Annotated in this window: 33 protein-coding genes and 1 tRNA gene (1 of these 34 cut by a window edge); 10 read left to right on the top strand and 24 right to left on the bottom strand. The window is 58.7% G+C overall.

Going from position 1 to position 44040, the window contains the following annotated elements; genetic code table 11:
• On the top strand, positions 1 to 236 hold a 236-nt coding region (locus tag CDO73_RS26875; protein WP_218821640.1), incomplete at its 5' end, for a hypothetical protein.
• A gap of 173 nt (positions 237 to 409) precedes the next feature.
• On the opposite strand, the gene CDO73_RS22635 is transcribed toward CDO73_RS26875, so the two are convergent.
• From CDO73_RS22635 to CDO73_RS22605, 7 genes are all read right to left on the bottom strand, one after another.
• Positions 410 to 757 carry a hypothetical protein gene (locus CDO73_RS22635; protein WP_088490794.1) on the bottom strand — a complete coding sequence of 116 codons (348 nt, stop codon included), beginning with the start codon at positions 755 to 757 and terminating at the stop codon, positions 410 to 412.
• Between the two features lie 388 nt (positions 758 to 1145).
• Entirely contained in the window at positions 1146 to 2918 is a 1773-nt protein-coding gene (locus tag CDO73_RS22630; RefSeq protein WP_088490793.1) for a hypothetical protein, read from the bottom strand.
• Between the two features lie 35 nt (positions 2919 to 2953).
• Positions 2954 to 3550: a hypothetical protein gene (locus CDO73_RS22625; RefSeq protein ID WP_088490792.1), complete on the bottom strand. Its 597-nt coding sequence runs from the start codon at positions 3548 to 3550 to the stop codon at positions 2954 to 2956.
• 195 nt (positions 3551 to 3745) lie between these two features.
• On the bottom strand, positions 3746 to 7282 hold the full coding sequence (locus tag CDO73_RS22620; protein ID WP_088490791.1) for a DUF4132 domain-containing protein: 3537 nt from the start codon (positions 7280 to 7282) through the stop codon (positions 3746 to 3748).
• Positions 7283 to 7314: 32 nt separating this feature from the next.
• Positions 7315 to 8445: a VWA domain-containing protein gene (locus tag CDO73_RS22615; protein WP_088490799.1), complete on the bottom strand. Its 1131-nt coding sequence runs from the start codon at positions 8443 to 8445 to the stop codon at positions 7315 to 7317.
• Between the two features lie 47 nt (positions 8446 to 8492).
• Entirely contained in the window at positions 8493 to 11027 is a 2535-nt protein-coding gene (locus CDO73_RS22610) for a DUF5682 family protein (protein ID WP_088490790.1), read from the bottom strand.
• Positions 11015 to 12121: an ATP-binding protein gene (locus tag CDO73_RS22605; protein WP_088490789.1), complete on the bottom strand. Its 1107-nt coding sequence runs from the start codon at positions 12119 to 12121 to the stop codon at positions 11015 to 11017. Before CDO73_RS22605 ends, CDO73_RS22610 begins: the two co-directional genes overlap by 13 nt.
• Positions 12122 to 12463: 342 nt before the next feature.
• Here CDO73_RS22605 and CDO73_RS22600 point away from each other — a divergent pair, with 342 nt between their 5' ends.
• Positions 12464 to 12736 carry a hypothetical protein gene (locus CDO73_RS22600; protein ID WP_088490788.1) on the top strand — a complete coding sequence of 91 codons (273 nt, stop codon included), beginning with the start codon at positions 12464 to 12466 and terminating at the stop codon, positions 12734 to 12736.
• Between the two features lie 95 nt (positions 12737 to 12831).
• Here the strand turns inward: CDO73_RS22600 and CDO73_RS22595 are convergent, their stop codons facing one another.
• The 4 genes from CDO73_RS22595 to CDO73_RS22580 all read right to left on the bottom strand — a co-directional run bounded on the left by CDO73_RS22595 (position 12832) and on the right by CDO73_RS22580 (position 16583).
• Positions 12832 to 14451 (bottom strand): sensor domain-containing diguanylate cyclase, encoded by a 1620-nt coding sequence (locus CDO73_RS22595; RefSeq protein WP_256972818.1) that lies wholly within the window; start codon positions 14449 to 14451, stop codon positions 12832 to 12834.
• Between the two features lie 400 nt (positions 14452 to 14851).
• A complete protein-coding gene (locus CDO73_RS22590) occupies positions 14852 to 15925 on the bottom strand; it encodes a hypothetical protein (protein ID WP_088490786.1) in 1074 nt (357 codons plus the stop codon).
• 145 nt (positions 15926 to 16070) lie between these two features.
• Positions 16071 to 16142, bottom strand: a tRNA-Thr gene (locus CDO73_RS22585).
• A 120-nt stretch (positions 16143 to 16262) separates the two neighbouring features.
• Positions 16263 to 16583, bottom strand: a complete 321-nt coding sequence (locus CDO73_RS22580) for an MTH1187 family thiamine-binding protein (RefSeq protein WP_088490785.1) — start codon at positions 16581 to 16583, stop codon at positions 16263 to 16265.
• Positions 16584 to 16957: 374 nt separating this feature from the next.
• On the opposite strand from CDO73_RS22580, the gene CDO73_RS22575 reads away from it, so the two are divergent.
• The 6 genes from CDO73_RS22575 to CDO73_RS22550 all read left to right on the top strand — a co-directional run bounded on the left by CDO73_RS22575 (position 16958) and on the right by CDO73_RS22550 (position 25691).
• Complete coding sequence (locus CDO73_RS22575) at positions 16958 to 18988, top strand: anaerobic ribonucleoside triphosphate reductase (RefSeq protein WP_256972815.1); 2031 nt, start codon at positions 16958 to 16960, stop codon at positions 18986 to 18988.
• 122 nt (positions 18989 to 19110) lie between these two features.
• On the top strand, positions 19111 to 19632 hold the full coding sequence (gene nrdG, locus CDO73_RS22570; RefSeq protein WP_088490784.1) for an anaerobic ribonucleoside-triphosphate reductase activating protein: 522 nt from the start codon (positions 19111 to 19113) through the stop codon (positions 19630 to 19632).
• Between the two features lie 392 nt (positions 19633 to 20024).
• A complete protein-coding gene (locus CDO73_RS22565) occupies positions 20025 to 20867 on the top strand; it encodes a TerC family protein (RefSeq protein WP_088490783.1) in 843 nt (280 codons plus the stop codon).
• 317 nt (positions 20868 to 21184) lie between these two features.
• A complete protein-coding gene (locus CDO73_RS22560) occupies positions 21185 to 21637 on the top strand; it encodes an IDEAL domain-containing protein (RefSeq protein WP_088490782.1) in 453 nt (150 codons plus the stop codon).
• 757 nt (positions 21638 to 22394) lie between these two features.
• Complete coding sequence (gene serS, locus CDO73_RS22555; RefSeq protein WP_088490781.1) at positions 22395 to 23702, top strand: serine--tRNA ligase; 1308 nt, start codon at positions 22395 to 22397, stop codon at positions 23700 to 23702.
• A gap of 402 nt (positions 23703 to 24104) precedes the next feature.
• Positions 24105 to 25691, top strand: a complete 1587-nt coding sequence (locus CDO73_RS22550; RefSeq protein WP_088490780.1) for a methyl-accepting chemotaxis protein — start codon at positions 24105 to 24107, stop codon at positions 25689 to 25691.
• A 275-nt stretch (positions 25692 to 25966) separates the two neighbouring features.
• On the opposite strand, the gene CDO73_RS22545 is transcribed toward CDO73_RS22550, so the two are convergent.
• Together CDO73_RS22545 and CDO73_RS22540 are read right to left on the bottom strand one after the other, a co-directional pair.
• The gene (locus tag CDO73_RS22545; RefSeq protein WP_088490779.1) at positions 25967 to 27652 is read right to left on the bottom strand and encodes an NAD(P)H-hydrate dehydratase; all 1686 of its coding nucleotides are present in this window, start codon (positions 27650 to 27652) and stop codon (positions 25967 to 25969) included.
• Between the two features lie 135 nt (positions 27653 to 27787).
• The gene (locus tag CDO73_RS22540) at positions 27788 to 28420 is read right to left on the bottom strand and encodes an NAD(P)-dependent oxidoreductase (RefSeq protein WP_088490797.1); all 633 of its coding nucleotides are present in this window, start codon (positions 28418 to 28420) and stop codon (positions 27788 to 27790) included.
• Positions 28421 to 28847: 427 nt separating this feature from the next.
• On the opposite strand from CDO73_RS22540, the gene CDO73_RS22530 reads away from it, so the two are divergent.
• On the top strand, positions 28848 to 30017 hold the full coding sequence (locus CDO73_RS22530) for a hypothetical protein (protein ID WP_088490777.1): 1170 nt from the start codon (positions 28848 to 28850) through the stop codon (positions 30015 to 30017).
• Here the strand turns inward: CDO73_RS22530 and CDO73_RS22525 are convergent.
• Together CDO73_RS22525 and CDO73_RS22520 are read right to left on the bottom strand one after the other, a co-directional pair.
• Positions 29969 to 30424 carry a DUF4385 domain-containing protein gene (locus CDO73_RS22525; protein WP_088490776.1) on the bottom strand — a complete coding sequence of 152 codons (456 nt, stop codon included), beginning with the start codon at positions 30422 to 30424 and terminating at the stop codon, positions 29969 to 29971. The genes CDO73_RS22530 and CDO73_RS22525 overlap by 49 nt on opposite strands.
• A gap of 32 nt (positions 30425 to 30456) precedes the next feature.
• Positions 30457 to 31533, bottom strand: coding sequence for a lactonase family protein (locus CDO73_RS22520; RefSeq protein WP_088490775.1), 1077 nt, complete (start codon positions 31531 to 31533; stop codon positions 30457 to 30459).
• A gap of 228 nt (positions 31534 to 31761) precedes the next feature.
• Here CDO73_RS22520 and CDO73_RS22515 point away from each other — a divergent pair, with 228 nt between their 5' ends.
• Positions 31762 to 32685 carry an ArsR/SmtB family transcription factor gene (locus tag CDO73_RS22515; RefSeq protein WP_088490774.1) on the top strand — a complete coding sequence of 308 codons (924 nt, stop codon included), beginning with the start codon at positions 31762 to 31764 and terminating at the stop codon, positions 32683 to 32685.
• A gap of 123 nt (positions 32686 to 32808) precedes the next feature.
• Here CDO73_RS22515 and CDO73_RS22510 read toward each other — a convergent pair whose 3' ends face one another.
• The 9 genes from CDO73_RS22510 to pgmB all read right to left on the bottom strand — a co-directional run.
• On the bottom strand, positions 32809 to 33036 hold the full coding sequence (locus CDO73_RS22510; RefSeq protein WP_143536172.1) for a hypothetical protein: 228 nt from the start codon (positions 33034 to 33036) through the stop codon (positions 32809 to 32811).
• A gap of 133 nt (positions 33037 to 33169) precedes the next feature.
• Positions 33170 to 34603 (bottom strand): DUF4179 domain-containing protein, encoded by a 1434-nt coding sequence (locus CDO73_RS22505; RefSeq protein WP_088490772.1) that lies wholly within the window; start codon positions 34601 to 34603, stop codon positions 33170 to 33172.
• Between the two features lie 17 nt (positions 34604 to 34620).
• The gene (locus CDO73_RS22500) at positions 34621 to 35142 is read right to left on the bottom strand and encodes a sigma-70 family RNA polymerase sigma factor (protein WP_088490771.1); all 522 of its coding nucleotides are present in this window, start codon (positions 35140 to 35142) and stop codon (positions 34621 to 34623) included.
• Between the two features lie 257 nt (positions 35143 to 35399).
• Positions 35400 to 36731 carry a DUF4179 domain-containing protein gene (locus CDO73_RS22495; RefSeq protein ID WP_088490770.1) on the bottom strand — a complete coding sequence of 444 codons (1332 nt, stop codon included), beginning with the start codon at positions 36729 to 36731 and terminating at the stop codon, positions 35400 to 35402.
• Positions 36732 to 36815: 84 nt separating this feature from the next.
• Positions 36816 to 38327 carry a hypothetical protein gene (locus tag CDO73_RS22490; RefSeq protein WP_088490769.1) on the bottom strand — a complete coding sequence of 504 codons (1512 nt, stop codon included), beginning with the start codon at positions 38325 to 38327 and terminating at the stop codon, positions 36816 to 36818.
• Positions 38328 to 38359: 32 nt separating this feature from the next.
• Positions 38360 to 38875 (bottom strand): sigma-70 family RNA polymerase sigma factor, encoded by a 516-nt coding sequence (locus CDO73_RS22485; protein ID WP_088490768.1) that lies wholly within the window; start codon positions 38873 to 38875, stop codon positions 38360 to 38362.
• Positions 38876 to 39067: 192 nt separating this feature from the next.
• Positions 39068 to 40504 (bottom strand): hypothetical protein, encoded by a 1437-nt coding sequence (locus CDO73_RS22480; RefSeq protein WP_088490767.1) that lies wholly within the window; start codon positions 40502 to 40504, stop codon positions 39068 to 39070.
• Positions 40505 to 40525: 21 nt separating this feature from the next.
• Positions 40526 to 41047 carry a sigma-70 family RNA polymerase sigma factor gene (locus tag CDO73_RS22475; RefSeq protein WP_179218797.1) on the bottom strand — a complete coding sequence of 174 codons (522 nt, stop codon included), beginning with the start codon at positions 41045 to 41047 and terminating at the stop codon, positions 40526 to 40528.
• A gap of 150 nt (positions 41048 to 41197) precedes the next feature.
• Positions 41198 to 44040: the 3' portion of a beta-phosphoglucomutase gene (gene pgmB / locus CDO73_RS22470; RefSeq protein WP_088490765.1), read on the bottom strand. The gene runs 151 nt beyond the window's last position; 2843 of the gene's 2994 nt are visible here — the last part of the coding sequence; its start codon lies beyond the right edge, outside the window; the stop codon is at positions 41198 to 41200.

Here is a 44040-nt window from a genome sequence, read left to right as displayed (position 1 = left end):
CCGAAGAGCAATCTCGTCCGACCGATTCGACTCAATCGGGCAAAACCGACAGCTCTCAGCCGACTTCGTCCGGCAAGCCGCCTGCCGAAGAGCAATCCCGCCCGGCCGATTCTTCCCAATCGGGCAAAACCGACAGCTCTCGGCCGACTTCGTCCGGCAAGCCGCCTGCCGAAGAGCAATCCCGCCCGGCTCAAAAAGGAGCCGACGGCGCTTACGAGCAGCCGCGCAGACCATAGATTTTTCGGAAGCCGGGCGGCAAACTTCAAAAAAGCCGAAGACAAGGCTTATACGCAGCCGCGCATCTCTCTTATCTTCGGCAGCGCGCTTCGCATCGGCCCGCGCCGGAACGGCAGACCGCTTTTGGGGATGTCGATCAGGCTCGCTTTCGTACGGCTTGGTTCCCCGCTGTCTATCCGTTTGCTTCTTCCCCTTCCAGCGCCGCTTCGGATTCTTCTTCGAAAGACGCTTCGGCGTTCTCGCGCGCAAGCTGCGCATACGCGCACAGACGGAAAAACAAACCCGGCAGTTCTTCTCCGTCTTCCGCTTCCGACTCCGCCCCCGTAAGCCGCTCCCTTTCTCCGGCACTCGCGACATTCCGCAGCAGCTGCTCCAATAATTCCATGCCGAGCCGCCGCGCGTCATCGGCCAGCCGTTCCAACAGCCGCGCATCCTCCGGCGCGAACTGCGCCGTTCCGCGCAGCAGCATCTCTTCTGTCCAATCCTCCACCCGACCGAGCAGCCGATCCGTTTCGTTCATCCGCTCTCCTCCTTCCGGCTATGTGTTCATGTCCGTTTCGCGACCCGCTCTTTCATCGCCTCAACTGCCGAATGCTGACCGAAAGTCAACATTTTGAGCGCAAAAACCAAATATACGCGCGAATGTTGACGAAAAGTCAGCATTTTGAGCATTTTTCTCATGATTATGCCTTATCTCTCATAAAATGCTGACTAAACGTCAACATTTCTTTTCAAGTCGTCTACAAAGACATGATTTGTTGACGAACCGTCAACATGTCCTGCAAGTTTGCGATCCGGTGCCGCTCTTTGGGAGCTTAAGCTGTACTTCGGCAGTTTGGCAGACACGCCCTAAGACGCTCCGCTCCGTTACGCTTCTTTTCTCGTCATCGGCCGCGACACGGCTCCGTCTACAGATCGAGCTTCAAGCTCACCTGTCCGTTGCCCTGCAAAAAGCTGATCGGATACACGCCGCTCGGCTCGACGGACGCGAATACGTAGAATTCGCCGTCGCCGGGCAGGCCGCGGCCCGATTCCAGCCGGGTGATCGCGGTGCTCCAATCGGCGTGATACGGCACGATGAATTCAAGCCGTTCGCCGGCCGCATCGACGGCAAGCAGCTTGAGCGCCTGATCGCCGGAATCGTACCGGCAGCTTTCGATCGCCGCCGCCCGGATCAGAGCCAATCGGCGCGGACGGCCGCCGAACAAGCGGATTTCACCGCCTGCGGCGTCCAATTCGGCGAAGCTGCCTACGAGCAGCGATCCGAAATCGAAAGCCTCGACCGGCGGGCGTTCCGGCACGGTTACGGCCGGCGATCCGCCGGAAGACAGCCGGCCTTCGTCGCTGACCTTCGCGGAGCGCATCGACAGCATCGAAGCGCCTGCGGTGCGCAGCGTCAGATCCGGCTTCCACGGCGTGCGCTCGCGGTAATGCCGCGCATAATCGAATTCCGCGCCTTCATAATAAGCGGGCCGCGCCTGCGTATACGTATAGACGCCGCCGTCTTCGGCGCAGCAGAAATAATAGGTGATCCCGCGATAGCCGGATCTCGTTTCCCACGGCTCCGCGCCGAGGCCGTAGAGGTCCAGCCGAGGAACCGTATAATACCGGCTGCGGAACCGGCCGGCCAACTGCGCTTTGCGCGCGGGCCCGATGTCCCGTTCCAGCGCCTCGATCATCAGGGCGGCCCGGCTCAGCCGCCCGAGCAGCGCGCGTACGGAGAAGCGCACATGCCGCGCGAAGAACGATTCCAGTTCGCCGTGGATCCCGCGCGCCTCGCGCTCCAGATTCGGCAGCCCGCCGCTGCGCGCGGCGATCGCCAGCAGTTCGAACCGCGCGGCGAAGCTGCGCGGCAGCCGGGCCAATCCGCCGCCGAGCAGCGCTTCGATGCTGCCGCGGAATTCGCGCAGCAGTTCCGGCGGCGCGGAGACCGGCGAGAGCTGCCCGGCCAACGCGTCTTCGTCGCGCAGTCCGAGACTCGCGCGATAACGCAGCAGGGCTTCCAGCTTATACATCTCGCCGTCCGCTCCCGGCACCGCGCAGAGCGCGCGGGACACGTCCGCCGCGTCCGTGAACGCCACTTCCACGCCGGAGCGGTTCATCCGCACGACCAGCAGCGAACCTTCGCTGACGGTCAATTCTTCGCGATAGCGCAGGCGGAACGCCGCTTCCTCGACTTTGGAAGCGGCGAACGGAGCGACGAGTTCGCGAATAGGCCGCTCCGACAACCAGCCGAAATCCGGCTTGGGCAGTCCGTCCGATCCGGCTCGATCCGCTTCGCCGGACGTTTCGTTTTTTGCGCCGGTTCCCGTTTCGCTGCCGCTTTCCGCGATTGACGAGTCCGCCGGTCCGGGCTTCGCTTCGTCCTCCGGATGCGACTCCGTCTCGGCACCGCCAGCCTGCCGGGCATAATACAGAATCGCGATCAGCACATGTTTGCAGATCTTGTCGGACGGACAAGTACACGCGAAACGTTCGATCGAATCGGTCAACGTGCAGACCGTACCGTCGCCGAGCGTGCAGGTCACCTCGTCCGCTTCGAACGCGTACTGCGCCGTCGCGCCTTTTTCGATCTCTTTGAGCGCTCGATTGTACAATCCTTTGTTCGCGTAACGAATCAGATAATCTTCCGTGCAGATCGCCGTCAATCGGCGAAAACGCAGCTCCATTCCCTCGTTCAAGATCGATTCACCTCTTTATTCGGGCGCGATCTCCGCTACGCCTCGTCTTCTTCCAGATATTCATCCAGATAACGTTTTACCGCTTCTTCGTCGCGCAGATCCACGTTGATGCCCCAAGTCAGATCGGCCAACATCAACGGAGCGATTCGCGCGAGGGTCAGCAGCAGTTTCGATGCCCAGTCGTATTGAGCGCGATCGCCGATATCCAGCAGCATCCATGCTTTACGGATCAAACCGTCTTCGTATTCGCACAGCAGCACCGTTTCTTCGTTGGGTCCGAATGCCCGAATCCCTTCGCATTCCACGCGGTACGAAGAGCCGTATCCCGTGATGACTTGATCGTAAGGATACGCGAACGAAGAAACGGCTTCCTCGATTTCCGCCAGCTGAATCCGCAGTCCGTCCAGTTCCCGAGGATCGCTTTGCCGCACGTAGAGATCCGTGTAGCCGCCTTCCGTGCGATGTTCGTCTCCGAAGGCCCGGATCTGCTCCATTTCCGCTTCGATCGCTTCTTTCCGCTTCGTCGGAATCAGCTCCAACATCGCATAATCGTCCTCGTGAAAAAACAACACTCGCTTTTCTTCGTTCGCGGCCCGATCCGTATGCCGCTTCTTTTCCGATTCCGGTGTCATGATCGTCGTCCTCCAATAGGCGCGTAAGCTTTGCGGGTCGGTTTTATATATAGGCGATTGGCGCGCGCGAAGCCGCTTCGCTGCTGGATCAGCAAGAAAACGCGGACGAAATCCGCGTTTTCTTGCTGCCTAGAGCCGCTTATTCGACGATACGGCCTAAGAAGTCCCGCACCCGCAGAAACCCGCGTTTTGCCGTTATTGTCCGCTGGCCCGCAGAATATCGTAGACCGTTTCGCTGAATACGCGTTCCGGCACGTTTTTCATCGGATGGCCGCTGGCCGAAACGTAATAATAATCGTCGCCTTTGTTGGCGAAGAATTCGAGCTCCTCGAGCGTCACGTCGTCCATGCCTTCGTAATAAGCGATGCTTGTCCCGCTGAACGTCAGGCGGGCGATCAGATCGCCGTACATCTTGAACAGCTCGTTATAGAAGCCGCCGTCCTGCGCCCGTCCTTTGACCCAGCCGTATTTCTCCAACGCTTTCGGGAACCCGGTCGGCGAATATTCGCCTTCCGGCAGGCGGGTATACGCCCGAAGCTCCAGATCGTCTTCCGTCGGAAGATAAGCCGGACGGTTCAATTGAACGAACGGCTGCGCGATTTCGTAGTCTTCAAGCTGCGTTTTCCAAGCTTCCAGCGTCTCTTTGTCCAGCTCGAGCGGATGGACCAGACCGATCTTCGCGTCTTCCGGCAGCTCGTATTCGTCTTCGTCCACCGTGTTGAACGTGCCGTCTTCCATATACCGGAACGTCGACGCGATCGCCGCGTCTTCGCCCGTTCCTTCGTATACGCCCCAGATCAAGCCGACGGCGAACCGGCGCATGATCACGTTGTCCACGAACAGGCTCGTCCACTCGTCCGCGCTCCACAGCCGACGCTTCGACAGCGATTCTTCGAGGCGCTGCGACTGGATGCCGACCATCGTTTTGAGATCTTTTTTGAGCTGCGCAAAACGCGCTTTCGACTGCGCCGCCAGCTCCGCGTCGTCTTTCTGACCCGGCGCGGGCAGGCTTTTGACCGCTTTGCCCGTCTCGTCGTTCACGGCGGACAGCTGCAAATCCCCGCTCACTTTGACCGTGAACGAACGTTCGCCGTAGCTCAATCGCAGTTCGCCGTTTTCGTCGAATCCCAGCGCGGTCACCAGACGGTCGGCCAATTGTTCTTTGGTCAAGCCTTGATTCTCGGCCGCCAATTCCAACGCTTCTTCCGCCGCTCCCCTGACTTGACGGTTCTTGATCGCGCGGCCCAATTTGTCGATGGTCATCAGCGCAGCCGTGTCGTTCATGAACGCCAGCGCGCGCACTGCGTCCGCGGCGATCGCGCCCCGGCTGTTATCCGCCCATTCCCGGATCTGACGGCCCAGCAGGTCGATCACCGGACGGCCGCCGAACCGCGCCGCGAGCGGCAGCACCCATTTTTCTTTGGCGGGGGCTTGAGCGTCGATCCATGCCTGCAGCGTTTCCTCGGCGAAGTTCGCGAGCGACTGCTCGTCCGCGTATTCCGCCACTTCGTTCAAGCGCGGATTCGGTTCCGACGCGAAGTCCACCGACTCGCTCCATACGTAAGTCTTGATGCGCTCGTCCAGCTTGTGTCCGTCGCGGCCGTACAAGTCCGGCATTCGATCCGCCGACAGCCAAGACAAGCGCGACAGCTTCTTCGCGTCGACATGTTCGGCCAAAGCCGCATGGGCGAATTCCGCCGGCTTGCCGAGCGTATCCGACAGCGCTTGAAGACGGGCTTTGAGCGCGGCGGACTTTTCTTTGGCGATCAGTTCCGCGTACGCTTCGCCTTCGCCTTCGCCTTCGATGCCGCGCAGCAAGTCGATCACCGCTTCGCGCACGCCTGCTTTTTTCTCGCCCAGATACAATTTGACGTACAAGTCTTTGTCGGGCCGGCGAAGCAGCTCGCCAAGGGCGATCTCGCGGTTGCGCTTGGACGAATCGCCCAAGCCCGTACGCAGCGCTTCGATCAGCGTATCTTCGTTCTCCGCCGCTTCGAGCGCCGTCTCGAGCACGATCTGCCGGACATCGCCCTGCAGCTCGTTATAGAAACCGAGCGACCGCTCCACGCGGTGCCGGATGATGCTCCGCAATTCTTCTTCCGGCACGCGGGCGTAATAATACCGATTCAGTCCGTTCATCAGCAGCATGCGCAGCAGCAGACGGTCGCCGTCCATGTCGGGATCGGCTTCGACCCGCTCCAGCAGCTTCTCTCCGTCGAACACCGGCGATTGATACAGATACGACAGGAACGCCGCCGTTCCGACTTCCGGATGTCCCGCCACCTTTACGAATTCGGCATAGAGATCCGAATCTTCCGGCAAAAAGGTCACGGCGATCAGCAGATTGCGCCGGCGGTTGCTGTTGCCCTGCACCTGATCCCAATCATGCGAAGGTTTATGTTTGAGATAAGCTTCCATCGACAGTTCGCCCGCCAACACCTTCGCCAAACTCTGGCCGAGAATGTTGCCGTGCAGTTTGTCCGACAGCGTCTCCAGCACCAGCGCTTCGATGCCGCCTTCGCTCTCCGGCGGCATGCCGGCATCCGACAGCACGCGGTAGACGTAAGCTTTGAGCATCGGACGGCGCAGGATGGCAAACAATCGTCGGGCCTGCCGAGCGTCTTTGAGCAGCTCGCCGCGCAGCATGTTCCACACCGGCATGTACCCGTCGATTTCGCGCGACAACGTCGTGATCAACGCGAACGGCTCGTTCGTGCGCACGATGCCTTCCAAGATCAGATCCGGGTCTTTCCCGCCGTGTTCCGTCATCAGCAGTTCTTCCCGCACTTCCAGCGGCAGGATCTCGTGCACGTCGCGCAGCAGATCGAGTATCGTTTTATCGAGATCCGCCGAAGATTCCAATAAGCCTTCTTTGCCGCCGTTCAGCAGGACCCGGTAATAGAACGCGCAGCGCAGTTGACGCAGAACGACGCCTTGCTGCTCTCTTCGAAGCGGCTTTTGGGGATCGAGCTCCGAATCCGGGAACAGACGGGCTTTCACTTCTTCGCGCCGGGCCTCCACATACTCCGGGGCCAAATCAAGCTGCGTCAGCGTATCTTTGAGCGGAAGCTGCCGAATGACCAGCGGCTCGATCGCTTTCAGCAGTTCCCGCCGCAGCGTATCCGCATCTTCGGCCGCGAGCGCTTGAAGCGCAGGAGCGATCTTGGACAGCGTTTCGCGCGCGAATTCCGGATCGATCGCCGCGTACAGCTTCAGCCGCAGCAGCGTATCCGCGTCGATCTCCGGGGTCGCCGCGTTTTTGCCGGCGCCGCGATCCAAGCCGAGCTGCGACAAAAACATTTTATGCACGATTTCCGCGCCCGCGTATTTATGCAGCAGCTCCAGACGCTTCGTCGTTTCGGATAAACGCTCTTCGATATTCCGTACCCGGCGGGAACTCAAGTTGATGCCGCTCCATTCTTCGCCCATGCAGATCCGGTACAGATTCTGATCCTGATAGTCGTAGCCCCGATTGCCTTTGGTGCGCAGAATCACGGCCGCCGCCCGGTAAAAAACGTCCCGGTCCGTTTGACGGCCCAACTTGTCGAGCGCGGATATCGTGCGGTACAAGTAGTAGTTCGAACCCGGCAGCAGATCGGGGAATTCTTCCGTCGCTCCGCTCACGTATGCGATAATCGAATCCCGGCGGTCGACCGCAAGCGAGTAGTCGTCGGAGCAGGCTTTGGCGAATTTTTCGACCAAAGGGTCTATCGTCTGATGATTCAGTGTCATAAGTACGCCTCCTTAGTTTAAGGTCACCCTAATCAATTCACGATGCGTCCGATCCATTCCGCCAGCGCGTCCGGCGTGATCGCGGCGACTTCGGCGCCCATATCCGCGAACGTGCGCGCCGCATGTTCGTCGTAGGCGGCATGGCCTTCGAAGTCGAGCGCCGTCAGCACGAGCAGCCGCGCGCCCGCGTCGAGGATGTCTTTGCCCGCGCGGTACATATGGGAAGCCGGATAGCCTTCGACGAGGTCGCTGACCAGAATGAACAGGGTTCGTCCGGGGTTCTCGATCAGGGTCTCCCCGTAACGCAGCGCTTTGGCGATATGCGTGCCGCCGCCGAGCTGCACGCTCATCAGCACGTCGACCGGATCTTCCAGCCGGCCGCTCAGGTCCACGACCTCGGTATCGAACACGAACAAGCTGGTCTTGAGCGAATTCAATCGGTAAAAAATGCTGGCCATGACCGAACTGTAGATCACCGAATCCAGCATGCTGCCGCTCTCGTCGACCGCGATCACGACATGCCAGCGGTTATACGGCTGAACGCGCCCGTCGAAATGCAGCCGATCCACGACGAAGCGCCGCTTCTCGCGGTCGTAGTTTTTGAGATTCCGGACGATCGTTTTCTTCATGTTCAGATTCCGAAGCGAACGCACCCGGCCCGCTTCGTAGCGGTTCCGTTTGCCCGACAGGCTGGCGCGCGTATCGGCTTCGAGCTTGCGGCGCAGCTCGTCGACGACCTGCCGCACGATCGCTTTGGCGCTGGATAACACTTCGCCTTTCATCCGGCCTTTGAACTGCAAAATGTTCTTGAGCAGATTCATGTTGGGCTCCAGCGATTCCAGCACCGCTTTGTCCGTCAGCAGTTCGCTGATGCCGTAGCGGTCCAGCGCCTGCTTCTCCAGAATCTCCACCGTCTCCCGCGGAAAAAGCTTGCGCACCCGGCCGAGCCAGCCCGGCACGGTCAACTGCGAGCTTCCTCGCCCTGCCTGCTTGCGCCGATAGCCTTGTTCTTCGCCGAATTCGCGGTCGTACAAATAACCGAGCAGTTCGTCGATCTCTCCGTAAACGAAGTCTTCCGGCGAATACGCCCGCGTCTCGGACAGCGGCTCGTCGGCCGAAGGGCCGAGCAGCAGCCGCCAGCGGTTCAGGGTCTCGGGGCTCATGCTCCCGGCGGCGGGAACGGCTTCGACGCGCTCGCTTCCGTCCGCGTTCAAGCGCGGGAATCGCTCTTCGGCTCCGGTTCCAGTTTCCATGACGCCAGCTCCTCTCGAATAGCTTGATCGAGCCGCTTCGCCGCGAGCAGCGTCCGCTCGTCGACGGCGGGCAGTTCCAGTCGCGCCGCCGGAATGCCGTGAAGCGCGGCGACCTTCGTCGCGATGCGCGAAGTCTCCGGCGGCGTGAAGAACGTGAACGCCAATCGCAGCTCCGGCAGCAGCCGCAGAAATTCTTCGTGCGGAAGCCGCTCCAGCAGCAGGCTCAGATCCGCGATCAGAGCGTCATCCTGCATCAGCGCGTCTCGCGCGAGCGCGAATACGCCTTGCAGATATTCGGCGCTCTTGAGCGCTTGATCCGTCGTGCCGAGCAGATAAGCGCGCGCCCGGCGCGCGATCTCGCCGCTTTCCCGTTCGCCGAGGCGGACAAGCACGGCGATCGCCGCTCCTTCGAGCCGCGGCGCCAGAGTCGGCATGGCCAACAGTTCGCCCAAACGGTCGCGGAACTGTTCGTCCGCGCCCGAGTCTCGGCGCGATCCCCGTTCCGCCGCGTGCATATGCAGCAGCTTCAAGCCTTCGACCGCTTTCGGCTGGTCGTCGGGATGAAGTCCGCCCAGACCCGGAAGCCGCGATACGGCGGCGGCGTAAGCTTCGTCGGCGAGGCGGTTCAATCGGACTTCGTCCTTGACGCCGAGCAGTCGGCGATGAGACAAGATTCGCTCCAGCGCATCGAGCGTCTCGCACAAGGACAAGAACGATCCGTCTCGTCTCAGCGCGTTCTCCAGCCGTTCGAACAATCGGGCCGCCAGACTCTCCAGTCCCATCGTCAGCGCCTGAAGCAGCCTGCGCGCGGCTTCGCCGCTGTGATGATCCGGCACCGCGTCCAACTGCTCGACGAGCTTCGCTTCGGCCGCCGCCGCTACCGTGCCGCCATAGATCGAATTTTCGATCAAGCGCGCTTCGACGCGCGACGAATACGAATACGTCCAGATCTCCCGCACGAGGTTCATGTCTTTGCGCGCGGCCCAATCCGGACCGGATTCTTTGCGGGCGAACTCCGTACCGAGGAATTCGGCGCAGTGCAGCAGACGGCTGGCTTCCCGATGCGCGGGCTTGGCGTAAGGTTCCAAGATGCGGCGATGACGACCCGTCGAACGAAGGTTCAAGCGGCATGCCGCCGCCCGCGCCTTGAAATCCTCGACGATCGGCACGGCGAATTCGTTCGGCGCCACGCTGCCGATCCGGTCGCCGGTCATCAGCGTCAGCAGCTTCTCCAGCGGCTTGTCCGAAGTCCGCGTGCGCTCGCCTTTGATAAAAGCGGCCGTCACGGCGTCCGTCAATTCGTAGGCTCCGCCTTGGCTTTTGCCGCGCAGCGCGGCAAGTCCTTGCAGCAGCGCGAACGCTTCGATGCCGTCGGAAGTCGAAGCCGCTTCGTCTTCGCTTCGCAGGTCGCGCCCGAGCCGGGCCAGCAGTTCCAGGCCGGCTCGTTCGTAAGGCGAGGCTTCGCCGCCTTGAAGCAGCGTCCAGACCCGGTCGTAATAGCCGACATGCGGCATGCCGCTGGCGTAACCGTTCAACCGGTCGGCTTCTTCGAACGTGTAGACCATCGGATAGATCGATTTGCGAACGTGACCGCCTTCGCGGCTCGGCCTGGGCGAACCGCTCGACCCGGCCGAGCGGCCGCATGCGGCTCCGGAACGTTCTTCCGAGTCCGCTTGCCCGGACTCGGCTTCGCCGACGATCAGCCCGTAGGTATGGAATCCTCCGGTCACGACCAGCACCCGGCCGAATTGCGCCCGCGCCTCCGCGATATGCGCTCGCATGCGCGCTTCGCGGTCCAGATCGCCTTCGCTTCGCAGCGTCTCCGGCGAATACGTCATTCGCGACAGTGTGCAGTACGCGAATACGCTCCGCACGAATTCCGGCGTCTCCCGGCGCAGCCCGCCGACTTCGAAAGCCCGCTCCCACAGCTCGTCGAAGCTGCGCGCGCCCGAGGAACGGCACAGCCGCCCGATAAAAGCCGAGCCGGCCAGCAGCGCCTCGTCCTGCGCGGACGCTTTGCCGCCTTCTTCGGCGGCTTCGGCCCGGCCGCGAACGTCCAGATCGATAAACCGCGCGGGAATTCCCCGCGCCGCCGCTGCCCGAATCGCCGCGTATTCCGGCGAATAATCCAGCAGCGGGTAATAGCAGGCTCCGCGTCCGTTCTCGTCCTCGAAGCCGTAATACAAGCTGACCGGCGCCTGCGTTGCCGCGTCCGCCAACACGGGAATCAGCGGAGTCCCGCTCTCCGGTCCTTCGATCAAGACGATGTCCGGCCGATAAGCTTCGAACGTCTTCAGCAGATGACGGGAGCAGGCCGGACTGTGGTGGCGAATCGGAAAATGCACGACCGGACCGTTCAGATCGAATACTTTTTCCGCGAACAATCGATCGATCTCGTCCAACTGCTCCCGCGGCGCCTGCTGCCGAAGCAGCCCTGCTTCCCCGTCTTCCTTCAGCACCTCCGCTTCGACGCTGTCCGTCAGCCGATCCATTTTTTCTCCTTGTAATACGCGTTCCATAACGCTTCCGTTTTGGCCCGTTCTTTGACCACTTTGGAGAAATACGCTTTGAGCACGCTCAGATCTTTGTCGTTCTCTTTGGCTACGGTGCCGAGCATGTTCTGCACGAGCCGCTCCAGCGACAATCCGCCTTCTTCGTAATAGTAAGAAGTCATCGCGCTCTGCACGTAGACCGATACCGCTTCGGCCGTGCTCATCACCGCCTGAGGCACTTCGATCTTATATCCTTCCCGCGTCCGTCCGGTCCGCAGTTCGATGAACGTCGTCGCCAGCAGTTCGACCACGTCCGCGTCCACCGGAGCGTCGATCCCGCCGTGAGCGAGCAGATTGGAAGCCTGCGACTCGATGATCTTCGCTTCCATCTTGACGTTGTCGATCGGGCGGATCGTCTCGAAATTGAACCGCCGCTTGAGCGCGCTGCTCATTTCGTTGACGCCTTTGTCGCGAATGTTCGCCGTGCCGATCACGTTGAATCCGGGCTTCGCGAACAATACGCCGTCGGCCAACTCCGGAATGTTCATGACCTTGTCGCTCATGATGCTGATCAGGCTGTCCTGCGCTTCGGACGGGCAGCGGGTGATTTCCTCGAACCGCGTAAGCAATCCGTGCTTCATGCCGTGATACAGCGGCGAAGGCACCAGCGCGGCTTCGGACGGCCCTTTGTCGAGCAGCATGGCGTAATTCCACGAATATTTGATCGTGTCTTCCGTCGTGCCCGCCGTGCCTTGAATGGTATTGGTGCTGGTACCCGAGATCGCGGCCGACAGCAGCTCGCTGAGCATCGTTTTGGCCGTGCCCGGTTCTCCGACCAGCATCAGCCCCCGATTGCCCGCCAGCGTCACGATCGCGCGTTCGATCAGCACGTCGTTGCCGTAAAACTTGCGCGTAATATGTATAGATTCGCCGTCCAGTTCGATCGGCTGCTCGCGCCCGATCAAAAAGTCGCGGACGGCGGCGGGCGACAGCTTCCAATTCGGCGGACGTTTGCCCGTATCCGCCGCGCCCAGCGCCGCCAATTCACGCTCGTGCAGCACTTCGGCCGGCGGTTTGATCATTTCCGTAGTCATGCGGTTCCTCCTCGGATAATCAGATCATATGTTCCCATTTTCGTATAATCCCTATTTTATCACACTCTGTAAGCGTGCGCGACAAAGCGCTCGGTAAATAGGCGGAATCTCCCGCCGCATCCGGGACCAAAGTCACGATCGGTGCCTTGTCTTCCCTTTGGCCTTACCGTTCGAAGCCGAATCGCCGAGTCCTTTCTTGCATCGAAGCTTCGATTCTTTTTTAAATTATTTTCCGCAAAAAACGAACTTTTCTCCCCACCCAAGCGTATATGAAGCAAGGCAGGGATAAACGCTTCGATTCCTTGCTTGATCATTTTTACCCATTTATAAGGAGGCGTTTACATGGAATTCATGGGGATTGTCGCGATTTTCGCGGTGTTGATCATTGTTTCCTCGTTAATCGGACTGAGAGGTTCGAACCGCGGCATGAGGCGGGGCGGCCACTCGGGGTTCCTGCATAATCCGAGCAGCGCGAACTCTTACGATGCTTACGACGTCACGCCCGGTGCTTCCCATAACCACTGCGGCGGTTCGAGTCATTCCCATTCTTCCTCTTATGACGGCGGAAGCTGCGATTCGGGCGGCGGGGACGGCGGAGGCGGAGGCGGAGAATGAACGGGACATCTTTTTCGGACGACAAAAAGAACGCGTAACTTCCTCTAGAGGAAAGGACGCGTTCTTTCGTTTTTCGAAAAAGAAAAGGTTCGGACTTAGACGACCACCCGGTTGCGGCCGCCTTCTTTGGCCCGATACAAGGCACGGTCGGCAAGCTCGAACAGATCGTCTACCCGCATGGATTGCATCGGGCAAACGGAAGCGCCGATCGACAGCGTTACGGGAATATGCAGCGAATTCTCGTGCGCGGCGACCGCGAGCCGGATCCGTTCCGCCATCTCGTACGTTTCCGGCAGATTGCGCCCCGGCAGCAGAACCAGAAACTCTTCGCCGCCGTACCGTCCGCACAGATCCTGATTGCCCAACGTTTCTTCCAAAGTACGGGCTACGCTTCGGAGCACTTCGTCTCCGGCGGCATGTCCGTAAAGATCGTTCACCGCTTTGAAACGGTCGATATCCATCAGCAGCAGCGAGAACGGCCGGTTGTCGCCTTCCAGCTTCTCCAGAATCTCGTCCAGCGCGCGCCGGTTCAACAGCCCCGTCAACGAATCTTTGAGAGCGAAGTCGTTCAGGTCCCGGTTCTGACGCTTCATCTCGCGCACGGATCGCATCACGGCCCGGTTGAGCAGATCGGCTTCCCGGTTCCAGTGGCGGCGCACGGAAGGCAGCGCTTCGTCTTCCGGACGATCGACGGCGCGAAGCACGAAATCGGCCAAAGAGACGAACGGCGCCGCCAAGCGGCGGGCCAAAAACAACGCCGCGCAGGCCAGCATCAGAAACGGCCCCATAACGACCACCAGCGTGCCGCGCATTTGTTCGAACTGCTCGGTCCGCAGCGCTTTGGCCGACGTCTGGGATACGACTCCCCAACCGGTACGCGGAGCGTAAGCATACCCGACCAGATATTCGCCGTTCGCGTCGTCCGTCACTTTGACGCTGCCGCTCATGCCGATCAATATCCGATCCAAAGCCAGATTCCCTCCGGCCTCTTCTTCGTTTCGATCCTCGTTGGGATCGTAAATCAGACGGCCCGCGTCATCGACGACGTAAGAATACGAGCCGACCGTATCGAAATCCGAAGCCGAACGACCCGAACCCAGCAGGCTGCCCAGCACGTTGGCATGCTCCATGCAGAGCACCCCGCCGATGACGCCCAAATACTTGTCGTTCGCGTCGTAGATCGGCTCCGATACCACGACCGCCTGATCCCCTTCGGTCTCCGTGTAGAATAGAGAACGGTATTCTTTACGCGTGTTCAGAGCTTGCTTCAACAGCGAGACGTCGATTGCCGCCGGATCTTCCGCGCCGCTTTTCGTATAGCTGTCTATGATCTTGCCGTTCGCGGCCGCGACGAATACCGAGTCGAAACGTCCGCTGCTCTCGTAGAGCAAGCGCAGTTGTTTCGCCGTTTCGTCAGCTTCGCCGAGGGACATCGGAGTCGCGAGTTCGCCCCCGAAAGAGCTCAGGCTCTTCTCGACCGACAGATACATCATATCGATCGCATGCGCGACGCGCTGCGACTCTCTCTGATTCGCTTCGAGCGTACGTTCTTGAAGCAGCTTCTCCTCGGAATGGTAAGAAGCGAATAACGTGATCGCCAAGGTCATCAAGAAAGTCAGAACGACAAGACCGGAGAACAACGCGCGCAAGCTGACCTTGCCTTTGGTTTTATAAGGATTTTCGTCCGGACTTCTTTTTCGCCCGCCTGACGCCATAATCACGGTCTTCATCACCTTTAACGCTCGAATGTCGTTCCTGATCCCTATGATTCAATGCTTGCTTTCTTACTATATATTACGGCACAATTTGTCGATTTTTTAGACGATTCAGCGAGACAAAGGAATCAAATTTCATTATAAGGCAGGATTCTAAAAATATTCGGGTTGCGGAATTGGGTAGCTTTCTTGGAAGAATAAAAATGCGCCTGAACGAAAAAACCGAGAAAGTCCAGCGCTGGGTCTCCCCGGTCTCGACTCCCTCGGCTCCCCAAACAATTGCCTGAGGCAGATGTGGTGGCGCCACGAGAAATTATTACCCGATCGATAAATGAATAATCAATTTCATTTATCGATTTAGGAATAGAGATTTACGAGCGCTTTTTAGCCGCCTGATCCGTCATTTTTCGAACGCCGAAGCCAACTTGGCGCTCTGTTTGCCGAAAGGTACCAAAACAACAGCCCGGCCTTCGGTATAACCCAACAGCCGATCCTGCAAACTCTTCAGATCCGCCGTTCTTTCGCTTATGATTTGATCGTCCGGCGTCAGCAGCGATTGCTTGCCTTTTTCCGTATCGGTAAGCAGCAGCCGGCCGCCGAGATAGCTGGTCGCCCAATTCGATTCGCGATCGGTAAAGGTACGTTTGATGCTGGCGGTCGATTTGGCGGTTTTGAGGTCATAACGAGCATATACGATCGGTTCGAACGTCGATAGGCCCAACGGCGATCCGATCATGCTGGACGTATTTACAACCAAACTCGTTCCTTCCGTGACAAAGTTGGTGTCGACGTTCGACGGGAACAAGATCAAATTCATTCTGCCGGTCGATACGTTCACGATCTTGTAATAATCCCGCGACTGCATGATTCCGTAACCTTTCATTTTTGCGACGAAATACGGATATTGGAACTGCGAAGATTCGGCACCTGGGTTTTCGTGCTTGCGGTCTTCTTCCGAAGCTGCGGATCGAACATGCACCGGCTTTTTCCACGGATATTGATAAACGGCCACGCGATCTCCGTTCATCACCGCGATACTCTCTTTGACGCCCGAACCGGCAGCCGACCATTGGACCTGCAAGTCGGAACCGCCCGAGATATTCGTAAAATCTTGTTTGCCGATCGGTTTGCCTTTTAAGGAAAGCACTTGTTTCTGGAGCTTCTTGCCGGATTCGGTCAGCACGACGATCTTGCCGGAACCTGCGAGTACTTCGCAATCATGCAGTACCGCGAACTTCTTCGTCCAGACGATCTTGTCCGCCGACACGTCCAGCAGCTGCAGCTGCCCCGAGAATTTATCGACGAACAAGACTTCCGTCTTGCTCACGGGTACCGACTGTACCTGCCGACTCAACAGCTGGTTGGAATACGAAGATTCGGCCTGCGCGGAAGGCGCGACGAAGGACAGCGGAAGCACCAACGACGCGGCCAGCAGAGCAGAACCGAGGAAGCGCAATTTCTTTCGTTTTTTCACGCCAAAACCTCCTTGAACGGAAAGGGATCGTCATCATAATTATTAAACGTTCGAAAAAGGAGGTTTGTTGCCGGATTCGATATTCGAAGCAAAAAAAGCGCGAACCCCGGTTTCCCGAGATTCGCGCTTTTGCAGTGCTGCTTGATGCTGATGAAGGGAATTGAACCCCCGACCTACGCATTACGAGTGCGTTGCTCTACCCCTGAGCTACATCAGCATATTCGGCGTATACCTTGCTGTCTGAAACAGCAACGAAACTTATTATACACCTTTCGCCGAGAAGCGCAAGCCTTTTGCCGCAAAAAGTCGGGGGACGTTTGCGGCGCTTAGGTTCGGCCTATTCCGCGCCGCCGCGTTCGGCCAGCTTCGCATGCACCGAAGCCAATTTCTGCACGGACGAACCGGCTTTGTCCCGGCGGTCGTCGATCTTGATCGACGTCGAGACGCGCTGCGCCCCGGACTCGAAAGTATGCTCGTGCAGCGCCTTCACCGCTTCCAGAATCCGGTCCAGCGGCCCTTCGATGATCGTGCTCATGGAGGTCAATTGGTATTCCACGCCTTCGAGCGTCTCCAGCTTGCGCTGCATCTCGGCGACGTAACTGCTCAGACTGGTCGTTGCCGTCCCGATCGGGATGATCGTCACTTCCGCGATAGCCATGGTGGAAGTCCTCCTCTTCACTGATTTTGGGTTCTGTCAACGTCTTTTTTCGCTGCTTTTATTGTAACCTTTTCATCCGCAAAAATCGAATTCGCGCTTCTTCCGCGCCGCTATGCGGCTCGCTTCAAAAAGGCGTTTTCAACCTTGACGAATTCGGTAAATTTTCGCCGTCCGAATATGTCCATTATGTGGCAAGTCGTGTATGCTCGCTTCACACACACCATATCTAGGTGTAAATTAAGTAGCCGAAGGCCAAATATGGTATTCGACAAGAAAACGGACCAAGACCGCTTCCCTGCCGTTTTCGGACGCGGCTTACATATCCTCTCCAGATTTCTTCACAAAATTTCGATTCGAAAGGACGGAAACCCAAGATGAGCATGACCCTTCCCTTTACTCCGGCACGCAAAGAAAACGACGCGCTCGAGGAGATCACGAGACTCGGACGGGACATCGCCGACAGCCTCGATACGGAGACGCTGCGCGAGAACGCGAACCTGAACGGGGACAGCTTTTCCGGCAAAATGAGCAAATTCGGGAGCGAGTACGCCAAGTGGTACGCGCGCCGCCACGTGCTGCCCAAAGAAGTGGAGGCGGCGATCCGGGGCAATACCGTCTACGTGCACGACCTCGACCATTACGCGGTCGGCACGACCAACTGCATCTTCATCCCGTTCGACAAACTGCTGGCCGAAGGCTTCAGCACCGGCAACGGCGACCTGCGGACGCCGCGGACGATCATGACGGCGATGGCGCTGGTCGCGATCATCTTCCAATGCCAACAGAACGCGCAGTACGGCGGCGTCTCTTCCAATAAGATCGACCACGATCTGGCGCCTTACGTGGGCCGTTCGTTCCTCAAGCATTTCCGCAAAGGATTGTCGTACTTCGAGAGCTTCGCGGACGAGCCGACCGGCACGGCGAACGCGGCATCAGAACCGAGCGACGAAGAAATACATATGGATAATGCCGAACTGAAAGAACGTTATCCGCACGCGTACCGCTACGCTTATCAAGAAACGCGCCAAGAAACGTTCCAAGCGGCCGAAAGCCTCATCCATAACCTGAACACGATGTCGAGCAGAGGCGGCGGCCAGATTCCGTTTACCAGCATCAATTACGGCACCTGCACGTCCAGCGAAGGCCGCCTCGTGATGGAGAGCCTGATGGACGCGACCATGCGCGGACTCGGTCAAGGGCAGACTCCGATCTTCCCGATCCAGATCTTCAAATGCAAGAAAGGCATCAACCAACGGCCGGGCGATCCGAACTACGATCTGTTCCTCAAAGCGATCGAATGTTCGACCAAACGCCTGTATCCGAACTTCGCCAACCTCGACGCGCCGATCAATCTGGAATATTACGTGCCGGGCGATCCGGATACGGAATTCGCCACGATGGGCTGCCGTACCCGCGTAATCGCCGACCGTTTCGGACGCAACCACCTGTCGGGCAAAGGCAATCTGTCTTTCAACACGATCAATCTGGTCAAAATGGGATTGGAGAACGGAATCGCGCTCGGGCAGCGCAAATGGGCGGACGAGGAAGGCTACTATAAGATGCTCGACGAAGCGCTGGATACCGCTCTCTCCGGCCTGCTGCACCGCTACGGCATTCAAGCCAAGCAGCCTGCCAAAGCGTCGGACTTCATGATGCGCGAAGGCGTGTGGGAAGGCGGCGACGCGCTCGGTCCGGACGACAAAGTCGAAGACCTGCTGAAGCACGGCAGCTTGTCGATCGGCTTTATCGGCATCGCCGAATCCATGAAAGCCATGTACGGAAAACATCATGCGGAAGACGCGGACGTCTACGAGAAAGCTTTGGCCGTCATTCGTCATATGCGCGCTTATTGCGACGAAATGAGCGAGAAGCACGACTTGAACATCACGCTGTTCGCGACGCCGGCCGAAGGACTGTCGGGCAAATTCACGAAGAACGACGCCCGCGAATACGGCTCGATTCCGGGCGTCACGGATCGCGAATATTATACGAACTCGTTCCATGTGCCGGTCTATTATCAGACGACGGCGGCGCGGAAGATTTCGCTCGAAGCGCCTTTCCACGAATTGTGCAACGCCGGCGCCATCTCGTATATCGAGCTGGACGGCAACGTGCGCAGCAACCCGGAAGCGTTCCGCAAGATCGTGGCTTACGCGCTGGAGCGGAACGTCAGCTATTTCAGCATCAATCATCCGATCGACCGCTGCACGTCCTGCGGATACGAAGGCATCATCGGCGAATCGTGCCCGTCCTGCGGGAAAAAGGAAACCGAAGTCCATATCTCCCGGCTGCGCCGCGTTACCGGCTACTTGACCGGCGATTATCAGACCCGCTTCAACGGAGCCAAGCAGGCGGAAGTCCGCGACCGCGTGAAGCACGCCGGACATTCGCAGCAGCCGCAATAAGAACCGCACGGCGGTCGCCCGGAACGGCAAAGCTTGCTCCGCCGTTCCGGGCAGCCGCCCTTTTTTTGCCGTCGCCGTATCGTACTTAAGGAAGCGAGCTGGACTCAAGGAGGCTTCAAGCGATGAACATCTGCGGATATTATCCCGAATCGATCAACGAAGGCGAAGGGCTGCGCGCCTCGGTCTTCATCAGCGGCTGCAAGCATTACTGCCAAGGCTGCTTCAGCGCGCGGACTTGGAACTTCGATTACGGCGAGCCGTTCGACCTTCGCCGCCAACAGGAGATCATCGCCGAGATGGCGGACAATCCGCTGCTGGACGGGCTGACGCTGGCGGGAGGCGATCCGTTCTTCTCGGCCGGCGAAGCGGCGGCGTTCTTGGATCTGGCGAGAGCAAGCCTGCCCGACCTTAACGTATGGATGTACACCGGGTATACGTTCGAACAGCTCGCTTCGCGACCAGGGTCCGACGAATACGAACTGCTGCGCCGCGGCCAAGTGTTGGTCGACGGGCGATTCGAGCAGGATCTGCGCGACGTGTCGCTTCTCTATCGGGGCAGTTCCAATCAACGGCTGATCCGGATTCCCGAGAGTCTGGAACGCGGAGAGATCGTATTATGGGAAAGAGCGGTTCCGATCGCCTGATCCGACTTGTTTCGACAATGTCATTTTGGACTGTGTCAACTTTTACCTATATAAATCCAGTTTAGGTTTTAATTGTTGACAACCGTGTTTCGATCAAGTAAGATGGGTTTAAATTTACGGCAGGACCCCAATCGCATACTTGATCTTTCCTTAACCGGGTAAGAGGGAGTAGCTTTTACAGCAAAGTCGTCAGTACGGGATCGCATCCCCGGCTTTGTTGGCAACTTATTTATGTTGTTAGCGAGACTTTTACCGCTTTAGGTTACGTTTGTTTATTCGTGCATCGTCACGTCATTCATTCGTACCCTGAGGCGGTAAAAGTCTCTTTTGTTTTATTGGGGTCTTTTCGTAAGAGAAAGGGAATTTATCCCGCATTAAAAGGAGAGAAGCTCATGGATTTGTCGTTGATGCTGGAGTACGGATGGGTACTGCTCGTTCTGATCGCGCTCGAAGGCCTGCTGGCCGCGGATAACGCGCTCGTGCTGGCGATCATGGTTAAACCTCTTCCGGAAGAACAGCGCAAAAAAGCTTTGTTCTACGGTCTCGTCGGAGCGTTCGTGCTGCGGTTCGGCTCCCTGTTCATCATCTCGTTCCTCGTGGACGTCTGGTGGATTCAGGCGATCGGCGCGGCGTACCTGCTGTTCATCTCGCTGAATCATATCATTAAAGCGATTCGCAGCAAAAAGTCCGAAACCGACGAAGCGGAAGAGTCGGCGGAAGGCAAAGGCGTCGGCAAAAAGAAAGTCAGCTTCTGGGGCGTCGTGTTCAAAGTCGAATTGGCCGACCTCGCGTTCGCGGTCGACTCGATCTTGGCAGCCGTGGCGCTGGCCGTGGCCCTGCCTCCGACCAATTGGGGCACCATCGGCGGTCTGGACGCCGGACAGTTCGCGGTCATCTTCGCGGGCGGCTTTATCGGTCTCGTCATCATGCGTTTCGCGGCGAACCTGTTCGTCGGTCTGCTGCATTCCCGTCCGGGTCTTGAAACGGCCGCTTTCGTAATCGTAGGCTGGGTCGGCGTCAAGCTGGCCATGCACACGCTCGGCCATGACGCGATCGGTCTCGTGCCGCACGACTTCGTCGAAGGCACGATCTGGAAATCCACGTTCTATATCGTTCTTGTCGCGATCGCGCTGATCGGTTGGTTCACGTCCAAGAAAGTCGAAACCAAAACGCACGAAGAACCGATTCGCGAAGTCGAAGAACAAGCCAAGAAGCTTCCGAAGCTCGACAAATAAAGACAGCGACGAATCTTTCACGATCCTGCGCCGGAGCGATAGATCGAAGATCGAACCGACGGCCAGCAAGCAATAAGGTCCCAGCACCGGAAAGTCCAATAGGACTCTCCGGTGCTTTTTGCTTTGCGCGAACCTAGGAACGTATCGGAAGAAGTTCCTATTAATCTTTTACGAATAGATTTTACGAAATCTTTTTTAAAAAGCTATAAACTTTCGTTTTCCTTCACCGATAAATAATTCAACAAGGCAAAACAACAACAAAAAACGACAAAATAATCAACGAAACGACAAATAACCCAAAGAGAGGTGCAGCAGTCATGATCACGCTGAATACACAAGGAATTATGGAAGTTCTTCACAAACAAATTACGAAATTCTTCGAAGCTGAGCCTGTGCTGCTCGAGCTGACGCAGGACATCAACAACGGAAACGATGCCGAAGCCGGACAGACGCTGCACTACTCGAATCCGCACTACTGGGTCAAAGTCATGGACTGCTCTTTCGAAAGTTACGTCAGACCGGTTATCCTCTGCGAAGTGATCTACTTCCTGAAGAAAGAATACATGGACGCCGAAGTCGAAGTGAACGTCGATATCGACCTCTCTGCGGACGCCGAACAACGCATCACGATCTCGGCCAGCATCAGCTTCAACGACAATGTCGAGCTGGAACGCGGCGAACTGAACAACCTGATCGATCTGGCCCTGCAGCTGAAGGACAGAGAATGGTTCGAAGAACTGACGAACCGCTACAACGCGATCAGCGCCTGAAACGAAGCTTGAATCCAGCCGGACGATTCGCCGACGATTCCGCATCATTCGCCGTAAAAACGCCGCACAGACCGAAACTCGGCGCATCGTCCAAGCAAGCAAGTTACCTTTTCGACAAAATCGGACTTTCGCAGTTTCTCTCCTCTTCGTCCGGTTCGAATGAACGATTCTGAACGCTTGGCGGTTTCGCGACGCGAAGCCGCCGCGATCTTCTCCCATCCGGGTGTTATGCGGCCTCTCGGCCGATGTACGAACTTCACGACCTGCTTCCGCTGCCGGGACCCGCTTCATCATATCTTTTCTCCTTCCCTTCCGTCGTATCGCGCCCCCTACCGTATCCCGCGATACGCGTTAAGGCTCCGGATTCTTCCGAATCCGGGCCTCTTTTTTTTGGCTTTATCCGGGGGCGCTTCGTTCTGCCCGTCGGGTATTTCGCGCAAGGCGCGGGTTGACGAGCGGGACGAGCGGCGCTATACTGAGACTCATAATTTCACATGCCACCATGCCGATGACGAGCATCCAACTCCGAGGCGTTTTCGTCAAGGGCTTGCTCATCGCCGCGTTTCCGCGCCGAGACGGCAGCTTCCCTAAGTCAACCGGCTTTCGCCCGTTACCGCGAAACTCCAGAGCGGATCGTTCCTGTCGGAACGGTCAAATTGGGTGGCACCGCGAGCGTAGATCACACGCCCCTCGTCCCAAACGAGAGGGCGTTTTTTGCGTTTTTTTACATCCGATTATCGAAGGAGCGTGCAGGAACATGATGGACATCAGGCATATCAAAGAACGGGCAGAGGAATTTCAACGGGTAGCGGACGGCAAGAAAATCGCGGTATCGATCGCGGAACTGCTGGACGCGGACGAACGCAGACGGGAACTGACGCTGCGGGCCGAGACGCTGCGGGCTTCGCGCAATCGGCGCAGCGAAGAGATCGGCAGCCTGATGGCCGCCGGCAAACGCGAAGAAGCGACTACGATCAGAGCGCGGATCGGCACCGAAAAAGAAGAACTGTCGAACGTCGAAGCGGAACTCGATATCGTGATGCAGCGTTACCGTTATCTGATGGAACGCGTACCGAATCTGGTGTCGGCCGATACGCCGGAAGGACGTTCGGATGCCGACAATGCGGTGATCGCGGTCACCGGAACGCCTCCGAAATTCGACTTCGAAGCGCGTGACCATGTCGAATTGGGCGAGAAACTCGGTTTATTCGACACGGAACGCGGGGTCAAAGTCGCCGGAGCGCGCAGCTATTTTCTGAAAGGCGACGGGTTGAAATTGCAGCGGGCCGTTCAGCAATTGGCGCTCGATCTGCTCGACGAACGCGGATTCGTCGGGATGGACGTGCCGCTGATGGTCCGTACCCGGGCGATGCACGGAACCGGATTTTTCCCGAGCGGACAAGATCAGGCTTACCGGATCGAAGGCGAAGACGCTTGGTTGGTCGGAACGTCGGAAGTTCCGCTGATCGCGTATTTCGAAGGCGAGACGCTCGACCTGAACGAACCGATCCGGGTCGCCGGCGTCTCGACTTGCTTCCGCAGCGAAGTCGGTTCGGCCGGACGCGACGTGCGCGGATTGTATCGGGTGCATCAATTCGCCAAAGTCGAACAGGTCGTGATCTGCCGCGGCAATTGGGATGAATCGGAACGTCTGCTGCAAGAGATCACGCGCAACGCCGAAGATCTGCTGGATATGCTCGAGCTGCCTTATCGCAAAGTGGCGGTCTGTATCGGAGACATGTCGCAGAAAAATCATAAGCAGTACGATATCGAGACTTGGATGCCGAGCCGCGGCGCTTACGGCGAAACGCATTCGGCTTCGAACGTCGGAGACTTTCAAGCGCGCCGCGCCGGACTTCGGTACAAAGGCGAAGACGGCAAGCTGCACTACGCGCATACGCTGAACAATACGGCGGCCGCCGTTCCCCGCCTGCTGATTCCGCTGCTCGAAAATCATCAGCGCGAAGACGGCTCGATCTACCTGCCTCCCGCGCTTCGACCGTACATGGGAGGTCGGGAATTCATCGCGGCCCCTGCTTCGACGGAAAAACAGGCGGCCGAATAAACATTCGCGAAGCGATCGGAATTTATTAGATCGCGGCATTTCTGCTTGATTGACGAAGCAAGCATAACCCTTTCCAGTCCGCTTTTTCTTCGGAAAAAGCGGGCTTTTTTGCGTTACCCTAGTTATTGGTTTTCAATTCATACAACATATATTTTTTTACATTTTTGATTCCAAGCTCTCAAAAACGTCCGGGGCTCTGACGACAAATACATATATCAAGGCATCAAAACAACCACAAAACACCCTGCAAGCAAACGGCAGCAGCTCTTGCGCGGCCGCTCCCCCTTCACACAACCGCCGATCAGACGCCGAATATCCGGATCAGGGGACATTTGCAAGAAGCCGAAGCGGTTTGCATGCAGGATGAGTCTTGAAAAATAAAATTAAACGGAGTGATTAAGGATGCGGTGGTTCCGAAATCGAAAAATCTTTACGAAGCTTATGGTTGTCGTTGCCATGTTATCGTTGCTGACAGCGGGCGTGGGTCTGTACGGCTTCTACAATATCAACATGATGAAGAAAAACCTGAACGAAATGTACAGCTCCAATATGATGCCGATGAATAAGTTGTCCAACATGGAAACCGCGCTGCTCAAGATGCGGGTCGCGTCCCGCGACATGGTCATCGCCACGACCAAAGCTCGCATGGACGAAATCGCCGAAACGATCGAACCTCTGAAAGAAACCGTAAACTCCAGCGTTAGCAGTTACCGCCTCAGCCCGCTGACCGCCGAAGAAACGAAGCTGCTCGCCGAGTTCGACAAGTATTGGGCGGAGTATCAAACGCTGTACGCCAATGCGCTCCAACTCGCGGAAGCCTCGGATGCGGCCGCTTTCCAAAAATACGTAACCGACGAAGTCGGACCGACCAGCAAACTGCTCTACGAAACGGTCGAGAAACTGGGCGTCATCAACGAACAACAAGCCAAAGCTACCGATGCGGCTTCGCAAAAAGACGTGCAGCGCGCGACGCTGTGGACGATCGTCGCGATCGCTTTCTCTCTGGTCTTCGGAATCCTGCTCGTATTCTTGATCACGTCCATGATCAGCAACCCGGTTAAACGAATCGGAGAGCTGTTGAAGCAAATCGCCGAAGGCGATCTGCGCGAAAAATCGAATTATCAAGCCAAAGACGAGATCGGCCAACTGTCCGCGTCCGTCAACCGCATGCTCGACAAACTCTCTGCCCTGATCGGCGGCATTCAGGATTCCGCGCAGAACGTGGCGGCTTCTTCGCAGCAGATCTCGGCCAGCACGCAGCAGATTGCCGGCGGCACTTCGATCCAACTGCAATCGGCACGTTCCATCAACGAACTGTTCAAAGACATGGCGACCGCGATCGAAGACGTTGCCAAAGGCGCCGAAGGCGCGGCCGAACTGTCCAACGAAACGGTGGATATGGCGCAATCCGGCGGCGAAACGATTCATCTTGCGCTGAAAAGCATGGAAGACGTCACCCTGCAAGTCGGCAAACTCGAAGAACATTCCGCGAAAATCGGCGATATTATCGGCGTGATCGACGATATTTCCGCGCAGACCAATCTGCTCGCCCTGAATGCCGCGATCGAAGCGGCACGCGCCGGCGAGTCGGGCCTCGGCTTCGCCGTGGTCGCGGACGAAGTCCGCAAACTCGCGGAGCGCAGCGGAGCGGCGACCAAAGAAATCACGTCCATTATCCGGTCCATGCAGATGAATATCGAGAAAAGCGTCATGGCCGTCAACAACAACCTGGAGCATTCCAACGATTCCGGCCGCGCGTTCAACGCCATTATCGACCGCGTAGGCAACACTTCGCTCAAAGTCAACGGTATCGCCGCGGCCAGCGAAGAACAAGCCGCGCAGACTTCGGAAGTGCTGCACACGCTGAGCAGCATCACGACAGCGTGCGAAGAATCCGCCGCGGCCAGCGAACAGACCGCTTCGTCTTCGCAAGCGCTCGCCCAATTGGCCGACCAATTGAACGTCTCGGCGTCGACTTTCCGACTGTAAGAACGTCGGCAGCCCGCAATAGGTCCGCATAGGGTGGACATGCACGGATAGACTTCTCTATATCCTGCAAGTCGCCGCAATCAGAAAACGACCGCCTTTCCTGCTTCTGCGCAGGAAAGGCGGTCGTTTGTGCATAGCCGAATCTCGTGCGGCCTGTTCGAAAAAGCGCAGCGTTCGGCGTCTCGCGCTCGCCGGCCGTCAGCGTCAAAAGCCGGTCGATCCGCGGGGCGTCCGCCTGTTCGCGGCGGGCGGTCTTGCAGGAAGCGGAGCGCGGATCAGAGCGCTTCGATCACGTCTCCGGCGAGCAGCGATGCCGGATGCTCGCGCAGTTCGGCGGCGCGTTCTCCGGCGCGGCCGTGCAGGTAGACGCCGAAAGCGGCGGCTTGCAGCGGCGACAAGCCCTGCGCGATCAGACCGGAGATCGCGCCCGTCAGCACGTCGCCGGTGCCTCCGGTAGACATGCCGGGATGTCCCGTCGTATTGACGAACAAGGCGCCGTCTTGCGAAGCGACGACGGTGCGCGCTCCTTTGAGCACGAGCGTCACCCCGTGCTCGGCGGCGTAAGTTCGCGCCGCCGCGATCCGGTCCGCCTGAAGTTCGGCGGTCGGGATGCCGAGCAGACGGCCCATCTCGCCGGGATGCGGCGTCAAGACGACGTTCTCGCGGCGGCCCCATTCCCGCGCGGAGAATCCGCCGTCGGCCAACATGTTCAAGCCGTCCGCGTCGATGACCAGCGGCATGTCGGTCTTGGTCCACAGCTCGCGGAGCCAGTCGGCATCGCCGTCGAAACGGCCGAGGCCCGGTCCGATCGCGAGCACGTCCATCTTCTCCGCCAGCTTAAGCAGCGTCTCCGCGGAATCGCGACGCCAGAAGTCGCCTGCGGACCCTTCGGCGACCATCAGCTCCGGCACATGGCCGACGATGTCCGGCAGCAGCCCTTCGGGCAGCGCCCAAGTGACCAGTCCGCTGCCGATACGCAGCGCGGCCCGCGAAGCCATGAAGCCCGCGCCGCTCATCAAACGGCTGCCGCCGACGATCAGCACATGGCCGTAAGTGCCTTTGTGGCTGTCTTCCGCGCGGCTGCGCGACGTGTCGATCTCGAGCGTCTCGCGCAGCGAACGTTCGGTGATCAGATGCGCGCTTGGCGGATCTTCGATCCGATCGGCCGCAAGGAGCGGGATGCCGACCGCGCGCACGCGGACTTCGCCGGCGGCCGCCGCGCCGGGATACTGCGCCAGCCCCGCCTTCAAGAAGGCGATGCAGACCGTGCGCACGGCGCGGATGCACGCGTCCGCCGTCTGTCCCGTATCGGCGTTCAGGCCGCTGGGAATATCGGCGGCGACGATCGGCAGGCCGCAAGCGTTCGCGGCCCGGATCAATCCGGCGTACGGCTCGCGAGGCTCGCCGGAAGCGCCTACGCCGAGCAGCGCGTCGATCAGGCCGGTATAGCGGCCGAAATCGAGAGCGTCCGGTCCTCCTTCGGCGTCGCCCGGCATTTCCGATACGGGAATGCCGGAGCGCCGCGCGGCTTCGAACTGCGCGGCCGCTTCTTCCGAGAAGCGGTCCGCGCCCTCGGCGAGCAGGATCTCGACGCGCATGCCGGCGTCTTGAAGATAGCGGGCGGCGACCAAGCCGTCTCCGCCGTTATTGCCTTTGCCGACCAGAACCAACCAATGTTCCCGCTCCATGCCGTCGAACGGCGCGATCAAAGCGTCTTCCAAGATCGGACTCGTCGAACGAACGCCCCGCTTGGGCGAACCGTCCGGACGGCTGCCCGCGCCGACGGACGTCGACGGGCCAGCGTCCGCCGATGCCGTTCCCCGTCGGCTGCGGCACCAATCCAGCACTTCCTCGGCGATCGCGCGGCCGGCCGATTCCATCAACGACAGCGAAGGAATGCCCAGCCGGTCGATCGTGTAGCGATCGATCTGTTTCATCTGCTGCGACGTTACGATTAACATGAGTGTTCCGGCTCCTTTCGGGATCAAGGTCGGGAAGGACGCGCGCGCAAGCTGCGAATGTCGCGAATTCGATCGAACTTTCGATCTGCGCAAAGCCCGATATCGAAAAGATTCCGCGAAGCGCGAAGACTTGCCCTAATAAGCGACGGTAAACCGCGAACGAATAAAGTTCGGATCGTCCAATTCGTCGATAATCGCGGCCGCGAAGTCTTCGACGCTGATTCGGCTGTGCCCGTCGTCGTCGGTGACGAGCAGCGTCATGCCGATCCGGAAATTCCCCGTTCGGCGGCCCGGTTCGATCCAAGGGGCCGGACTGACATAGGTCCATTCCAATTCGCTCGCCGCGAAAATCTCGTACGCGTCGGCGTGCGCCTGCGCGATCGGAAGCAGTTCTTCCGGGTAATCCGGCGCGTCCATGACGCGCACTCCGGGCGCCGTGAGCAGCGTGCCCGAACCGCCGGCCACGATCAACCGGGAGACGCCCGCATCGCGAACGCCTTCGACGATCAGGCGCGCCGCTTCCGGCAGCAGCGGACCTTCGCCGGGTTCCGATCCGAACGCGCTCAGCACCGCGTCGCAGCCTCGCGCCGCTTCGGCGATCGCGCCGGGAGCCAACAGATCGCCTTCGCGGAATTCAAGCGCCGCGTGTTCTTCTTGCAGCAGCGAGGCGTCGCGCAGCAGCGCGATGACTTCGCATTTTCGATACAACGCTTCTTTCACCAATTGGCGTCCGATCGCGCCTTCCGCTCCGAGTACCAATACTTTCATCAATGCAGATTCCATGCCAACTCCATCCTTTCGCTTTTCGCCCGCCCTTCCGGCGGGTCGAGCGGCCGGCGTTTTCCCGCGCGGCCGTCTTTCTTTATTCCTATACCCGTTTTCGGCGCCGGACATCCGTCCGTTTCTTCCCCGAATCCCCGCGTCCCGAATTGTACGCGCGCCCGATACTTTTGTCCATGAATTCCGGGTTTCGCTCCCGACCGGGCGAAGTCGAAATCCGCCGTCGAAAATGCGGCGCTTCGCGAATCGCGCGCAAAGCACGGCCGGATTCCGCCTCGGCATCGAAGCGGACGGCCGCCGATCTCGCCGCCGCTTTCCCGATTTGCCGCAAAACAAAGCCCGAAGAAGCTTGAAGCGGTCCCGGGCTTGTGTAATAGTGGATAGGACAGGTCTACGCGAGAGGAAGGGAATCGGAATGGAAACGTATGTCTGGCTGGCGACGGCCGCATTTGCGATATGGATCTACGAACAAGCCCGACGGTCGCTCAGACGGCGCGCCGAGGGTCGCGAACGAAGGCTGCGTACGGCATTGGACGCGCTCGGTTCGGCAGCCGCGCTGCTCGACGAAGCGAGGTCCGCTTCGTCCGTCATGCCGCTTGCCGCTTCGGACGGCCGCCTGCGCGAGCGGCTGCTCCGCTGCCAGGGCATGCAGGGCTTCGCGTCCGAACTGGACGGCCAACTGGCCCTCTATCTGCAAAGCGGCGGCCGGGAGCGCCTGCCGCTGCTGCACGAAGCGCTCCACCGCGAACTGGAGCGTACCCGCCACGAGCTGGCCGTGCTGCTCGAACGCGAAGAGCGTCCTTCTTGGGGCGGCGGCTTCCTCCGCCTGCTGAAACCGGCGCTGGTGCCCGCGCTGCTCGCGGCCGCCGGCGCCGCCGCGTGGCAGTTCGCCCGGGAGCCGGAGCTCGGCGGCTCCGCGTGGCTGCCGCTCTGCCGCCTGCTGTCGTGGCTGCTGGCGGCGCTACTTCTCGCCCGGCTGCTGGAGCCGGGCTACCGAGCCGAGCGGCCCGTGCTGCGGCGCGTCGTGCCGCTCTTGGCGGCGGCTCCGGCGCTGCTGAACCTGCCGCTCGGCGCGGAAGCGGCGCCGTGGCTGTTTGCCGCGCAGGTCGCGCTCGCGGGCGGCGCTGCGCCCCGCCGCTTCCAAGCGGCGCGAGCGCCCGTACGCCGGGCGCTCCCCGCAGCTGCGCCCGATCGCTCCGGCGCGGCCTTCCGTTTCCGCGACGCTCAGCCTCGCGGAAAGCCCGTCCGCCGCGGAACTCGGCCCCCGCGGCAGCCACCCGGCCGCTTCGGCTTCGGCCGAAACCGGCTCCAAGCCCGAGCCGGCGTTATCTCCGCGCTGATCTCGCGCGGACTCTGCGGCTTTTTTCGGAAAGATCGACGTAAGACGGTTCGTTCTCTGCCGGACAGCCCCTTCCCATACGAAAGCGACCATGAAATCCGCCCGGGAGTCCCGGATTTCATGGTCGCTTTTTTGAATATTCGCACGTCCGAACGGCACTTCGTTCCGATCCTGCCGGGACCTGAGAAAGCACGCCTCTACTCCCGCTCGTACTTCTCCTTGTGTTCGTTCGTCATCCGTTTATAATCTTCGTCCGTTTTCGCTTTCTCCCACGCTTCTTTGAAAATCCGCGCGGACTCCGCTTTGGCCGGATCGCCTTTGCGGATCGACAGCGTTCCGTTCTCGGCATATTTCCGGCCGCCTTTGTAATTCGTGTATCGACGCGCCCGCGTATATCCCATCTGCAAGAACTTGCGCGCCATATCCATGCCGACGAAGTCGCCGGCTTCTTTGTATTCCAGAAACATGGCATAGATTTTCTCGGACGACTCTCGGGCGATCTCCGGCGTCTTGAAGCGCCAATGCGGCAGAATCTCGTTCTTGTAAGGCTGCACCATCAGCACGCCCTGCTCGCCGCGCCCTACCGTATACCATTCGGGATGTTCGCGCAGATCAAGCTTTTCGTAATCCAGATCGTAGTCGAATTTGCGCATCGTTTCGCCTCCTTCCTCCGCCCGGCGTCTTGTCAATGACGCTCTTCCGGCTCGGGCAGCGGGCAGACGCAGACCGGCCGATTGAATTCGAGCGCGAAGCCCGTAGGCGTCAGACGCCCGTCTTCCGAACCGATCGCGAAAGAAACCACGTTCCCGCTTTCTTGATTCGCGACGAGCAGGAACCCGTCCGTAATAGCGAAATGCCGGGGAATCCGGCCCGCCGAAGATACGCGCTCGACGAAGGTCAGCTGTCCGTTCTCGGGATCGACGGCAAAATGCGAGACACTGTCGTCTCCGCGATTGGACACGTAGACGTAACGGCCGCACGGCGAAACCGCGACGTGCGCGGCCGTATTGGCCGGGTCTTCCGCTTGTTCTCGCGGCAGCAGATCGAGCTGCTGCGCTTCTCTCAGACGTCCGCTCGGCATATCGTAATCGAACGTCGTCACCGTGTTGTTCAGTTCTCCGGTGACGTAAGCCCACTTGGCTTCGGGATGGAAGGCCAACGTGCGCGGCCCCGTTCCCGGCGGCAGCACGGTATCTTCTTGTTTGAACAGCCGATCGTCTTCGAGCGTATACATGACGATCCGATCCGTGCCCAGATCCGGCGCGAACAGATATCGGCCGCACGGCGAAGAAACGAACGCGTGCGGGTGCGCTTCCCGCTGACGATCGGGATGAGGACCCGAACCGGTATGCACGACATTGCTCGCCTGTTCCAATTCCCCGCGATCGCGAATGCAGAGCGCGACGACGCAGCCTCCGTAATTGGCCGCCAACAGCGTCCGTCCGTTCGGCGTCACTTCCACGTAACAAGGCGAAGCGCCTTCGGACAGCTTGCGGTCGTGCAGATTCAATTCGCGTTCGGGACCGATCGTGTACGAATAAATCTCGCCGGCCTGCTTTTCGCTGGCCGCGTACAGATTGTTCCGATCGGGACTGATCGTCAAATAAGACGGATTTTCGATCCCGCCTGTGCCGGATACGCGATGCAGTTCGCCGTTTGCCGTATTTAGCAGGCAGTGAAACAAACCGTTCTCTTCCTCCGGCGCGTACGTTCCTACATAAAAATGACGTTTCTGATCCCAATCCAGATCGACTGCCGTCATGTGTTCATTCTCCTTTTCTGTCTTCTATCGTCAGGGCTTCTTTCTTTTCACTATTATTAACAAGAACTTCGCGTATATGAAACCGACTTGTCGAAATTTGCCCGAATTCGACAACCGAAAAGCTTATCGGATGCTTTATCCGTGCTTTTGTTCGCGGCTCATTATATACTGAAAGGAAGACGATGCGCTTATCGGATAGTTGAAAATCGTTACCACTTGGAGGAAGCTATGGAACTCGATATTACCGAACAATCGCTGCCTGTCTACGAGGCGCTCGCCAGCAAAGTACGCCTCAACCTGCTGTCGCTGCTCGCCGATCGGCCGATGAACGTGCGGGAGCTGGCCGAAGCCTCCGGACTCAGCAGCGCTATTATGACGATGCACGTGCGCAAGTTGGAAACGGCCGGCCTGATTCGTACGGAACGGGTGGCCGGCCGCGGCGGCGCGCGCAAAGTTTGCTCGCTGGCCGAAGACCGGATCGAGATCATTTTGCCGAAAGCGGGCAGCGATCGGCGTTCCGTGCATCCGGTCAATGTTCCGATCGGCCATTTTACCGATTGGGAAGTGCATCCGACCTGCGGGCTTGCGACCACGGAGAAGATGATCGGCCAATTCGACGACCCGAGATTTTTCCTGTCGCCCGAACGGGTGAACGCTTCGATCCTGTGGTTCGGCCAAGGGTTCGTCGAATATCGCGCGCCGAACTTCCTGCTGTCCAGCCAGACGCCCGAAGAATTGGAGATCTCGATGGAGATCTCGTCGGAAGCGCCCGGCGTGAACGAAGATTGGCCGTCCGATATCACCTTCCATCTGAACGGCGTGGAACTCGGAACGTGGACCAGCCCCGGCGATTACGGCGAACGCCGCGGCAATCTGACTCCGGCGTGGTGGCCGAACGATATCAATCAATACGGACTGCTCAAAAGAGTCAAGATCAACAAGAACGGCACGTTCATGGACGGCACGCCGCTGTCTTCGGTCACGCTCGATCAGATCTCGCCTTCGAGCAAAGAATGGAAATTCCGGATCGGCGTGCGCAGCGAAGCCCAGCACGTCGGCGGAGTCACGCTGTTCGGCAGCGGCTTCGGCAACTATAATCAGGACATTTTGTTCCGTCTTTATTATCGGGACGCTTCGAGGATCGAACTTTAAGGTCGAATCCGCCTCGGCCGAGAATCGGCGTCCGTCCGCGTTCGGCGTTTTCGCGCAGCCGAGCAGGGACGGACGCCGATTTTTCGCGTCTTCTTTTTGCCTGCAAAAAAAGAACCCGCGGCGTCAATCTTCGTACGCCGCGAGTTCGTCTTCGAGTCGATTCAGTTCGTTCCGCGCCTGTTCGAGTTCCGCCCGCAGATCAGACAGCCGTTCTTCGTCTCCGCCCGGCGCTCCTTCGATCTCTTCGGCCAGACTCCGTACGCGGTCGTTCAGTTCGCCGATCCGATACTCCAGATGCGCGATGTCCGACGAAGCGCCGGCTTCCGAGCTGCCTCGCTGCGAATAAGTCATGATCATTCCTCCCGATTTCGTTTACGTTTCACTATAGCCAAGCCTTACCCGCGGCGCAAGCGGGCAAAGCAAGGACAAGGAAGACAAACCGCCTCGGTCCGCGCGCGGCGGGCCAAGACGGTTCGGAATCCGTTTACGGGAAAGGCGGCGTTAACAATTCGACTTCGGCTTTTTCTTGGATCGGAGCCCAATAATTTTTCAGCGTGAAGGTGATCGGCTGCACGATCGTCGGATCGCTCAGTCGGTAGACCGTGCTTTCGATCTGTTTGCCTCCGGAACCTTCCGAATACCCTTCGCTCACGATCGGCGTATCATGAACCGTGCCTTTCGCGTCGGTAAACGTATCCTCGAATTCGGTTGGGTGGGAGAATCCGCTGTTTTCGCCTTCCGACTCCAGCTCTCTTCGGAACGTTACGGTCCCTTTTTCTTTGTCCGGCAGCACGCTCAGCGTGCTGTCCCCGCCCTGAATGATTTCTCCGGTTTCCGTGTTGACGACGAGTTTGAGATCCTCCGGCTCGATGGCCGAGATCCCTTCGACCGCCAGTTTGGCGCTTTCGGCGTTTTGAATTTTGGATGCCGCGAACACCATCGTTTTCAGCCCATTTTCCGATTCGTATTCTCTCCACATAAGCGGCGTGTCGCTGCCTGATTCGTCACTGAGTTTCACCTGCGGATTGATCAGATCGAAGATCTTTTTGCTGTTCGTTTCTTCGTAACGGTAATCGACATAAGTGGCGAGCGGCGATTGTTCGATCCGTTCGATGCGGATCTTTTGCCCATCGACTTCCAATTCTTTGGCGACTTCCACCGTGCGCGTTTTCGGAATGAGATCCTGCGTAGCTGCCGTGAACGGAATATCGAACTTCGTCGATTGGCCTTCGGGCTGTCCAAATTCTCCGCTGTACACTTCTACGTTAAAACGCGCTTGGTCGGGATAGTCTTTGGTCGGGTCCAATTGATTTTCGATAAAGAAGTTCTGGCTGGTCCCTGGAGCTACGCCGCTGGAACTGCTGAGCGACAGCCAAGTGACCGGATAGTTATCGCCGAAATCGACTTTGATCTGCGATAGCCGGGCTTTTTTCTGCGTATCGTTTTTCAGAGATACGATCATGTACATGCCGCGTTTGTCCATCGCCATTCCTTTGAGCGTCACCGTATAACCGTTTTGCTCCTGACTTTCGCTGAGCGAAGATACATATCCGTTTCTAAGCGCGGACGAGAATTTCAGATCGGTGCCGTTCGATCGGTAATCGTCGATCTTTTCGTAACCGCTTTTCGCTTGCTCCGCTGCGGGTTCGTTCTTCGGCGCGCCTGCCGTCACGTTCTGCGCAGCCGGCTCTGCGCCCGGTCCCGGCATAAGCGCCGGGGACAATGCGATAATCGCCGCCGCAGCCGCCGCTGCGAAGCCTGTGCCATAGACGGCTTTGCGCCGCGCGGCCCGCTTTTTGCCCTGCCCGATGCCCGCGCGTACCGCCTCGTCCAGTCTCATCTGCCCGACCTGCTCCGCATCCCGCTGCGAAGTTTCCGCGTCGCGCAGCAGTTTGCGTTCTTCCTCTTGATTGGTCATATGGGGTTACCTCCCGCTTATAATAATCCTCTGAGCTGCTTCAAGCCTTCGCGCAGCCACGTTTTGATCGTCCCTTCCGGCTTCTTCAACACCTTCGCGATCTCCGCCGTCGTCATGCCTTGATAATATTTCAGCATCACCGGATGCCGATACTTGGGCTTCATTCGTTCGAAAGCCCTCTCCAGATCGATCCGGTCGCCGCTGCGCATCTCTTCCGCTCCGTGCGCTTCGAATTCGGAAGTCGGAAACGATCGCTTTCTGCGCCTCAATTCGTCCATGCAGCAGTTGATCACGATCCGTACCAGCCAGCTTGCGAACAAGTCCGGATCTTTGAGCTTTTTGCGCTTGATCCATGCGCGGCAGGTCGCCTCCTGCACCGCTTCCAGCGCGTCCGTCTCGCTGCGCATATAGCTGAACGCGATCGCGTACAGCTTGCGCTGCTGCTCCGCAACCTGTGCGGAAAAACGTTCTTCTTCGGCGCTTGCGGCACGGTTCGTCTCTTTGTGCCCGCTTCCCGCTTTGTCCATCCTGTTTTCCATTCTTTTTCCCCTCCTGCCTTGACCGCTGCAGCGGCCTTGCCGACAGAACCGGCAGACGGTCCGAGCGAACGTTTTCGCCCCTCCGTGCTTGACGGTATCGACCTTTTGCAAAATCCGATGCCTATAAGACGCCCTATGTCCGCAAAACGATTGATTTATTTTACCAAAGCAAGAAAAAAGGATATGAAAAAAGCCGTCTCCCTTGAGGAAACGGCCGGACGGTCTGTCAAGACAACTTTGATATTCAAGAAAGCGGCTTATTTCAACTTCAGCTCTTGAGCGTCCGCGATCACGTTCGGATACGTCGAGATGTCGAACGTCAGCGGCTGCTTATAACTGCCTTTCTTGACGTACACGATCGCGGCGCCTTCGCTGCTGCCTTCGTCGGTGTACGAATAGCCGAAGCCCGAGCCGTCGGGCGCTTCGACCGTCCGATGCTTCTGACCGGACGCGTCGACGAACGTCATGCCCAGCACGAGCAGCGAAGCGCTGTTTTGCGGATCTTTGTACAGCGCCGGATTCACTTTGTACGTAAACGTGATTTTGGATACGTCTTTCGATACGTCTTCCGTTTTCGCTTTCAGGTCCGGAATCGCCGAAGCGCTCGCGACGCCTTTTTGAACGTCGAACGTCAGCTTCGTTTGATTTTTGTTGAGCGCTTCGATTCCGTCCGCATGCAGCACGACGCTGTCCGGATCGGTCAGCAGCGTCTGATTCGGGAATTCGAAGATATAACGCGCACCGTCTCTGTAAGAGACGCCGAGCTGAGGACGCGACGTTTGTTCGACGCCGTTTTTGCCCAGTTTCAATTGGACGCCCGTCAGACGGAAGATGTCGTGCGTATTGGCTTCGTCCGCTTTCAGCGTCACGTAGGTACGCAGCGGCGTGGCGTAAGCTTCTTCGACCGCGAGCTTCTGGCCGTTCACGGTTAACGTGCCGCCTGCATCCAGTTTATTCTCGTGCCGGCTGAACTTCGTCGGATCGGTCTGCACGTTCAGCTTGAGCGTCGTCAGCAGTTTGCTGTCGGGATCATAGCCCGGATTCGCCGTGCGGCCGTAGATCGGAGCGGTCAGGCTGAACGTGCCGAGCATGCCGTCGGCTTCCGCCAGACGGAACGAAGCGTAGCCGTACACTTTGCCGCCGATCACGACCGAATTCGACAGTCCCTGCGCTTTTACCAGATCCCGGCCGCCTTCTTGCAGCGCGAACCGGGCCGCCGCCGCTTTGGACGCTTGGTCTCCGCTCAGTTCGTACAGCAGCGTCAGGCTGCGGCTGTCTCGAATCACGCCTTTAACGTTCAACGTATAGCCCGCTCCGCTTGCCGAATCGTTCAGCGCTTCGACGTAACCTTGATCCAAAGCGGCCGACAGTACCGGGTCGCTTTGGCCGATCGCTTTGCGGAAGTTCTCGAACGCTCCCCAATCTTTGTTCTCCGCCGTCGGCGCTTTGACGGCTGCCGCGGACGGAGCAGAAGCCGCCTGCGCCGGAACCGCTGCCGTTCCCGACAAGGTAAACAGAATGCCCGAAGCCAAAGCAACCGCCGTTCCCGCGCCCGTCAACCGTTTTGCTGCTTGAAGTCTTTTTCTCATTTTCATCCTCCTCTGGATAATAAAAGAATCAATCAAAGTATTGACGGAGCGGGACCCCCAAACGGATTCGGCAAAATGGATTTTTTATTTTTTGTCCGTTATTCCGGTTTCCGTGCTGTTCAGTTCGATGCTATGGGGTTCGATGATTTCTCGCGGGTAAGCCAGAATCTTGAACGTCAGCGGCTGAGCATAGTCCCGCTTCTCCATCACGTACGACGCGAACGTCGACGTGCTGCCCGGTTCCACTTCGCCCATGACCGTCATGCCGTCTTCCGAGACCGGATACGACAGCGGGTACTTTTTCCCTTTCGCGTCGGTGAAGCTCAGATCAAGATTCATCATGGAAGGCGGGTCGCCGCCGAACACGCGCTCGGAATCGATCGGATAATTCACTTTGAGCGTCTGGGTTCCGTCTGCTGCCGCTTCGAGCTCCGCCGAGATTTTCGGGTCCGGCGCTTGGACGACTTTGTTGGCAGCGGTATCGATGATCAGTTTCTGTTCTTCGCGGCTTAACGCCTCGATGCCTTCTACGCTGAACGTGACGGAATCCGGATTTTTCGGCAGCGGTACCCGATTGAACGTAAACTCGAACCGCTTCGAACCGTCTTTCTCCGTCAGTACGATCCCGACGCCGGGGCCACCTTCGGACACCGTCTTCTTGCCGTCTTTGGTCACCGTCAAACGGGCGCCGACCAACCGCGAAATGTTCTTGTCGTTGTTCGGATCGGGCACCAGCACGACGTAGCCGCGCTGCGGCGTGATCAGCGCCTGCTCGATATGCAGCACCTGTCCGTCCACGGTCAACGTCTGCCGATCGGCCAGCTCCCGTTCGAACGAACCGATTCCGCCTGCCGCGGATTCGCGATTCAATTCGACGTCCGCCGTCAAGACCGCCAGCTTCTCGCTGTCTTTGTCGTAACCGGGATTCGGCGTCCGGCTGTACACCGGCGCTTCCAGCTTGAACTCGAGCGCCGACTTCTCCTGCTCTTCCTGCGGCGGTTGTTCGAGCGCGAACGTCGCGTATCCGTACAAACGGCCGTCTTTGTAGAAGTCCCGGCGCGATTCCTGCGTACCGATGACCGTACCCGATGCGTCGATCAGCCGTCCTTGGCTGAGCGCGGTGGAACGCACGTCTTCTCCTCCGATCGCGTACAGCAGCGTCAACTTTCGGCTGTCTCCGACCGCACCGTACAATTCCAGCTCGTAGCCTCCGGCTTCGGTCTTGACTTTAAGCGGCTCTACCGCCCCTTTGCTCAGCGCGTCTTCGAGAATCGGCTCTCCCGATACGCTGGAACGGAAATTCTCGTATTCTCCCCAGCTTGCTTCGTTGCCCGACGCTTGAACCGCGGCCGGCGCTTCGACCACGGCCGTATGGCGCAAGTACCCGTTCGTCGCCATGAATACGCCGGCCGCCAACGCCAGACCCGCCGCGCCCGCTCCGACGTAGCGATACAGCCGCCGTCCCGATGAGGCGCTGCCGCGTTTGACGCCGCTGCGGATCGCCCGCATCAGCTTCGCGTCGTCGATATTCGCCGTCTCGCGAGACTCGCGCTCCGCTTCCTGCCGGAAAAGCTGTTCTTCGCGTTTGTTTTCCATGCCTGCTTCCTCCTTTTCTGTTCGTTTATGCGTTACAGCAGTTCCCGCATTCGCTTGAGCGCCTTGTGCAGCCAGGTCTTGACCGTACCTTCCGGCTTCTTCAAGACGCGCGCGACCTCGGTCAGCGTCATGTCGTGGTAGTATTTCAGAATGATGACGTGGCGGTATTTATCCGGCAGCCGCGCCAACGCCCGGTCGAGATCGATCCGCCGGGAACTGACCATCCGACTTTCTTCGAACCGTTCTTCGCCCGCGGTGTCGGACGGCACGACCCGTTTGCGCTTTCTCAGTTCGTCCATGCAGCAGTTGATCAGAATGCGGATCATCCACGGCAGAAAAGCCGCGTCTTCTTTGAGCATTTTGCGTTTGATCCATGCTTTGCACGACGCTTCTTGCAGCGCTTCGAGCGCGTCCGCTTCGTTATGCAGATAGCTGAACGCGATTCCGTACAATTTTCGCCGGTGTTCCGCGATCTTTCGAACAAACGTTTCTTCGTTAAGCTCCGCCGCGCGCGCGCTGTCTTGTTTGATTTCTAGCGGTGTTCCCACCTGCAGCCCTCCTCTATGCGTTCACACGTGTTTCGTTTCTAATCGATTATGTACAGTAGACGGAGCGGAGTAGGCGAACGGTTTTGATTTCGTCGGAAAAGCACGGCAAAAAGCCGGCGGTCTTCCGACCGTCCGGCTGCGCTCGCTTTTGCTTCGGCATGCTGCTGCTTCGTTCCCTTATGGCTGTCCGGCTTATTTCAGCTTAATCTCTTGCTCGTCTTCCGTCCATCCGGGGGCCTCTTTGACTTTAAAGGTGAGAGGCTGCGGGTAATCGGATTTCTCGAGGCGAACCAAGGTATATGCGGTGCCGTCCCCGTTGCTCATGCTCTCGCTGACCCCTCCGTTCTGATTGAGCTGAATAGGATGCTCTTTGCCGCTGCCGTCTTTAAAAGAAAAATCCAAGAATAGATATTGCCCCTCCTTCCATTCTGTAGAAGAGATCGGATAAGTGACCGTCAAGTTCCGGCTTCCGGATTCGTTCGGAGCCCAATTTATTGCATAGCCTTCGTCCGGGGCTTTCAGCACTTCCGACTTATCCGTATCGACGACCAGCACGCTGCCCGCCTCCGGAGCTTTCGCGACGCCCTGCGCGCTCAGTTTGAGCGAATCGGGATGACCCGTACCCGACACGTTGGCATAGACCAGATCGTAACGTTCGTTTTGCTGCCAGCCGGGGTAGAGCCACAATGCGCTTTTCGTCAAAGGCTGTTCTTGTCCGCCGTTCGTGACGACCAGACGCGGATTGACCAACCAGGAGAACGACTCTCCTTTTTCTTCGTCGACAGACAAATAAATTTGCAGCGGCGTGATCAATACCCGGTCGATCGCGAACTTCCGGCCGCCGACTTCGAACATTTTCGGCTGCTCGAAAACGAGCTGTTCTTCTTCCGAAGCGGTCGAAGCCAACGTCAACGGCACCTCGAACGTCTGCAAACTGCGGTCGTCCGCGTCCGAGCGGCCCGATACCGCCCGCGCTTTTAACGTAAACCGTTCGGATTCGCCGTATTTCGGCAGCAGCGGCAGCGTGATTACGCCGTACTGCGCTTGTTCGAATACGTCGAATTCTTCGCTCGGACGGGAATAGTCGTCGAACGTCGCTTGCCCGCCGTCGGCGGCGTTCAGCAGCTCGGGATCGGCCAGCGACAACCGGTCGCCGTTGGGACTTTTGAGCGTATAGAACAGAGATACGCTGCGGCTGTCCCTGACCATGCCGCGTACCGCCAACGCGAATCCGTCGCGTTCGTCGACGATATTCGCGGCCATGACCGCTTTTCTCTGCATCGCGCCGCTCAATGTCGGATCGTTGCGCGAGACCAGCTTGTAAAAAGGCTCCAACGTCTGATCGAGCTTCAACATGTCTTCCGCCCGAATTTGCTTCGTCGGTTCCTGCGGCATCGGGCTTTCTTCCGACCCTCCGCCGTATCCGAGCAGCAGCGCGCCGGCCGCCAGAATCGCCGCTCCGGCTCCCGCGAAAACAACCCCTTTTCTTCGACGCGTATCGCTCTGCGCCCGGTTCATGCCTCTGCGAATCGCTGCGCTGCGCTGAGCCGCCGAAGGCATCCGCCGCTCCCGACGCCTCTCTTCCGACGCTTCCGTCAACATCCGTTCTTCTTTGCGGTATGCATCCATTTCCTTATCCCTCCCCGCTTGTTAACGCTCCTGCTCCAATCGGATTCGCATCTGCTTCAATGCCCGATATAATCGACTTTTGACCGTGCTCTCCGGCTTGTTCAGGATTTGGGCAATCTCCGCTAGCGTCATATCGTGATAGAACCTCAAGACCAGCACGTGCCGGTATTTCTTCGGCATCTTCTCCATCGCCCGCTCCACGTCGAGCCGGGTCGAACTTTGCATTTCCGCCGCCGGAAGCTCGCTTCGGATTTGCTCGGCGCGGTCGGACGGAATCACCCGTTTGCGACGCCTCAGCTCGTCCATGCAGCAGTTGATCAGAATGCGGATCAGCCAAGAGTCGAACAGCTTCCCGTCTTTGAGCGACGCGCGCTTCGACCATGCCCGGTACGAAGCTTCCTGAAGCATCTCCAACGCGTCCGCATCGCTTCGCAAATAACTGTAAGCAATGTTGTACAGCTTGGCGCTCTGCCTGTCGATCCGTTCGAAGAAACGTTCTTCTTCCCGCTGGCTCGCCCGCTGCTCCGTTTCTTCCCATCTCAACGTCTCGGCCACCTTCTCTCCCCTCTCTCGTTCCTTGCACCGCTATGACGGATCGCTCCCCGCGAAAAGTTTCATTTTAGCAAAAACGCAAAAAAAAAGACCGCACGGTCTCCTTTTCGGGATAACCGGTGCGGCCTTTCTTCAATGTCTTCAGCCTTTCAATTCGCGTTTCGGAAACTCGTTCATCCATTCCCGCAGCAGCGCCGGATTCAGTTCGGCGAGCGACGCGACGTGATGATCGGCGTCCGGCAGCGTTTCTTCCGTGCCGATGCCCACGGCCTGCATGCCCGCGCGGTGGATCGCCACGACGCCCGCTTCCGCGTCTTCGATGCCGATGCAGCGCAGCGGATGGACGCCCAGACCTTCCGCGGCGTTCAGGAAAATCTCCGCGTCCGGCTTCTGAAGCGCCACCGCGCCCGCGTCGGCCACGTAATCGAACAGATCGGTCACGCCGAGGCGATCGAGCACGGTCGGCGCGTTGCGGCTGGCCGAAGCCAGCGCCGTACGGATGCCGTCGCGCCGCAGCGCCTTCAGCAGCTTGCGCGTGCCCGGCAGCAGCGCGTCCGGAGTCAAGGTCAGCAGCAGCTCTTTGTAGCGTTCGTTTTTCTTGTCGGCCAGCTTCTGCATCTCGTCGATCGAGAACTTGCGGTCGCCGTTTTGCAGGATCAGCTTCAGCGAAGCCATGCGGTCGACGCCTTTGAGCTTCTCGTTATACGCGCGGTCGAACGGAATGTTCAGCTCGTCGGCCAGTTCTTTCCACGCTTGATAATGCAGTTCCGCCGTATCGGTGATCACGCCGTCGAGATCGAACAGCACGCCGGCGAGCACGCGATTGGGCAGCGTCAGTTCGGATTCCAGTTCCGCTTCCACGCCGAAGTGTTCGATCTTGACCGGATCGCCTTCCAGCACGCGGTAGGTCGTCGACTCTTGGGTGATGCTGACGTAGAGACGGCGTCCTTTCCATTTGAGCGCGAAGCTGCACCGTTCCCATTGGCCGGGCAGTACCGGACGGAAACTCAGCTTATCCGCATCCTGCTTCATGCCGGCGAAACCGCTGACGATCGCCAGACGGCTGCCGGCCATCGCGGCGGCATGAATCCCGTCTTTGACGTTGCCGTGCGTGTCGTCGAGGTCGAGCCGCGCCGTTTCCATGAAGAACTCGTAAGCCTGATCCATATAGCCCAGTTCCGAAGCGACCATCGAATGCACGCAGGCGGACAGCGAAGAGTCGTGCGTGGTCAAGCCTTCGTAATACAGGTAAGCCCGAGCTTTCTCCGCGCGGGTAAACCGGTCGGGCTGCACGTGGAACGCCAGCACCAGATCGGCCTGCTTCAGCACTTGATGGCGGTAGATGTCCATCGGATGATAATGCAGCAGCAGCGGGTATTTGTCTTTCGGGGTGTCCGCGAAATTCCACGGCGCTTTGTGCAGGAACGTATCGTCTTGACCGATCATGCCCTGCTCGCGGTAGATGAACATCTCTTCGGCCATTTTGCGCCACGAACCGATCTCCGCGTCATTCACCTGCATCCGGTCGCACAACTCTTCGCACCGGCCTTCGTGCATCTCTTTCATTTCTTCCAGCAGCTGCACGGTGTATTCGAACATGTCTTTGACCATTACGTTCGTATACGCGTTGTTGTTCACGAGCGCCGTGTACTCGTCCGGTCCGGTCACGCCGTTGATGCAGAAACCGCGGCCCGGAATGAAGCTGCCGTAATCCGCGAAGAATCGGCTCGTCTCGATCAGAATCTCCAGGCCGTCTCCGTATTTGTAATCGGCGTCGTCCACCGCTTCGTTATAGATCTTGATCGCGTGCGCGATATCCGCGTTGATATGAAGCTGCGCGGTGCCCGCCGGGAAATACGCCGACGTTTCTTTGCCGCTGATCGTCCGCCACGGGAACAACGCGCCTTTGAAATTCAGCTTCTCCGCCCATTCCCTCGCTTCCGGAAGAATATAATGGCGATAATCCAGCAGCTTGCGCGCGATCTCCGGTTCCGTATAGAGGAAGAACGGCAGCACGTACATCTCCGTATCCCAGAAATAATGGCCTTCGTAGCCTTCGCCCGTCAGACCTTTGGCGGCCATGTTCGTACGGCCGTCGCGGCCGACCGACTGGAACATATGGTAGGCGCTGAACCGCAGCCCCTGCTGAAGCGCTTCGTCGCCTTCGACGATGATATCGGCCGACATCCAGAATTCGTCGAGGATGCCTTCTTGAATCGCCGCGTAGCTGTCGTACCCGCGCTGCCAAGCTTCGTCGAGCTGGCGGATGCCTTCTTTCCACAGATCGCCGGTATTCGGCTCTTCCGAAGCATGGTACGCGACGTATTTCTCCAGCGCGTACGATTCGCCGGCTTGCGCCGATACGGTAAACCGCTTCTCGACGCGCCCGCTCGACGAATCGGTCTCCAGCTCGTATTCGCCGCCCGTCAGCTTATGTTCCGCCGCGCAGGACACATGGAAGCCGGTGACCCGCGTACGCTGCATGATGCCGATATAGGTCTGGTTCTCGCGCATCTCGAGCGTCGTCAGCACGGGACCCGAGAACGAAGAACCCGAACGGGGATCGCCCGACGAAGATTGGTTGACCACGTTGCCGTCGATCTCCGACTCGAAGCGGATCTTCCCGTCGAAGTTCATCGGCTTGACCGTGCAGCGCAGCAGGAACAAGTGCGGATCGTCCAGCGAAGCCATCCGTTCGAACGTGATCTCGACTTCGCGGCCTTCGAGCGAACGCCACTGGATGGTGCGGGTCACGGTCCCTTTGCGCATGTCGAGCTGCCGCCAATAACCGAACAGCGTGCCTTGGAACATATGCACCGGTTCGTCTTCCAGCCAGATCCGGATGATCTGCCCGTCGGCGACGTTCAGCATCGTCTCGCGCTGATGGGCCGAGCCGTACGTTTCTTCGCCGTAGACGATCGGAGCCGATTCGTAGAACCCGTTGATGTAGGTTCCCCGCAGCGAAGTGCCGAGCGGTCCGTAAT

This window comes from Saccharibacillus sp. O23 (genome assembly GCF_002205895.1).
Taxonomy (GTDB): domain Bacteria; phylum Bacillota; class Bacilli; order Paenibacillales; family Paenibacillaceae; genus Saccharibacillus.
This window is presented reverse-complemented; position numbering and strand designations above follow the sequence as displayed.

Coding starts and splice junctions, on each gene's coding strand:
- CDO73_RS22635 (WP_088490794.1), bottom strand. CDS start 757: ATGAACGAAACGGATCGGCTGCTCGGTCGGGTGGAGGATTGGACAGAA.
- CDO73_RS22625 (WP_088490792.1), bottom strand. CDS start 3,550: ATGACACCGGAATCGGAAAAGAAGCGGCATACGGATCGGGCCGCGAAC.
- CDO73_RS22620 (WP_088490791.1), bottom strand. CDS start 7,282: ATGACACTGAATCATCAGACGATAGACCCTTTGGTCGAAAAATTCGCC.
- CDO73_RS22615 (WP_088490799.1), bottom strand. CDS start 8,445: ATGAGCCCCGAGACCCTGAACCGCTGGCGGCTGCTGCTCGGCCCTTCG.
- CDO73_RS22610 (WP_088490790.1), bottom strand. CDS start 11,027: ATGGATCGGCTGACGGACAGCGTCGAAGCGGAGGTGCTGAAGGAAGAC.
- CDO73_RS22605 (WP_088490789.1), bottom strand. CDS start 12,121: ATGACTACGGAAATGATCAAACCGCCGGCCGAAGTGCTGCACGAGCGT.
- CDO73_RS22600 (WP_088490788.1), top strand. CDS start 12,464: ATGGAATTCATGGGGATTGTCGCGATTTTCGCGGTGTTGATCATTGTT.
- CDO73_RS22595 (WP_256972818.1), bottom strand. CDS start 14,451: ATGGCGTCAGGCGGGCGAAAAAGAAGTCCGGACGAAAATCCTTATAAA.
- CDO73_RS22580 (WP_088490785.1), bottom strand. CDS start 16,583: ATGGCTATCGCGGAAGTGACGATCATCCCGATCGGGACGGCAACGACC.
- CDO73_RS22575 (WP_256972815.1), top strand. CDS start 16,958: ATGAGCATGACCCTTCCCTTTACTCCGGCACGCAAAGAAAACGACGCG.
- nrdG (WP_088490784.1), top strand. CDS start 19,111: ATGAACATCTGCGGATATTATCCCGAATCGATCAACGAAGGCGAAGGG.
- CDO73_RS22565 (WP_088490783.1), top strand. CDS start 20,025: ATGGATTTGTCGTTGATGCTGGAGTACGGATGGGTACTGCTCGTTCTG.
- CDO73_RS22560 (WP_088490782.1), top strand. CDS start 21,185: ATGATCACGCTGAATACACAAGGAATTATGGAAGTTCTTCACAAACAA.
- serS (WP_088490781.1), top strand. CDS start 22,395: ATGATGGACATCAGGCATATCAAAGAACGGGCAGAGGAATTTCAACGG.
- CDO73_RS22550 (WP_088490780.1), top strand. CDS start 24,105: ATGCGGTGGTTCCGAAATCGAAAAATCTTTACGAAGCTTATGGTTGTC.
- CDO73_RS22545 (WP_088490779.1), bottom strand. CDS start 27,652: ATGTTAATCGTAACGTCGCAGCAGATGAAACAGATCGATCGCTACACG.
- CDO73_RS22540 (WP_088490797.1), bottom strand. CDS start 28,420: ATGAAAGTATTGGTACTCGGAGCGGAAGGCGCGATCGGACGCCAATTG.
- CDO73_RS22530 (WP_088490777.1), top strand. CDS start 28,848: ATGGAAACGTATGTCTGGCTGGCGACGGCCGCATTTGCGATATGGATC.
- CDO73_RS22525 (WP_088490776.1), bottom strand. CDS start 30,424: ATGCGCAAATTCGACTACGATCTGGATTACGAAAAGCTTGATCTGCGC.
- CDO73_RS22520 (WP_088490775.1), bottom strand. CDS start 31,533: ATGACGGCAGTCGATCTGGATTGGGATCAGAAACGTCATTTTTATGTA.
- CDO73_RS22515 (WP_088490774.1), top strand. CDS start 31,762: ATGGAACTCGATATTACCGAACAATCGCTGCCTGTCTACGAGGCGCTC.
- CDO73_RS22510 (WP_143536172.1), bottom strand. CDS start 33,036: ATGACTTATTCGCAGCGAGGCAGCTCGGAAGCCGGCGCTTCGTCGGAC.
- CDO73_RS22505 (WP_088490772.1), bottom strand. CDS start 34,603: ATGACCAATCAAGAGGAAGAACGCAAACTGCTGCGCGACGCGGAAACT.
- CDO73_RS22500 (WP_088490771.1), bottom strand. CDS start 35,142: ATGGAAAACAGGATGGACAAAGCGGGAAGCGGGCACAAAGAGACGAAC.
- CDO73_RS22495 (WP_088490770.1), bottom strand. CDS start 36,731: ATGAGAAAAAGACTTCAAGCAGCAAAACGGTTGACGGGCGCGGGAACG.
- CDO73_RS22490 (WP_088490769.1), bottom strand. CDS start 38,327: ATGGAAAACAAACGCGAAGAACAGCTTTTCCGGCAGGAAGCGGAGCGC.
- CDO73_RS22480 (WP_088490767.1), bottom strand. CDS start 40,504: ATGGATGCATACCGCAAAGAAGAACGGATGTTGACGGAAGCGTCGGAA.